This window comes from Roseateles flavus, from assembly GCF_039872765.1.
Taxonomy (GTDB): Bacteria; Pseudomonadota; Gammaproteobacteria; order Burkholderiales; family Burkholderiaceae_C; genus Roseateles_B; species Roseateles_B flavus.
In genome coordinates, this window is sequence record NZ_JBDPZC010000007.1 from 56,228 (window position 1) to 112,098 (window position 55,871).

Annotated in this window: 50 protein-coding genes and 1 tRNA gene (2 of these 51 running past the window's edge); 30 read left to right on the forward strand and 21 right to left on the reverse strand. The window is 70.2% G+C overall.

Annotation, left to right across the window (positions count from 1 at the left end; translation table 11 throughout):
- Positions 1–1,954, forward strand: partial view of an ATP-dependent Clp protease ATP-binding subunit ClpA gene (gene clpA, locus ABDJ40_RS15325; protein WP_347611198.1) — the 3' portion only. 380 nt of this gene lie to the left of the window's left edge; only the last 1,954 of its 2,334 coding nucleotides appear in the window; its start codon lies off the left edge, out of view; the stop codon is at positions 1,952–1,954.
- A gap of 101 nt (positions 1,955–2,055) precedes the next feature.
- Here clpA and ABDJ40_RS15330 read toward each other — a convergent pair whose 3' ends face one another.
- On the reverse strand, positions 2,056–2,724 hold the full coding sequence (locus tag ABDJ40_RS15330; protein ID WP_347611200.1) for an XRE family transcriptional regulator: 669 nt from the start codon (positions 2,722–2,724) through the stop codon (positions 2,056–2,058).
- Between the two features lie 196 nt (positions 2,725–2,920).
- Here ABDJ40_RS15330 and ABDJ40_RS15335 point away from each other — a divergent pair, with 196 nt between their 5' ends.
- Together ABDJ40_RS15335 and ABDJ40_RS15340 are read left to right on the forward strand one after the other, a co-directional pair.
- Positions 2,921–3,163 (forward strand): helix-turn-helix domain-containing protein, encoded by a 243-nt coding sequence (locus ABDJ40_RS15335; RefSeq protein WP_332108761.1) that lies wholly within the window; start codon positions 2,921–2,923, stop codon positions 3,161–3,163.
- Between the two features lie 2 nt (positions 3,164–3,165).
- On the forward strand, positions 3,166–3,411 hold the full coding sequence (locus tag ABDJ40_RS15340; protein ID WP_347611202.1) for a hypothetical protein: 246 nt from the start codon (positions 3,166–3,168) through the stop codon (positions 3,409–3,411).
- Between the two features lie 302 nt (positions 3,412–3,713).
- Here ABDJ40_RS15340 and ABDJ40_RS15345 read toward each other — a convergent pair whose 3' ends face one another.
- The 5 genes from ABDJ40_RS15345 to ABDJ40_RS15365 all read right to left on the reverse strand — a co-directional run bounded on the left by ABDJ40_RS15345 (position 3,714) and on the right by ABDJ40_RS15365 (position 7,011).
- On the reverse strand, positions 3,714–4,496 hold the full coding sequence (locus ABDJ40_RS15345) for a M90 family metallopeptidase (protein ID WP_347611204.1): 783 nt from the start codon (positions 4,494–4,496) through the stop codon (positions 3,714–3,716).
- A 2-nt stretch (positions 4,497–4,498) separates the two neighbouring features.
- Positions 4,499–5,311 carry a UDP-2,3-diacylglucosamine diphosphatase gene (locus ABDJ40_RS15350; RefSeq protein ID WP_347611206.1) on the reverse strand — a complete coding sequence of 271 codons (813 nt, stop codon included), beginning with the start codon at positions 5,309–5,311 and terminating at the stop codon, positions 4,499–4,501.
- Positions 5,295–5,801 carry a peptidylprolyl isomerase gene (locus ABDJ40_RS15355; RefSeq protein ID WP_269633313.1) on the reverse strand — a complete coding sequence of 169 codons (507 nt, stop codon included), beginning with the start codon at positions 5,799–5,801 and terminating at the stop codon, positions 5,295–5,297. The genes ABDJ40_RS15350 and ABDJ40_RS15355 overlap by 17 nt, the downstream gene beginning before the upstream one ends.
- Positions 5,798–6,385 carry a peptidylprolyl isomerase gene (locus ABDJ40_RS15360; protein ID WP_347611209.1) on the reverse strand — a complete coding sequence of 196 codons (588 nt, stop codon included), beginning with the start codon at positions 6,383–6,385 and terminating at the stop codon, positions 5,798–5,800. Before ABDJ40_RS15360 ends, ABDJ40_RS15355 begins: the two co-directional genes overlap by 4 nt.
- 80 nt (positions 6,386–6,465) lie before the next feature.
- Positions 6,466–7,011: a tetratricopeptide repeat protein gene (locus tag ABDJ40_RS15365; protein ID WP_347611211.1), complete on the reverse strand. Its 546-nt coding sequence runs from the start codon at positions 7,009–7,011 to the stop codon at positions 6,466–6,468.
- Positions 7,012–7,136: 125 nt separating this feature from the next.
- On the opposite strand from ABDJ40_RS15365, the gene cysS reads away from it, so the two are divergent.
- The 7 genes from cysS (at position 7,137) to map (ending at position 14,292) form a co-directional block, all read left to right on the forward strand.
- On the forward strand, positions 7,137–8,606 hold the full coding sequence (cysS, locus tag ABDJ40_RS15370) for a cysteine--tRNA ligase (protein WP_347611213.1): 1,470 nt from the start codon (positions 7,137–7,139) through the stop codon (positions 8,604–8,606).
- On the forward strand, positions 8,606–9,259 hold the full coding sequence (locus tag ABDJ40_RS15375) for a DNA-3-methyladenine glycosylase family protein (RefSeq protein ID WP_269633317.1): 654 nt from the start codon (positions 8,606–8,608) through the stop codon (positions 9,257–9,259). Before cysS ends, ABDJ40_RS15375 begins: the two co-directional genes overlap by 1 nt.
- 118 nt (positions 9,260–9,377) lie before the next feature.
- A complete protein-coding gene (locus tag ABDJ40_RS15380; RefSeq protein WP_269633318.1) occupies positions 9,378–10,349 on the forward strand; it encodes an acetyl-CoA carboxylase carboxyltransferase subunit alpha in 972 nt (323 codons plus the stop codon).
- Between the two features lie 28 nt (positions 10,350–10,377).
- The gene (tilS, locus tag ABDJ40_RS15385) at positions 10,378–11,712 is read left to right on the forward strand and encodes a tRNA lysidine(34) synthetase TilS (RefSeq protein WP_347611216.1); all 1,335 of its coding nucleotides are present in this window, start codon (positions 10,378–10,380) and stop codon (positions 11,710–11,712) included.
- A gap of 124 nt (positions 11,713–11,836) precedes the next feature.
- Positions 11,837–13,105 carry an aspartate kinase gene (locus ABDJ40_RS15390; protein WP_269633320.1) on the forward strand — a complete coding sequence of 423 codons (1,269 nt, stop codon included), beginning with the start codon at positions 11,837–11,839 and terminating at the stop codon, positions 13,103–13,105.
- Positions 13,106–13,177: 72 nt separating this feature from the next.
- Positions 13,178–13,270: transfer RNA gene (locus ABDJ40_RS15395), tRNA-Ser, on the forward strand.
- 227 nt (positions 13,271–13,497) lie between these two features.
- Positions 13,498–14,292 (forward strand): type I methionyl aminopeptidase, encoded by a 795-nt coding sequence (gene map, locus ABDJ40_RS15400; protein ID WP_347611219.1) that lies wholly within the window; start codon positions 13,498–13,500, stop codon positions 14,290–14,292.
- A gap of 58 nt (positions 14,293–14,350) precedes the next feature.
- Here map and ABDJ40_RS15405 read toward each other — a convergent pair whose 3' ends face one another.
- The gene (locus ABDJ40_RS15405; RefSeq protein WP_347611221.1) at positions 14,351–15,634 is read right to left on the reverse strand and encodes a sensor domain-containing phosphodiesterase; all 1,284 of its coding nucleotides are present in this window, start codon (positions 15,632–15,634) and stop codon (positions 14,351–14,353) included.
- A gap of 307 nt (positions 15,635–15,941) precedes the next feature.
- Entirely contained in the window at positions 15,942–17,447 is a 1,506-nt protein-coding gene (pdxR, locus tag ABDJ40_RS15410; RefSeq protein ID WP_347611223.1) for a MocR-like pyridoxine biosynthesis transcription factor PdxR, read from the reverse strand.
- A 99-nt stretch (positions 17,448–17,546) separates the two neighbouring features.
- Here pdxR and ABDJ40_RS15415 point away from each other — a divergent pair, with 99 nt between their 5' ends.
- Positions 17,547–18,164: an FMN-binding negative transcriptional regulator gene (locus tag ABDJ40_RS15415; protein ID WP_347611225.1), complete on the forward strand. Its 618-nt coding sequence runs from the start codon at positions 17,547–17,549 to the stop codon at positions 18,162–18,164.
- Between the two features lie 39 nt (positions 18,165–18,203).
- Positions 18,204–18,800 (forward strand): GNAT family N-acetyltransferase, encoded by a 597-nt coding sequence (locus ABDJ40_RS15420; RefSeq protein WP_347611227.1) that lies wholly within the window; start codon positions 18,204–18,206, stop codon positions 18,798–18,800.
- Between the two features lie 91 nt (positions 18,801–18,891).
- Here ABDJ40_RS15420 and ABDJ40_RS15425 read toward each other — a convergent pair whose 3' ends face one another.
- Entirely contained in the window at positions 18,892–20,577 is a 1,686-nt protein-coding gene (locus tag ABDJ40_RS15425; RefSeq protein WP_347611228.1) for an FAD-dependent oxidoreductase, read from the reverse strand.
- Positions 20,578–20,849: 272 nt separating this feature from the next.
- Between ABDJ40_RS15425 and ABDJ40_RS15430 the strand changes: the two genes are divergently transcribed.
- The 4 genes from ABDJ40_RS15430 to ABDJ40_RS15445 all read left to right on the forward strand — a co-directional run bounded on the left by ABDJ40_RS15430 (position 20,850) and on the right by ABDJ40_RS15445 (position 25,289).
- Entirely contained in the window at positions 20,850–21,632 is a 783-nt protein-coding gene (locus ABDJ40_RS15430; RefSeq protein WP_347611229.1) for an SDR family oxidoreductase, read from the forward strand.
- Between the two features lie 3 nt (positions 21,633–21,635).
- On the forward strand, positions 21,636–22,265 hold the full coding sequence (locus ABDJ40_RS15435; RefSeq protein ID WP_347611230.1) for a YceH family protein: 630 nt from the start codon (positions 21,636–21,638) through the stop codon (positions 22,263–22,265).
- 342 nt (positions 22,266–22,607) lie between these two features.
- Positions 22,608–24,113, forward strand: a complete 1,506-nt coding sequence (locus ABDJ40_RS15440) for an MFS transporter (protein ID WP_347611231.1) — start codon at positions 22,608–22,610, stop codon at positions 24,111–24,113.
- 42 nt (positions 24,114–24,155) lie between these two features.
- Complete coding sequence (locus ABDJ40_RS15445) at positions 24,156–25,289, forward strand: PLP-dependent cysteine synthase family protein (RefSeq protein WP_347611232.1); 1,134 nt, start codon at positions 24,156–24,158, stop codon at positions 25,287–25,289.
- 53 nt (positions 25,290–25,342) lie between these two features.
- Here the strand turns inward: ABDJ40_RS15445 and ABDJ40_RS15450 are convergent, their stop codons facing one another.
- A complete protein-coding gene (locus tag ABDJ40_RS15450; RefSeq protein WP_347611233.1) occupies positions 25,343–26,599 on the reverse strand; it encodes a prolyl oligopeptidase family serine peptidase in 1,257 nt (418 codons plus the stop codon).
- Between the two features lie 347 nt (positions 26,600–26,946).
- Here ABDJ40_RS15450 and ABDJ40_RS15455 point away from each other — a divergent pair, with 347 nt between their 5' ends.
- Entirely contained in the window at positions 26,947–29,097 is a 2,151-nt protein-coding gene (locus tag ABDJ40_RS15455) for an alpha-amylase family glycosyl hydrolase (RefSeq protein ID WP_347611234.1), read from the forward strand.
- A 97-nt stretch (positions 29,098–29,194) separates the two neighbouring features.
- Here ABDJ40_RS15455 and ABDJ40_RS15460 read toward each other — a convergent pair whose 3' ends face one another.
- The 4 genes from ABDJ40_RS15460 to ABDJ40_RS15475 all read right to left on the reverse strand — a co-directional run bounded on the left by ABDJ40_RS15460 (position 29,195) and on the right by ABDJ40_RS15475 (position 33,206).
- Positions 29,195–30,220, reverse strand: a complete 1,026-nt coding sequence (locus ABDJ40_RS15460) for a hypothetical protein (protein ID WP_347611235.1) — start codon at positions 30,218–30,220, stop codon at positions 29,195–29,197.
- A 112-nt stretch (positions 30,221–30,332) separates the two neighbouring features.
- The gene (locus ABDJ40_RS15465) at positions 30,333–30,728 is read right to left on the reverse strand and encodes a hypothetical protein (protein ID WP_347611236.1); all 396 of its coding nucleotides are present in this window, start codon (positions 30,726–30,728) and stop codon (positions 30,333–30,335) included.
- A gap of 53 nt (positions 30,729–30,781) precedes the next feature.
- Positions 30,782–32,647, reverse strand: a complete 1,866-nt coding sequence (locus tag ABDJ40_RS15470; RefSeq protein ID WP_347611503.1) for a B12-binding domain-containing radical SAM protein — start codon at positions 32,645–32,647, stop codon at positions 30,782–30,784.
- Between the two features lie 199 nt (positions 32,648–32,846).
- A complete protein-coding gene (locus tag ABDJ40_RS15475) occupies positions 32,847–33,206 on the reverse strand; it encodes an HU family DNA-binding protein (RefSeq protein ID WP_347611237.1) in 360 nt (119 codons plus the stop codon).
- Between the two features lie 416 nt (positions 33,207–33,622).
- Here ABDJ40_RS15475 and ABDJ40_RS15480 point away from each other — a divergent pair, with 416 nt between their 5' ends.
- The 6 genes from ABDJ40_RS15480 (at position 33,623) to ABDJ40_RS15505 (ending at position 39,612) form a co-directional block, all read left to right on the forward strand.
- Complete coding sequence (locus ABDJ40_RS15480; RefSeq protein WP_347611238.1) at positions 33,623–34,549, forward strand: hypothetical protein; 927 nt, start codon at positions 33,623–33,625, stop codon at positions 34,547–34,549.
- Positions 34,550–34,716: 167 nt separating this feature from the next.
- Positions 34,717–35,973 (forward strand): glycosyltransferase, encoded by a 1,257-nt coding sequence (locus tag ABDJ40_RS15485; RefSeq protein ID WP_347611239.1) that lies wholly within the window; start codon positions 34,717–34,719, stop codon positions 35,971–35,973.
- A 12-nt stretch (positions 35,974–35,985) separates the two neighbouring features.
- Positions 35,986–37,032 (forward strand): amidohydrolase family protein, encoded by a 1,047-nt coding sequence (locus ABDJ40_RS15490; RefSeq protein ID WP_347611240.1) that lies wholly within the window; start codon positions 35,986–35,988, stop codon positions 37,030–37,032.
- Positions 37,033–37,044: 12 nt separating this feature from the next.
- A complete protein-coding gene (locus tag ABDJ40_RS15495; RefSeq protein WP_347611241.1) occupies positions 37,045–38,241 on the forward strand; it encodes a glycosyltransferase in 1,197 nt (398 codons plus the stop codon).
- An 83-nt stretch (positions 38,242–38,324) separates the two neighbouring features.
- Positions 38,325–38,726 (forward strand): DUF4398 domain-containing protein, encoded by a 402-nt coding sequence (locus ABDJ40_RS15500; RefSeq protein WP_269633342.1) that lies wholly within the window; start codon positions 38,325–38,327, stop codon positions 38,724–38,726.
- A 40-nt stretch (positions 38,727–38,766) separates the two neighbouring features.
- On the forward strand, positions 38,767–39,612 hold the full coding sequence (locus ABDJ40_RS15505) for an OmpA family protein (RefSeq protein WP_347611242.1): 846 nt from the start codon (positions 38,767–38,769) through the stop codon (positions 39,610–39,612).
- Between the two features lie 97 nt (positions 39,613–39,709).
- On the opposite strand, the gene ABDJ40_RS15510 is transcribed toward ABDJ40_RS15505, so the two are convergent.
- On the reverse strand, positions 39,710–40,552 hold the full coding sequence (locus ABDJ40_RS15510; RefSeq protein WP_347611243.1) for an outer membrane protein: 843 nt from the start codon (positions 40,550–40,552) through the stop codon (positions 39,710–39,712).
- 318 nt (positions 40,553–40,870) lie between these two features.
- On the opposite strand from ABDJ40_RS15510, the gene ABDJ40_RS15515 reads away from it, so the two are divergent.
- Genes ABDJ40_RS15515 through ABDJ40_RS15545 form a run of 7 tightly spaced genes read left to right on the forward strand, consistent with a single transcriptional unit; the run spans position 40,871 to position 48,048 of the window.
- Complete coding sequence (locus ABDJ40_RS15515) at positions 40,871–42,241, forward strand: glycosyltransferase (RefSeq protein ID WP_347611244.1); 1,371 nt, start codon at positions 40,871–40,873, stop codon at positions 42,239–42,241.
- An 8-nt stretch (positions 42,242–42,249) separates the two neighbouring features.
- Positions 42,250–42,834, forward strand: a complete 585-nt coding sequence (locus ABDJ40_RS15520; protein WP_347611245.1) for a hypothetical protein — start codon at positions 42,250–42,252, stop codon at positions 42,832–42,834.
- On the forward strand, positions 42,831–43,961 hold the full coding sequence (locus ABDJ40_RS15525; protein WP_347611246.1) for a glycosyltransferase family 9 protein: 1,131 nt from the start codon (positions 42,831–42,833) through the stop codon (positions 43,959–43,961). The genes ABDJ40_RS15520 and ABDJ40_RS15525 overlap by 4 nt, the downstream gene beginning before the upstream one ends.
- Before the next feature lie 5 nt (positions 43,962–43,966).
- A complete protein-coding gene (locus ABDJ40_RS15530; RefSeq protein ID WP_347611504.1) occupies positions 43,967–44,965 on the forward strand; it encodes a glycosyltransferase family 2 protein in 999 nt (332 codons plus the stop codon).
- The gene (locus tag ABDJ40_RS15535) at positions 44,962–46,137 is read left to right on the forward strand and encodes a glycosyltransferase family 9 protein (RefSeq protein WP_347611247.1); all 1,176 of its coding nucleotides are present in this window, start codon (positions 44,962–44,964) and stop codon (positions 46,135–46,137) included. The genes ABDJ40_RS15530 and ABDJ40_RS15535 overlap by 4 nt, the downstream gene beginning before the upstream one ends.
- Entirely contained in the window at positions 46,061–47,011 is a 951-nt protein-coding gene (locus ABDJ40_RS15540) for a glycosyltransferase (RefSeq protein ID WP_347611248.1), read from the forward strand. The genes ABDJ40_RS15535 and ABDJ40_RS15540 overlap by 77 nt, the downstream gene beginning before the upstream one ends.
- Positions 47,008–48,048 carry an NAD-dependent epimerase/dehydratase family protein gene (locus ABDJ40_RS15545; protein ID WP_347611249.1) on the forward strand — a complete coding sequence of 347 codons (1,041 nt, stop codon included), beginning with the start codon at positions 47,008–47,010 and terminating at the stop codon, positions 48,046–48,048. The genes ABDJ40_RS15540 and ABDJ40_RS15545 overlap by 4 nt, the downstream gene beginning before the upstream one ends.
- Here the strand turns inward: ABDJ40_RS15545 and ABDJ40_RS15550 are convergent.
- The 6 genes from ABDJ40_RS15550 to ABDJ40_RS15575 all read right to left on the reverse strand — a co-directional run.
- Positions 47,988–50,492, reverse strand: coding sequence for a hypothetical protein (locus ABDJ40_RS15550; RefSeq protein WP_347611250.1), 2,505 nt, complete (start codon positions 50,490–50,492; stop codon positions 47,988–47,990). The genes ABDJ40_RS15545 and ABDJ40_RS15550 overlap by 61 nt on opposite strands.
- 22 nt (positions 50,493–50,514) lie before the next feature.
- Positions 50,515–51,153 (reverse strand): D-sedoheptulose-7-phosphate isomerase, encoded by a 639-nt coding sequence (locus ABDJ40_RS15555; protein ID WP_347611251.1) that lies wholly within the window; start codon positions 51,151–51,153, stop codon positions 50,515–50,517.
- Positions 51,150–52,079, reverse strand: coding sequence for a bifunctional heptose 7-phosphate kinase/heptose 1-phosphate adenyltransferase (locus tag ABDJ40_RS15560; RefSeq protein WP_347611252.1), 930 nt, complete (start codon positions 52,077–52,079; stop codon positions 51,150–51,152). Before ABDJ40_RS15560 ends, ABDJ40_RS15555 begins: the two co-directional genes overlap by 4 nt.
- Entirely contained in the window at positions 52,076–52,591 is a 516-nt protein-coding gene (locus ABDJ40_RS15565) for an adenylyltransferase/cytidyltransferase family protein (protein WP_430765648.1), read from the reverse strand. Before ABDJ40_RS15565 ends, ABDJ40_RS15560 begins: the two co-directional genes overlap by 4 nt.
- Positions 52,592–52,723: 132 nt before the next feature.
- A complete protein-coding gene (locus ABDJ40_RS15570) occupies positions 52,724–55,531 on the reverse strand; it encodes a hybrid sensor histidine kinase/response regulator (protein WP_347611253.1) in 2,808 nt (935 codons plus the stop codon).
- A 234-nt stretch (positions 55,532–55,765) separates the two neighbouring features.
- Positions 55,766–55,871 carry the 3' portion of a hypothetical protein gene (locus tag ABDJ40_RS15575; protein WP_347611254.1) on the reverse strand. It continues 56 nt past the right edge of the window, so the window shows 106 of its 162 coding nt (coding positions 57–162); the start codon falls outside the window, past its right edge; its stop codon occupies positions 55,766–55,768.

Consider the following 55,871-nt stretch of genomic DNA (forward strand, 5'->3'; position numbering starts at 1 on the left):
GCAGGGGGTGACGCGCCTGGACGTGGTCAACTACATCGCCCACGGCATCAAGAAGAGCGAGCCGCCCGAGCCCCCCAAGGGTCAGGAGGGGCAGAGTGGCGGCAGCGAGACCGAACGCGAAGAGGGCGAGGGCGCCGGCGCGGGCGGCAAGGGCTCGCCGCTGGAGCAGTTCACCCAGAACCTCAACCAGCAGGCCAAGGACGGCAAGATCGACCCCCTGATCGGCCGCGAAGCCGAGGTCGAGCGCGTGGTGCAGGTCCTGTGCCGCCGTCGCAAGAACAACCCGCTGCTCGTGGGTGAAGCCGGCGTGGGCAAGACGGCCATCGCCGAGGGGCTGGCCTGGCGCATCACCGAGGGCGACGTGCCCGACGTGCTGGCCGAGGCCCAGGTCTACGCCCTGGACATGGGCGCGTTGCTGGCCGGTACCAAGTACCGCGGCGACTTCGAGCAGCGCCTGAAAGCCGTGCTCAAGCAGCTCAAGGACCAGCCCAATGCCATCCTCTTCATCGACGAGATCCACACCCTGATCGGTGCCGGTGCGGCCTCGGGCGGCACGCTGGACGCCAGCAACCTGCTCAAGCCCGCGCTGAGCTCCGGCGCGATGAAGTGCATTGGCGCCACCACCTTCAGCGAGTACCGCGGCATCTTCGAGAAGGACGCCGCGCTGTCCCGCCGCTTCCAGAAGGTCGATGTGGCCGAACCCTCGGTGGAGCAGACCATCGAGATCCTCAAGGGCCTGAAGTCCCGCTTCGAGGAGCACCACAGCGTGAAGTACGCGCTGGGTGCCCTGCAGGCGGCGGCCGAGCTCTCGGCCAAGTACATCAATGACCGCCACCTGCCGGACAAGGCCATCGACGTGATCGACGAGGCCGGTGCCGCCCAGCGCATCCTGCCCAAGAGCAAGCAGAAGAAGACCATCACCCGCGCCGAGGTCGAGGACATCGTCGCCAAGATCGCCCGCATTCCGCCGGCCAGCGTGTCCAGCGATGACCGCGGCAAGCTCAAGAGCCTGGACCGCGATCTCAAGAGCGTGGTCTTCGGGCAGGACCCTGCCATCGATGCGCTGGCCGCCGCCATCAAGATGGCGCGTTCCGGCCTGGGCAAGCCGGATAAGCCCATCGGCAGCTTCCTCTTCTCGGGGCCCACCGGTGTGGGCAAGACCGAAGTGGCCAAGCAGCTCGCCTACATCCTGGGCATCGAGTTGATCCGCTTCGACATGTCCGAGTACATGGAGCGTCATGCGGTGAGCCGCCTGATTGGCGCGCCTCCGGGTTATGTGGGCTTCGACCAGGGCGGCCTGCTGACCGAGGCCGTCACCAAGAAGCCGCACAGCGTGCTGCTGCTGGACGAGATCGAGAAGGCCCATCCGGACGTCTTCAACGTGCTGCTGCAGGTCATGGACCACGGCTCGCTGACGGACAACAACGGGCGCAAGGCCGATTTCCGCAACGTCATCATCATCATGACGACGAACGCGGGCGCCGAGATCATGAACAAGTCCACCATCGGTTTCACCACCCAGCGTCAGCAGGGTGATGAGATGGCCGACATCAAACGTCTGTTCACGCCCGAGTTCCGCAACCGCCTGGATGCCATCGTGTCCTTCCGTGCGTTGGACGAGGAGATCATCCTGCGCGTGGTGGACAAGTTCCTGCTGCAGCTCGAAAGCCAGCTGGCCGAGAAGAAGGTGGAGGTCACCTTCACCGACGCGCTGCGCAAGCAGCTGGCCAAGAAGGGCTTCGACCCGCTCATGGGCGCGCGACCCATGCAGCGCCTGATCCAGGACACCATCCGCCGTGCGCTGGCGGACGAACTGCTCTTCGGCCGCCTGGTCGATGGCGGCCGCCTGACGGTGGACGTGGATGCGGCCGGCGAAGTGCAGCTGGACATCCTGCCCAGCGGGAAGAAGTCGGACAGCAAGCCGCCCAAGGCCGAAGCGGCGACGGCGGGCTGAGCCCAGCCCGCATTCCGCCGCCGCAAGAACGCGCCCCTCGGGGCGCGTTTTTCATTGGGCGAGCCTGCCTGTCAGTACCCGTGCAGGGGCCGCCGACGGCCTCACCACTCGTGCAGGGAGGCCACGACGCGGCCGATGACCTCCAGCTCCGGCGTGCGGGCCAGGTCCACGTCATAGGCTGCAAAGGAGGGGTTGGCGCTGGTCACGCGGAGGATGCCCGCGGGCAGCATCTGGCAGTACTTCACCAGCAGCTCCTGGCCCTGGCGCAGCACATAGACGAAACCGCTGCGCGGCCGCCGATCCTGCTGATCGACCAGGACCAGGTCGCCGTCGAAAAGCACGCTTTCCATCGACGAACCCCGTACCGTGACGACGCTCAGCTGGGGCGCGGAGAGATGGCGAGCCTCGAGCCAGTCCTGGCTGAAGCACAGACCGGTGGCCTCGTAGGGCGCGCCATCTTCCTTGAGCGGTGCTGTGCCGTCGCGGCCTTGGGCCTCCAGCGCAGGGATGCGGACAGGGCGGTCCGCACTGCTGTCGTCCCGGCTGCCCGTGACCACGTGCAGCAGGTCCATGCCGAGGGCAGCCGCCTTGCGCAGATAGCGGGCGTCCGGCGTGCGGTCGCCGGCCTCGTAGTTGAACTGCGTGGTCTTGCTGACACCCACGGCCGCGCCGAAGTCTGCCTGCACATAGCCCAGGCGTTGGCGTTCCGCCCGGAGGCGTTCGCCAATGCCAACATTTGTGGAGTCCTGGTCGGCGTCGGTGTTTTTCACTGTGATTTGACGGTGAATGGTTTGCGGCAGTGTCGCATCAACAAACGAGGATGACCAGCTGTCATTGTTTCCTCAATTGAGGGGATGCATCGTCCATTGATTTCACAGATGGAAACATGTACTCGCGTTTATGCCTAGCAATTTCTATTCGTTGAAATACCATAGACCTCCATTCAACAAGGTTTCATTGGCCATCATGGACGATCCACAAACGGATGGCCTGGGTGCGGAAGGTGGAAAGCGGTATCTGCACGCCCAGGCCTCGCCTGCAGCTGCCAAGCGCACGCTTCAGCGGGAAGGTCTCACGCTCAGCGAATTCGCCCGCATGCACGGCTTCAAGTACCGCACGGTGTCGGAGGTCATCCGGGGGGTCAACAAGGGCCTGTACGGCGAAGGGCACCGCGTGGCCCTGGCGCTGGGCCTGAAGCAGGAGCGCTGACCATGGACACCTGCCCCTTGCCGGCCACCCAGCCCTTGCGGATCGACCGGCAGGTTCTGCGTGTGGCGCATGCCTATGACGTCCTGCCTTTCGAGGTCTTCCAGCATCTGCGCTGTGTGCTGGCAGGCGACCACAACATCGCACAGGCCCTGGAGACGGCGCGCGAAGTGGTGGCGGTGCTGTCGCCCGAGGACCTGGCCTTCGTCCTGGCGCGTCTGCTGGTCTGCACGTCGGATGCGCTTGACTAGGCCCCTCGGGCGGCCCGGCCGGGTCCGGCGGGCCGTGAGGAGGTGGTGAGGGGGCGGTAAGGGGGCGGTAAGGGGGGGCAGTGAGCGGGATGTGCCGCGACGTCCAGGTGGCCCCTGGCATGGTCCCTGCGGCCGGGATGGAGGTGCGCGCCTGTGCCTGTCCAGAGGAGGGCTGAGCAACGGTGAGAGGGTCTGGTGCCAGCGCGCGTACCTCCATCCCGGTTGCCGGGGACCCCGTGGGAGCGTGTGGTCTCGGCAATGAATGGCGCGGAGCCTGGAGGCGCCCCGGGCGCGCGCGCGGCTCAGCCCGCTGCCGGGTCCTGGCGGTAGTAGCTCGTGAAGAGCGCATACAGCGCCGGGTGCTCCTGCCGCATGCGGACGGCCTCCACGAAAAAGGCCTCCGAGGCCACGGCGAAGAACTCGTCCACCGACTCGACGCCATAGGGATCGATCAACGTGTCCTCGCCGGCCTCGACACGCTCGCAGAACTGCTCCCAGGCGGGGTCGATGACCTCGATCCAGGCCTGAGTGGCCTCTGCGGACGGCAGGGCAGGGATGCCATCGATGGCGCCGTTGCTCATGTCCAGCACATGGGCGAACTCGTGGATCACCACGTTGTAGACCGGGCCGGCGCCCAGTGCGGGGTCAGGCTGGAGCTCGCTCCAGGCCAGCATCAGCGGGCCGCCCTCCATGGCCTCGCCGGCCAGTTCCTCCTCATATTGATGGACCACGCCGTCCTCATCCATGAACTCGCGCGTGGCCCTGACCTGGGACTCGTGCATCACGATGCCCACGAAGCCGTCGTAGACCTCCAGGCCCAGGGCCAGGACGGGCAGGCAGGCCTGCGCGGCGACGGCCACGGCGACCTCGTCGCTCACCTGGAAACCGCCCGCGCCATGGAATTCCTTGCGGGCCAGGAACAGTGAGCTGAGGCGCCGCAAAGTGCTGAGATCGGCGCTGCTGCGGCGGGCGATGAAGGGGTAGCGCGCCAGCGTGAGCGCCCACAGGGCATCGGGAATGGCGTGGCGCGCCAGCTGGCGGCGCTCGCGCCTGTCCTGCCAGGTCTGCAGCAGTCGGTGCAGCATGCTCAGGCGCAGGCGGCGGCCAGGGGCCATCGCTGCAGGCCCCGGGCGTCCAGGCGCAGCACTTCGGCGCGAGGCACCGGTGCTTCCAGGTCCCAGTCGCTCAGGACCTCGCGGCTCAGGCCCTCGCCCAGCGCGTGTGCAGCGGGGCGGTGGGTGTGGCCGTGGATCAGGGTCTGGCAGGCCTGCGCATGCAGCGCGGCGCGGACGCTGTCGGCATCGAGGTCTGCCCACAGTTCGGGGCGATCCGCATGCCCTGCCTTCTGCGCCATGCTGCGTTCGCGCAGGCCGCGGGCGATGTCCCGACGCTCCTGCAGGGGTCTGTCGAGAAAGGCCTGCTGCCAGGCCGGGCCGCGAACCTGGGCGCGGAAAGCCTGAAAGTCGCGGTCCTCCAGGCACCAGGCGTCACCGTGGCTGAGCAGGTAGCGCTGACCGAAGGCCTGCAACACGCAGGGGTCGGCGAGTCGGGTGAGTCCGGCTTCGCGGGCCATGGCGTCGCCCAGCAGGAAGTCCCGGTTGCCGGCCATGAAGAAGAGGGCGGTACGGGTCGAGGCCTGCGCGAACATCGCCAGCAGGCCGGCTTCAAAGGGTTGGTGCCGGGCGTCGTCGCCGATCCAGACCTCGAAGACGTCGCCCAGCAGGAAGACGGCATCGGCCGGCGTATGGCTCAGGTAGTGAGCCAGCGCCGCGCGCGTGCCGGGGGTGTTCTCGGCCAGGTGCAGGTCCGAGATGAGATCGACCGCCCGCCACGTGGGCGGGGCGATCCACTCGCCTGGCAGGACATCCAGGCAGGGCAGGGGGTCAGCCCTGGACTTCAACAGCCTTCTCGATGACCACGGCCTCCTTGGGAACGTCGCCATGGCCGTTCTTGTTGCCGGTGGCGACCTTCTCGATCTCGGCCACCACCTCGGCGCCCGCGACCACCTTGCCGAACACGGCGTAGCCCCAGCCGGAGGGCGACTCGGACTTGAAGTCCAGGAAGTCGTTGTTCACGGTGTTGATGAAGAACTGGGCTGAGGCCGAGTGCGGCGCGTTGGTACGGGCCATCGCGATGGTGTACTGGGCGTTCTTCAGGCCGTTGTTGGCTTCGTTCTGGATGGGCGCATCGGTGGGCTTCTGGTCCATGTCGGCGGTGAAGCCGCCGCCCTGGATCATGAAACGCTTGATCACACGGTGGAAGATGGTGCCGTCGTAATGGCCCTTGTTGACGTAGTTCAGGAAGTTCGCAACGGTGACGGGGGCCTTGACCTCGTCCAGTTCGAGGCGGATCACGCCCTTGTTGGTGGTCATTTCGACAAACTTGCTCATGGCTTGGACTCCACAGTGGCCTTGTTGATGAAGATGGGGGTGGTCGGCAGGTGCTGGAACATGCCCTGGGCGGCGACCGGCGTGGCGCGGATCTTGTCCACGACCTCCATGCCCTCGATGACGCGCCCGAACACGGCGTAGCCGCGGCCATCGCGGGTGTTCTCGGCATCCAGGCCGCTGTTGTCGGCCACATTGATGAAGAACTGCGCGGTGGCTGAATCCGGGAAGGCGGCGCGGGCCATGGAAATGGTGCCGCGTTCGTTCTTCAGGCCGGACTTGTCTTCCAGGGGGATGGCAGGGCGGGTGGGCTTCTGTACCAGCTTCTCGGTGAAGCCACCGGTCTGGATCATGAAGCCGTCGATCACGCGGTGGAAGATCACGCCGTTGTAATGGCCGGACTTCACATACTGCAGGAAGTTGGCGACGGTCTTGGGCGCCTTCTCGGCATCCAGCTCGATACGGATGTCTCCCTGGCTGGTGGCCAGCTTGACGACCTGGGCCTGGACGCCCACGGCGGCCAGCAGAAGGGTGCAGGCGGCGAGCAGCCGGCGCGGATGGGAACGAAGCGGGGTGGCAAAGGCCATGGTGGCAGGACTCCCTTGACGAGCTTCCAGAGTGGAGAGGACCAGGGCCGCCCGTGGGCGGCCAACCGGCGCATTCTCGCTCAGCGGGCGGGGGTGTTCAGGCCGCGCAGCAGTTCCTGCGTGCGGCGCAACTTCAGGCTGGCGTTGACCGAACTCTGCGGGCCCGGCTTTGCCGCGACGGCGTAGGCGCGCGCGGCCAGCTGCAGCAGCACATCCCCCAGGTTCTCCTGGGCCTGGACATGCTCGGGCTGCAGGCTCACCGCGCGTTGGAGGGCCTCCTGGGCCGCGTCGATGTCACCGCGGGCGGCCAGGATGACCGCCAGGTTGTTGAAGGGGTCCGCCAGGTCCGGGAAATCTTCGGTGAGGCGTCGCAGCTGCGTCTCAGCCTGCGCCGTCTCGCCGGATTCCATGCGCATCAGCGCGAGGGCGAAGCGCATGCGGGCGTTGTTGGGGTCCTCGACCAGGGCCGTCTCGAGGGTCTTCTTGGCTTCGGCCTGATGTCCCTGCAGCCATTGCTGCTGGGCCTTCTCCAGCTCGCCGGCTGCCAAGGCCGGGGTGCTCCAGGCCAGGCCGGCGGCCAGCAGGAGGGCGAGGAGTCGGGGCAGGGCGGGGTGGCAGGACTTCATGTGTTGGGGCGGAGGTGGCGGGAGCCCAATCGGTATACTGAACGATTCTATAAGCTGGCCCTGCACAGCCTTGCCCCTGCCGGTGAAGGCCCTGTCCGGCGTCAACTCTTTCGCCCTGCGAGTCCATGTCCCTGCGCATCTACAACACCCTGACCCGCGCGGTCGAGCCCTTCGTCCCCCTCGAGCCTGGCCATGTGCGCATGTATGTGTGCGGCATGACCATCTACGACCTCTGCCATGTGGGCCATGCCCGCATGATGATGGCCTTCGACGTGGTCCAGCGCTGGCTCAAGGCTTCGGGCTTCCGGGTGACCTATGTCCGCAACATCACGGACATCGAGGACAAGATCATCAAGCGGGCACTGGAGCGCGGCATCACCATCCGCCAGCTGACGGACGAAATGATCGCCGCCATGCACCGCGACATCGGTGCCCTGGGCGTCGAGCGTCCCACGCACGAGCCGCGCGCCACCGAATACGTGGGCCAGATGCTGGACATGATCGGCCTGCTGGAGGAAAAGGGCCTGGCCTACCAGTCCGCCAACGGCGACGTGAACTACGCCGTGCGCAAGTTCGAGGGCTACGGCAAGCTGTCCCGCCGCAACCTGGACGAGCTGCGCGCCGGCGAGCGCGTGGCCGTGGACGAAGGCAAGCATGACCCGCTGGACTTCGTCCTCTGGAAGGCCGCCAAGGCCGACGAACCTGCCGATGCCAAGTACGACGGCCGCTACGGCCCGGGCCGCCCCGGTTGGCACATCGAGTGCTCGGCCATGAGCTGCGCCGTGCTGGGCGAGACCTTCGACATCCACGGCGGCGGCCTGGACCTGCAGTTCCCTCACCATGAGAACGAGATCGCCCAGAGCGAGGGCGCCCTGGGCAAGCCCTTCGTGCGCTACTGGATGCACAACGGCTTCCTGAACGTCGACAACGAGAAGATGTCCAAGTCCCTGGGCAACTTCTTCACCATCCAGGACGTCCTCAAGAGCTACGACGGCGAGACGGTGCGCTTCTTCATGCTGCGCACCCATTACCGCAGCCCGATCAACTACAGCGACGCCGCCCTTGAAGATGCGAAGGCCGCTCTTCGGCGCTTGTACAACGCCCTGGAAATTGGCGATGCCCTGCTAGCGGCGCATGGACGCCCGGCCGCAAGCACTGTTTCCTTGGAACAGGTCTGCGAACTCGACGACCTTGCCAAGCAGTTTGTCTCGGCCATGGATGACGATTTCAACACGCCTGGGGCACTGGCCATGCTGTTCGCGTATGCGAGCGACGTGGGGGCCATCCGGAATGGTTTGGTTCACGGCAATGTTGACCGCGATTTTTGCGAGACAAGTCTGAAGGTGTTGCACCGTAGCGTTCAAGCACTGCGTTCGCTTGGGGCGACCTTGGGCCTGCTGCAGCAGGCGCCGCGCGCCTACCTGCAGGCCGGCAGCACCCTGGACGAAGCGGCCATCCAGGCCCAGATCGAGGCCCGTGCTGCGGCCAAGGCTGCCAAGGACTTCGCTGAAGCCGACCGCATCCGCAAGGCCTTGCTGGATGCTGGCATCGTGCTCCAGGACTCGCCCTCCGGCACGAGCTGGATGAAGGCCTGATGGCGCGCTCGTCTGCCGCCGGGGTCACCCCGGACTACTGGGACGAGGCCTGCAAGCACCTGGTCAAGCGAGACCGGGTGATGAAGAAGCTCATCCCGCAGTTCGGCGAGGCCCGCCTGCAGAGCAAGGCCGATGCCTTCACCACGCTCGCGCGCTCCATCGTGGGCCAGCAGATCTCGGTGAAGGCGGCGCAGTCGGTCTGGGACAAGTTTTTGGCCCTCGTGACCGGGCCCGTCCATCGCATCCAGCCGGCCGCCGTGCTGGCCTTGGAGGTGACGGCGCTGCGGGGCGCCGGCCTGTCCGCCCGCAAGGTGGAGTACCTGCGGGACCTGGCGGAGCACTTCGAGGCCGGCCGCGTGCATGTGCGCCAATGGACGCAGATGGACGACGAAGCCATCATCGAGGAGCTTGTTGCCATCCGCGGCATCGGCCGCTGGACGGCCGAGATGTTCCTCATCTTCCATCTGATGCGCCCCAATGTGATGCCCCTGGACGACCTGGGTCTGCTCAAGGGCATCAGCGAGAACTACTTCTCCGGCGAGCCTGTTTCGCGAGCCGAGGCGCGGGAAGTCGGGGAGGCCTGGGCACCCTACCGCTCGGTAGCCACATGGTACATTTGGAGAAGTCTCGATCCGCTACCAGTGGAGTACTAGCCCATCCCGTACCGGCCGCGCCTGCCCCCACGAAGGGGTAGCCGCAGCCCCGGCCCAGGTGCCGCCCAGGCTTGCAGCCCGGGCTTGCGCGATGGGCTTTTTGAAATCAGGACGACTGATGAGCAAGAAACATTTCCTCGAATTCGAGCAGCCCATTGCCGAGCTCGAAACCAAGATCGAAGAGCTGCGCTACGTGCAGAGCGAGTCCGCCGTCGACATCTCCGAGGAGATCGACCGCCTCTCCAAGAAGAGCCAGCAGCTCACCAAGGACATCTACTCCAGCGTCGCGCCTTGGCAGACCTACCAGGTAGCCCGCCATCCGCAGCGCCCGCAGACCCTGGACTACTGCAAGGATGTCTTCACCGAGTTCCAGGAACTCCACGGTGACCGCCACTACGCCGACGATGCCGCCATCGTGGGCGGCATCGCCCGCTTCAACGGCCAGCCCTGCGTGGTCGTGGGCCACCAGCGCGGCGCCGACGCCAAGGAGCGCACCCTGCGCAACTTCGGCATGCCGCGCCCCGAGGGCTACCGCAAGGCCCTGCGCCTGATGAAGCTGGCCGAGAAGTTCGGCCTGCCCGTCTTCACCTTCATCGACACCATGGGCGCCTATCCCGGCATCGGGGCCGAGGAGCGCGGCCAGTCCGAGGCCATCGGCCGCAACATCTTCGAGATGGCGCAGCTGGAAGTGCCCGTGATCGCCACCGTGATCGGTGAGGGCGGCTCCGGCGGTGCTCTGGCCATCGGCGTGGCCGACCAGGTGCTGATGCTGCAGTTCTCGGCCTACTCGGTGATCTCGCCGGAAGGCTGTGCCTCCATCCTGTGGAAGACCTCCGAGCGCGCACCTGACGCGGCCGATGCCCTGGGCATCACGGCTCACCGTCTGAAGGCCCTGGGCCTGATCGACAAGATCGTGAACGAGCCCGTCGGCGGTGCCCATCGCGACCCGAAGCAGATGTGCTCCAACCTCAAGCGCGCCCTGTCCGATGCCCTGCGCCAGGTCTCCGACCTCAAGCCCAAGGAGCTGCTGGACCGCCGCTACGAGCGCCTGCAGGCCTATGGCCGATTCAGCGACACCAAGAACCGCTGAGCCCGACCCTGGCGCCAACAGCGCCTGCGTGGCCGTTGCCTGGAGCGGCGGCCGCGACTCCACCGCCCTCATGCATGCCACGGCGCGCTGCGCGCAGGCCCTGGCGCATGAGGGTTTTGCTTTGCGGGTGCTGGGCCTGCACGTGCACCATGGCCTGAGTCCGCATGCGGACGCCTGGCTGGCGCAGCTGCAGCGGCAGGTGATGGACTGGGCGGGGAAGGGCTTGCCGGTGGCGCTGCGCTGGCATCGGCTGGACGGAGCGCCGGCCCCGGGGGACAGCGTCGAGGCCTGGGCGCGTGAGGGCCGCCATGCCGCGCTGCAGGCCATGGCGCAGGAGGCGGGAGCCTCTCTGCTGCTGCTGGCGCATCACCGGTGCGACCAGGCGGAAACCTGGCTTCTGCAGGCGCTGCGGGGGGGCGGCCTCGCGGGCCAGGCCGCCATGCCCCGGCAGCAGGTGCGCGAGGGCCTGGTGTGGGCGCGTCCCTGGCTGGATCAGCCGCGGGAGCGCATCGAGCACTATGTGCAGGCCCTGAGCCTCGCCCATGTCGAGGACGAGAGCAATGCCGACCCCCGCTTTGCCCGCAACCGCCTGCGCCTGGAGCTGTGGCCCCTGCTGAACGCCGGCTTTCCCGGTGCCGAGGCCGCACTGGCCCAGTCAGCCCGCTGGGCGCAGGAGGCCGGGGACCTGCTCAACGAGATTGCCGGACAGGATCTGGAGACCTGGGCGCAGCCGCCTGCCGGGCTGGATCTCTCGGCCTGGGCGGCGCTGTCCCGCCCGCGGCTCAGCAATCTGCTGCGGCACTGGCTGCGCGAGCGCCTGGGGCGGCCGGCGCCGGCCAGCCTGGTGGAGCGGCTGCTCGGTGAAGCGCCGCAGGCGCCCGCCGGTGCGGCCTGGCCAGCCGGCAGCCGGGTGATCCAGAAGCACCGGGGAGCCTTGCTGGTCCTGCCGGCGCCGGTGCAGGAGGTGCCGCGGGCTGCTGCCTCCCGGATGGACCTCAGCCGGCCCGGTCTGCATGCCTGCCCGGCCTGGCGCGGGTGCTTCCAGGTCGATGTGGTGAATGAGCCTTCGTCAGAAGCCGTAAGTTCATCGCTATTGCGCAATGTGATCTTGCGTGCGCGCGAAGGCAGCGAGCAATTCCAGCGGGCGCGCGGCACGCCGCCGAGGTCCTTGAAGAAGTCCTGGCAGGCCGCGGGCGTGCCTGCGCTGGCGCGCGGCGGGCCCCTTGTTTTTCTGGATCTCCCTGGGAAAGCGGGGCAGGAGGCGCCGCTGCTGTGGGTACCGGCGCTGGGCCTGGACGCGCGTTTCGCGGGGCAGGGTGAAGGGCCCTGGCTGCGCCTGAGCTGGCGGCCGGACGCTCCCTGACGAGGGGCTGAAGCCCAGGCCGCTGGCCGGGCGGGGCTTCGTGCTTCGCCAAGGCCAACCGTAGAATCGCTCACTGCGACCGCGGCGCAAGAAACCCCCTCCAACTCCGCGCAATCTCACAACCATGGCATTGATCGTTCATAAGTACGGCGGCACCTCGATGGGCTCGACCGACCGTATTCGCAACGTGGCCAAGCGCGTCGCCAAGTGGGCGCGTGCAGGTCATCAGATGGTGGTGGTGCCCTCGGCGATGAGCGGCGAGACCAACCGCCTGCTGGGCCTGGCCAAGGAGCTCTCGCCCGCCAGCAGCAGCCCGGCGCTGATGCGCGAGCTGGACATGATCGCCGCCACCGGCGAGCAGGTCTCGGTGGGCCTGCTGGCCATCGCGCTGCAGGCGGAAGGCCTGGAGTCTGTCAGCTATACCGGCTGGCAGGTGCCCGTGGCCACGGACTCGTCCTATACCAAGGCCCGCATCGAGAGCATCGATGACAAGCGCGTGCGCGCCGACCTGGCCGCCGGCAAGGTGGTAGTCATCACCGGCTTCCAGGGCATCGACGAGCACAAGAACATCACCACCCTGGGCCGTGGTGGTTCCGACACCTCGGCCGTGGCCATCGCCGCCGCGATGAAGGCCGACGAGTGCCTGATCTACACGGACGTCGACGGCGTCTACACCACCGACCCGCGCGTGGTGCCCGAGGCGCGCCGCCTGAAGAGCATCAGCTTCGAGGAAATGCTCGAGATGGCTTCGCTGGGCTCCAAGGTGCTGCAGATCCGCTCCGTGGAATTCGCGGGCAAGTACCGCGTGCCGCTGCGCGTGCTGTCCAGCTTCACGCCCTGGGACATCGACATCAACGAGGAAGCCAAGTCCGGCACCCTGATCACTTTTGAAGAGGACGAAAACATGGAACAAGCCGTCGTGTCGGGCATTGCCTTCAACCGCGACGAGGCCAAGGTGACGCTGCTGGGCGTGCCTGACAAGCCTGGCATCGCCTTCCAGATCCTCGGTCCCGTGGCGGAAGCCAATATCGACATTGACGTCATCATCCAGAACGTCTCGCACGACGGGAAGACCGACTTCAGCTTCACCGTGCACCGCAACGACTACCAGCGCACCATGGAGCTGCTGGAGAAGACCGTGGCACCGGCCACCGGTGCGGCCAAGGTGCTGGGCGATCCGCGCATCTGCAAGGTCTCCATCGTGGGCATCGGCATGCGTTCCCACGTGGGCGTGGCGTCCAAGATGTTCCGCTCACTGAGCGAGGAAGGCATCAACATCCAGATGATCTCCACCAGCGAGATCAAGACCAGCGTCGTCATCGACGAGAAGTACATGGAGCTGGCCGTGCGCGCCCTGCACCGTGCCTTTGATCTGGACCAGGACGCCGCCTGAAAGCCCTCTGATAAAAAATCAGGAATTTGTAGCGGAGCCTGAAAAAGCACTGCTATACTGCGAGGCTCTGCTGGAGACGTGACCGAGTGGCCGAAGGTGCTCCCCTGCTAAGGGAGTATGTGGGCAAAACCTGCATCGAGGGTTCGAATCCCTCCGTCTCCGCCAGACAGTATTGAGAAACCCGCCCAAGCGTGCTTGTGGCGGGTTTTTTCATGGGCCGCTGCCTGTTCTGCCTGGGCCTGTCCCCGCAGTCATCGGTCATGGGCCCCGCGGCCTGAAGCCCTCGGTATGGCCTGCTTTCGGGCCTTTCATCCATCCGTGATGGCCCGAGCCGCGGCCGTTCAATTGCACATCAGAATGCACGTGGACCAACACGTGGGGAGCCTGCCGTCATGAATCCGCCTGTGAAGATCCGCAATGCCGAGGAGATTGCCAAGGCCCGCGAGGCTGCCGGCCTGGTGGCGCAGGTGCTGGCCATGATCGGCGAGCATGTGAAGCCGGGCGTCAGCACCGAGGACCTGGACCGGATCTGCCATGACTTCATCGTCAATGAGCTCCAGGTGATCCCGGCGAACGTGGGCTACCACGGCTTTCCCAAGACCATCTGCAGCTCGGTCAACGAGGTGGTCTGCCATGGCATCCCCACGCCGTCCAAGATCCTGAAGAACGGTGACATCGTCAATATCGACGTGGCCATCATCAAGGATGGCTGGTTCGGCGACAGCAGCCGCATGTTCTTCGCGGGCGAGCCCAAGCTCCATGCGCGCCGGCTCGTGAACACCTGCTACGAGGCCCTGTGCGCCGGCATCCGCCAGGTCAAGCCCGGCGCCACGCTGGGCGACATCGGCCATGCCATCCAGAGCATCGCCTTCCGCGATGGCTACAGCGTGGTGCGCGAGTACGGCGGCCACGGCATCGGCGACATCTACCACGACGCCCCTCACGTCAATCACTTCGGCCGCCCGGGCGAAGGCCTCAAGCTGCAGCCGGGGATGATCTTCACCATCGAGCCCATGATCAATGCCGGGCGCCGCGAGGTGAAGGAGATGAAGGACGGCTGGACCGTCGTCACCAAGGACCGCTCGCTCTCGGCGCAGTGGGAGCACATGGTGCTGGTCACCGAGACCGGTTTCGAGGTGCTGACGACCTGGCCGGACGGCCTGGGCCACTACCCGGCCATCGCCTGAGCTAGGCTCAAGTTCGCTTGAACTTCGCCGGAGCGCGACCGCGCCGCCGGGGCAGGCCTCAGTGAGGCCGGTGCCCCACCAGGCTCTGCGCCTGCTCCAGCGGCATCGGCCGGCCCAGGTGGTAGCCCTGCGCGCGGCCAATGCCCAGGCGGCGAATGGTCTCGAGCTCCGCCGTCGTCTCGACGCCCTCGGCCACGATGTGGCAGCCCGTTTCCGAGGCAAAGCCATGCATGGCCGCCGCCAGCGCGCGGCGCGAGCGATCGGAATCGATGCAGTGGGTGATGCTGTAGTCCATCTTCACGATGTTCGGATGCAGGTTCAGGATGTGCCTGAAGCTCGCATAGCCCGCGCCTGCATCGTCGATCGCCACACGCAGGCCTTGAGACTGCAGGGGCAGCATGACGGCGGCGATGTCCTCGTAGCGTTCGACCACCTGGTGTTCAGTGACCTCCACGACGATGCGCTCGAGCGGGTAGCCCTGCAGCACCGAGGCGAAATGCCCGTTGACGATGGTCTCGGGTGAGGTGTTCACCGTCACGTAGATGTCGGGCGGCAACTGCGTCAGTGCCTCCAGGGCCAGGCGGATAGCCTTGGTCTCCATCTCGACGGCCCGGCCCACATGCGCCGCCTCGGCAAACCAGACATCGGGCGAGCGCAGCGGCTGCAGCGAAAAGCGCGCCAGCGACTCGAAGCCGCCGACCCGCGCACTGCGCACATCGACGATGGGCTGGTAGACCATCTTCAGGCCATCGGCATTGCAGACGGCTTCGATCCTGTCCTCCACGAGGCGGCGGGCCTCCTGGGCGGCCAGGGCGTCCTGGATCTCCTCGGCGGCCATCTGCGCGAAGACCCGCATCATGTCCAGGTCCCTGCGCGTGAGGGTGTGGTCGGCCGAGCGGCTGAAGCAGCAGAAGGTGCCGTAGAGCTGCCCGTCCGCCAGCCGGATGGGAACGCTCAGGTGTGCGCCCACGGGCAGGGCCCGCGTCGCGGGCAGGCTCAGCGCCTCGGTGTTGAGACAGGCATCGGTGATCAGCTCAGGCAGGCGGCCGTCCACGACGCGCTGGCAATAGCTTTCTTCCAGCGGGTCGGAAGCGCCGGCCTTGACCGGCCCATCTGCCGCGTCGGCGTCCACATGCCTGAAGACACGGCGCCCGTCGATGAACTCCGAGATGAAGGCGACCTCCATGCCCAGGTGCCGACGAATGGCATGGAGGCCGCGCTCGAGCGGGGGCCGGGTGCCGTTCCTCGCTGGCGACCCCGATGAAGACGCCGACGGCGACACCGGTGACGACGAAGACTGCTGCACAAGGGCCAGGGCGGCCGAGGTGAGTACATCTTTCACTGCAACCTCCGAGAACTGCAGTTGCTCCGGCGCTCCGGAGACTTACGGGTGCCCGCTTCGCGGTGCTGTGGATGATGGTCTCACAAGACGTCTGCCTTGACCAGCATCGCCCCGCTGGCCGCTCAGGTGCGGGGCCAGGCGCCTGCTCGTTGTCCTTGCCAGGCCCTCCGGCGGCTGAGGTGCCCGTGCTGAGGTGCCCGTGCTAGTGTCCACAGGGAGCGGCACGCGGATGGGTGGGCCCGATGCCGGCATGACCTGCCGGGGGGACCTGCCGGAGAACCAGCGATGGGCTGTCTTCAGCAGGCGCTCAGCCAAGGACGGGTCGCCAGGCCTGGGCCAGCGTCTGCACAGCGCGCCGGGTGGCCGCCGGTGGGAGCGCGGCAAAGCCCAGGACCAGGCCCGCGCGTGCCGAGACCTCGGGCAGGCCGCCCACGTGCCGCATCGCGCCGACCTCCAGCTGCGCCGCGCTGGCGGCCTCGGTCAGGCGGCGTTCCAGCCCGGCTTCCGGCAGGGGCAGGTAGGCATGCAGGCCGGCCTCGGGCGCGGGCAAGGGCAGGCCCAGAGGCTCGATGTGCCGCGCCCAGGCGCCCAGCAGGGCGTCGCGTCGCTCCCGGGCCGCGCGCCGCATGCGGCGCACATGGCGCAGGAAATGGCCCTGGGCGATGAAGTCGGCCATGACCTGCTGGTCCATGCAGGCACTGTGGCGGTCCAGCACGGCCCGAAGCCGCGCCAGCGTCGGCAGCCAGCCGGGTGGCGCCACCAGGTAGCCCAGGCGCAGTCCCGGGAACATCAGCTTGGACAGGCTGCCCACGTAGAGCGTGCGGCCGGCGCTGTCCAGGCTGGACAGCGGGGCCAGGGGCAGGCCGACGTGGCGGTACTCGCTGTCGTAGTCGTCCTCGAGGATCCAGGCCTGCTGCCGGCGCGCCCAGGCCAGCAGGTCCATGCGGCGCTGCAGGCTCATGGCGACCCCGGTGGGGAACTGGTGCGACGGCGTCACGTAAAGCAGGCGGCAACGCGGTCCCAAGGCCTCCAGAGCGCCGGGCCGCAGGCCTTCGGCGTCCACCGGGACCGGGTGCACCTTGGTGGCGGCCAGGGCCAGGGCGGCGGCGGCGGAGCGGTAGCCGGGCGACTCCAGGGCGGCCTCGTCGCCCGGCCCCAGCAGGGCCATGGCGGCGAGGGTGATGCCTTGCTGCGCTCCGGCCGTGATCAGGATCTGCCCGGCATGGCAGGCCAGGCCGCGCGCGCTGCACAGGTAGTCGGCCAGCCACTCGCGCAGAGCGGGCAGGCCGGCTGGATCGCCATAGGCCAGCTCGCGCGTGTCATGGCGGCGCCAGGCCTGGGACTGCAGGCGGGACCACAGCGCGGCGGGGAACAGGTCCATGGCCGGGCTGCCCCACCGGAAGGCCCGCACCGGGCCGGCCGGCGTGCGCGAAGGCGTGAACGCCTGCAGGCCGAGCCAGCGCGGCGTCTGCGGCAGGGGGGCTGCCGATGGCGCAGCGGGCCCCGCGCCTGCCGGGCTCATCTGTGCCAGTGGCGGCGTCACATAGCTGCCGTCGCCGACGCGGCTCTTGATCAGCCCTTCGTCCAGCAGGTGTTCGTAGGCCCGCACCACCGTGTTGCGAGACAGGCCCAGCGCGCCCGCCAGCTCGCGCGTGGTGGGCATGCGCGCGCCGGCGGGAAGGCGGCCCTGCAGCATGCGCAGGCGCAGCTGTTCCACCAGCTGCCGGGTCAGCGACCCCGAGCCGTCCAGGCGGATGCCGGCGATGTCGAAGGGCAGGGCGGGGCTGGCAGCCTTGCCGTGGTGGTCAGTCATGGCATTGGTCTCATTGAATTGCACGGAATTGGATCTTTCATCGTACCAATTCTGCTTCTATGCTGAAGTCTCCCTGCTGCATGAACCGCCCATCACCGCATGTACACCCCCAAGCATTTCCTGCTCGACGATCCCGCACTGCAGCGCCAGCTGGTCGCGGAGCATCCTCTCGCCCTGCTGGTCGCCGCCAACGCGCAGGACCCCGCAGCGCCGCCACTGGCCCTTCACCTGCCCATGGTGTGGGTGGAGGAGGGGGGACAGTCGTGGCTGGAGGGGCATCTGGCCCGCGGCAATCCGCATCTGGCCAGCCTGGCTGAGGGGCAGGCGCTGCGGCTGGCCTTCACCGGTCCGGACGCCTATGTGTCACCCGCCCACTACGACAGCCCGCTCAACGTTCCGACCTGGAACTACCTGGCCCTGGAGGTCGAGGGCCGCTTGCAGTTCGTGGACGAGCCCATGGCCAAGGACCGCCTGCTCAAGCGCCTGATCCAGCCGCGCGATCCGGCCTACATCCCGCAGTGGCTGGGCCTGCCGGAGGATTTCCAGCAGCGGCTGCTCTCGGCCATCGTCGGGCTGCGGGTGGAGCTGACGTCCGTCCGGGCCAAGGCCAAGCTGAGCCAGAACCGGGCGGCCGGCGAGCGGCAGCGCCTGATCGAGCATTTCGACGCCGGCGCCTCGCCCGCCATGGCGCGCTGGATGCGCCAGCTGGGCCTCTGATCCGCACCGAATCAACCCCGACCACCCTGGATTCCCGCCATGACAAGACCTGACCCCCTGGACGTCCGTCCCGTCACCCTCACCGGCCGCCTGGTGCAGCTGGAGCCCCTGAGCCTCGACCATGTGGACGGCCTGTGCGAACAGGGCCTGGACCCGGCGCTGTGGCGCTGGATCCCCACCTGCGTCAGCACGCCGGCCGAGATGCAGGTCTATGTGGAGGCCGCGCTGGCGGACCAGGCGCGGGGTCAGGCCTTGCCTTTCGTGATCCGCGAGCGCAGCAGCGGCCGCATCGTGGGCAATACCCGCTTCGGCAACATTTCGGCCGCGGACCGCCGTCTGGAGATCGGCTGGACCTGGGTGGCCGCCAGCCATCAGCGCACGGGCGTCAACACCGAGGCCAAGACCCTGCTCCTCACCCATGCCTTCGAGACCCTCGGCGCGCATCGCGTGGAGCTCAAGACCGACGCGCTCAACGAGAAGTCCCGCAACGCCATCGCCCGCATCGGCGCGGTGCAGGAGGGCATCTTCCGCCGGCACATGGTCTGCGCCTCGGGGCGGGTGCGCGACACCGTCTACTTCTCCATCATCGACAGCGAATGGCCCGCCGTGAAGGCCAGGCTCGCCGCCATGGCCTGAAGGCTCCAGCCAGGGCGAGATGCCCCCGGCGGAGCGGCCAAGAAGCAGAAAGCCCGCATCGGCGGGCTTTCCTCTTGGGGATGGAACAGGCTTACATGCCCGCGTAGTTCGGCCCGCCGCCGCCTTCCGGCGTGATCCAGACGATGTTCTGCGTCGGATCCTTGATGTCGCAGGTCTTGCAGTGCACGCAGTTCTGGGCGTTGATCTGCAGGCGCTCGCTGTTGTCCTCGTTCTTCACGAACTCGTAGACGCCGGCCGGGCAGTAGCGGCTCTCCGGGCCGGCAAAGCGGGCGAGGTTCACCTTGACCGGCACCGAGTCGTCCTTGAGCGTCAGGTGCACCGGCTGGTCTTCGGCATGGTTGGTGTTGGAGATGAACACCGAGGAGAGGCGGTCGAAGGTCAGCTTGCCATCGGGCTTGGGGTACTCGATCTTGGCGCTTTCAGCGGCCGGGCGCAGGTAGACGTGGTCCGGCAGCTCGCGGTGGATGGTCCAGGGCGGGCTCTTGAAGCCCAGCTTGGGCAGCAGCCACTGCTCGATGCCCGTCATCAGGGTGCCGACGGTATTGCCCTTCTTGAACCACTGCTTGAAGTTGCGCGAGCGGTCCAGCTCTTCGTGCAGCCAGCTCTTCTCGAAGGCGGCGGGGTAGGCGCTCAGCTCGTCGTGCTGGCGGCCTGCGGCGATGGCCTCGAAGGCGGCCTCGGCGGCCATCATGCCGGTCTTGATCGCGGCGTGGCTGCCCTTGATGCGGGCGGCGTTGAGATAGCCGGCATCGCAGCCGACCAGCGCACCGCCGGGGAAGACCTGCTTCGGCAGGGACAGCAACCCGCCTGCCGTGATGGCTCGGGCGCCGTAGCCGATGCGCTTGCCGCCCTCGATGTGCTTGCGGATGCTGGGGTGCGTCTTCCAGCGCTGCATTTCCTCGAAGGGCGAGAGCCAGGGGTTCTTGTAGTCCAGGCCGACCACATAGCCCAGCGTGACCTTGTTGCCTTCCAGGTGGTAGAGGAAGCCACCGCCGTAGGTCTCGTGGTCGGCCGGCCAGCCGGCGGTGTGCACCACCAGGCCCGGCTTGGCCTGGCCTTCCGGCACTTCCCACAGCTCCTTGATGCCGATGGCATAGGACTGCGGATCCTTGCCGGCGTCCAGCTTGAACTTGGCGATCAGCTGCTTGCCCAGGTGGCCGCGGGCACCCTCGGCAAAGATGGTGTACTTGCCCAGCAGCTCCATGCCCAGCTGGAACCCGTCGTGCGGCTCGCCATTGCGGCCCACGCCCACATTGCCGGTGGCCACGCCGCGCACGCTGCCATCGTCACCGTAGACGATCTCGGCGGCGGCGAAGCCGGGGAAGATCTCCACGCCCAGGGCCTCGGCCTGCTCGCCCAGCCACTTGGTGACCGCGCCGAGCGCGACCACGTAGTTGCCGTGGTTGTGGAAGCACTCGGGGATGAGCCACTGCGGCGTGTCGCGCGCACCGTCCTTGGACAGGAACAGCACCTCGTCGGCCGACACCGGCTGGTTCAGCGGCGCGCCCAGTTCCTTCCAGTTCGGGAAGAGCTCGGTGATGGCGCGCGGGTCCATCACGGCGCCCGAGAGGATGTGCGCGCCGGGCTCCGAGCCCTTCTCCAGCACAACCACGGAAAGCTCCTGGCCCTTGGCGTTGGCCAGCTGCTTCAGACGGATCGCGGTGGACAGGCCGGCCGGGCCGCCGCCCACCACGACCACGTCGTATTCCATGTTCTCGCGCGGGCCGAACTGGGCCAGAAGTTCTTCGCTGGTCATCGGGTGTCCTTCAGGATTTGTAATGGGCTTTGCCGTCCTCGGGCTCGCCCCGTTTCGGCACAATTGCGGCGCATTCTACTGGGGTGCCCTGAAAATAGAACGATCGTGCTATTTTTGTGGCGCCAGACCCTAGAGACGCCGCTCTAGCCGGGTGTTGTCCCCGATGTTGTCGTGCAGGGCAGGCCGTACGTCTGCCTCCCTGGCAATGCAGGCGCCATGGGGCCGTCGCCAGGGCTTAACATCCCCCGGACATTGCATGAAGGACGCAAGCCATGAGCTACAGCATTGATCTGGAAGGGCGCGTGGCCCTGGTGACGGGGGCCAGCAGCGGCCTGGGGGCGCAGTTCGCGCGCACGCTGGCCCGGGCCGGTGCGGGCGTGGTGCTGGCCGGGCGCCGCATCGAGCGCCTCAAGGACCTGCGGGCCGAGATCGAGGGCGCGGGCGGTGACGCCCACGTCGTGGCGCTGGACGTCACCGACCTCGACTCCATCAAGGCCGCCGTCGCCCATGCCGAGACCGAAATGGGCACCATCGACATCCTGGTCAACAACTCCGGCGTGAGCACCACGCAGAAGCTCACCGATGTCACCGTCAACGACTACGACTTCGTGATGGACACCAATGTGCGCGGCGCCTTCTTCGTCGCGCAGGAGGTGGGCAAGCGCATGCTGGCGCGGGCCCGCGGCGCGGCGCCGGGCACCTTCACCGGCGGGCGCATCGTCAACATTGCCTCCATGGCCGGCCTGCGCGTGCTGAGCCAGATCGGCGTCTACTCCATGAGCAAGGCCGCCGTCATCCACATGACCCGTGCCATGGCGCTGGAGTGGGGCAAGTTCGGCATCAACGTCAACGCCATCTGCCCCGGCTACATCGACACCGAGATCAACCACCACCACTGGAGCACCGAGCAGGGCAAGAAACTCATTGAGCTGCTGCCGCGCAAGCGCGTGGGTCAACCCCAGGACCTGGACACCACCCTGCTGATGCTGTGCGCCAACGAGAGCCATTTCATCAACGGTGCCGTGATCCAGGCGGACGACGGTTTCGGGGTCTGATCGATGAGCTTGCGTGACCTGAGCGCCGCCGAGGCGCGTGTGCTGGCCGTGCTGGTGGAGAAGCTGCACACCGTGCCGGACAGCTATCCCCTGTCCCTCAACGCCCTGACCCAGGGCTGCAACCAGAAGACCGCTCGCGAGCCGGTCATGAACCTCAGCGAGGCCGAGGTGCTGGAGGCCTTGAACGAGCTCAAGGGCATGAGCCTGGTGCAGGAGGTGAGCGGCAGCCGCGTCGTGCGCTTCGAGCACAACCTGCGGCGCGTCTACGGCGTGCCCGGGCAGGCCGAGGCCCTGCTGACCGTGCTGATGCTGCGTGGTCCGCAGACCGCCGCCGAGCTGCGCCTCAATTGCGAGCGCCTGCACCGCTTCGCCGACATCTCCTCCGTCGAAGGCTTTCTGGACGAGCTGGCCGAGCGTCAGCCCCCGTTGGCCGTCAAGCTGCCGCGGGCGCCTGGCGCGCGCGAGCAGCGCTGGGCGCATCTGCTGGCCGGCCCGGTGGCCATGGACGCAGCACCCGCCGGCAGCGGCGGCGAGGCACCACGGCGCGACGAGGAGCTGCAGGCCCTGCGCGCCGAGGTCGACCTGCTCAAATCGCAGGTGGCGCGCCTCATGGCGGAGCTGGGTCTGGCTTGAGGGGTCAGGTCTTGCCCCGGTCCCGCTGCCTGGACCGGCGCAGGCCTGCCGCCCTGCTTTCCGGTGATGACCTGGCCCTGGCGGCCACGGGCTGGACGGCGGTTCCAGGCAGTCCCCGAATGCCTGCATGCCTGCGACGCCCTGCGCCCCGCCGATGCGGGCCCCGGGCTCGGCATGCGCTGTCGTGCCAGGGTAAGCCGCTGTCGCCCAATGTGTCTCGTGCTTGGGATCCGGGCGCAAGAATCAAGGCAGATTCATCAAGGCAAGTTCTGCCGCGAGGCCGGCGAGGCTCCTTGCGGCAGCCCATCCACCGTCTGGCGAGCGCAAGCCATGCACAGTCGAATGCACGCATCGCGGGACGAGCGTGCGGGCCTGCCGGCCCGCCCCTGGGTTGCCTATGCCTTGCTGCTGGCCCTGATGCTGCTGAACCACATGGATCGGCAGCTGGTCGTTGCCCTGTTCCCGCAGCTAGCCGGGCTATGGGCGCTGAGCGATGCGCAGCTGGCCTTGCTGACTTCCATCGTCCCGACCCTGGTGGCCCTTTTCACGGTGCCCATGGCCCTGCTGGGCGACCGGTGGGGCAGGGCGCGCACCGTCGCGACGATGGCAGCCGTCTGGAGCCTGGCCAGCGTGCTGGCCATGGGGGCCGGCAGCTATGGCCAGCTGCTGGGCGCGCGCATGCTGCTGGGCCTGGGCGAGGCGGGCTTCAGCGCCCTGGGCGCGGCGTTGATCGCCGGCTGGTTCGCCCCGGCTCTGCATGGTGTCCTGGTGGGAGGCTTTCTCGCGTTGGCGCCCCTGGGGGCCGCGGCGGGGCTGTCGCTGGGCGCCAGCCTGGCAAGCCAGCTGGGGAAGCGCTACCGGGTCGACAACCTCATCGTGATGAGCGCACGCGATCCGCGCCTGCTGGAAACCGTGGAAAGCATGGATGCGACGGACTTTGTGCCCCGCCTGCTGGGCACCCTGCCCAAGCCCGTCACCCTGGCCGGCCTGCAGCGCCTGCTGGAGCGTGCCAAGGGCCGGCCCGTCGACAGGTCTGCCGCCGGCCCCACGCCCGCGGCCTGCCTGGAGGACATCCGGGCCGCGCTGGACAGCGGGCAGTTCGTGCCCTATTTCCAGCCCAAGGTGAGCCTGGCCACGGGCCAGATCAAGGGCGTCGAGGCCCTGGCCCGCTGGCTCCATCCCGAGCGCGGCCTGCTGGGTCCCCAGCATTTCATCGCCCGCATCGAGGGCAGCCCGCTGATGGCGCGCTTCACGCTGGCCATGGTGGAGCAGTCGCTGAAGCAGCTGGTGCCGTGGTTGCGCTCCATGCCCTCCCTGACCCTGTCGGTCAACCTGTCCGCCGACGACCTGGCGGACCAGGGCTTCATCGAGCGCCTCACCGAGCTGGTGAACCGGCACGGCGTGGCGCCGTCCTCGCTCACCTGGGAGGTCACCGAGACCATGGTGATGCGCAGCGCCGCCATGCTGAGCCTGGCGCGCCTGGGCCTCAAGGGATACGGCCTGTCCATGGACGACTATGGCATCGGCTACTCCAGCATGCAGACCCTCTCGCGCAGCCCCTTCACCGAGCTGAAGATCGACCGCGTCTTCGTGGACGGCGCCAGTGAGCGCGCCAACCGCCGGGCCATCCTCAACAGCTCCCTGGACATGGGGCGCCGCCTGGGCGTGGCCACGGTGGGCGAGGGCGTCGAGACCGAGGCCGACTGGCACCTGCTGCGCGAGCTGGGCTGCGACACGGCCCAGGGCTATCTCATCGCCAAGCCCATGCCGGGCGAAGCGCTGCTGGGCTGGGTCCGCAGCAGCCGTGCGCGGCTGAAGGCCCTGGTGGCGGGGCCGGGCGCCGCCTGATCGCCAGGCCGGCCACAGCGCCCGCGCTGCTACAGTGCCCGCATGCATGCCGCCCTCACCACCGCCTCCCCGCAGGACTGGGTGCGCCAGGCCGTCGCCCGCATCGAGGCCGACTTCCAGCGCTCCGCCGACACCCACCTGATCGCCCTGTCGCTGCCGGGCTTCGCGGGCATCGACCTGTACCTCAAGGACGAGTCCAGCCACCCCACCGGCAGCCTCAAGCACCGCCTGGCGCGCTCGCTGTTCCTGTACGCGCTGTGCAATGGCTGGCTGCATGAGGGCAGCACGGTGGTGGAGTCCTCCAGCGGCTCCACGGCGGTGTCCGAGGCCTACTTCGCGCGCCTGCTGGGCCTGCCCTTCGTTGCGGTGATGCCGGCCACGGTGTCCACCGAGAAGATCCGCGCCATCGAGTTCCAGGGCGGCCGCTGCCACCTGGTGCAGGACCCGACGCAGATCTATGTGGAGTCCCAGCGCCTCGCACGCGAGCTGGACGGCCACTACATGGACCAGTTCACCTACGCCGAGCGGGCCACCGACTGGCGCAGCAACAACAACATCGCCGAATCCATCTTCGAGCAGATGAAGAAGGAGGCCCACCCGGTGCCGCGCTGGATCGTCTGCTCCGCGGGCACGGGCGGCACGCTGGCCACCATGGGGCGCTTCGTGCGCTACTCGCGGCACGCCACCCTGGTCTGCGGGGCCGATGCCGAGCGTTCGGTCTTCTACGAGCACTACCTCAGCCGCGACCCGGCGCTGCGCATCGAGCAGGGCTCGCGCATCGAGGGCATCGGGCGTCCGCGCGTGGAGGCCAGCTTCCTGCCCTCGGTCATCGATGCCATGGTGAAGCTCCCCGACGTCTGGTCCCTGGCGGCCACGCTGGCCCTCAGCGAGCACCTGGGCCGCCCCGTGGGCCCCTCGACCGGCACCAACCTCCTCGCGGCCCTGGCCTGCGCGCAGCAGATGCTTGAGCGCGGCGAGCAGGGCTCGGTCGTGACGCTGCTGTGCGACAGCGGCGAACGCTACCGTCACAGCTACCACGACGCCAGCTGGCGCCAGGCCCAGGGCCTGGCCTGCGAGGCCGAGGCGCAGGCCATGACGCGCCTGCTGCTGCAGGGGCAGTGGCCCCAGGCCCTGCTGGAGGGCTGGGGGCTGGCCGGGGCGTTGTCGCGGCCCTGAACCGGCCCTGAACCGGCCCGCCGGCGAGGGGCGTGAACCGCCCCCGTGTCAACTCACAGATCCTTGGCCACCGTGCCGAACTTCTGCAGCATGAAGTTCCAGAAGGGCTGCACGCAGTCCAGGTGGCCTGAGGGCTGGGCCGGGCAGTCGGTCAGGCTCACGAAGCTGCCGGCGCCGCGCTGCTGCATGGCGGTCAGCGTGTCGGTGGAGGCGCGGTAGCTCACGGTGGCGTCCTGGCGGCCGTGATAGAGCCACAGCGGCAGGGCGGGCTTCCAGTCGTAGACATTGCTGCGGGCCTCGATGCCGGCCACATCATCCATGAGGTAGAGGTCCAGGAAGGTCGGGTCGAAGGTCACGTCGGCATCATCACCCACGGCCTTGCTCAGCAGCAGCTCGCGGACCTTGCGGCGGTCGCCGTCGCCCAGCAGCTTGAGGAAGCCGGGGTTGAGCAGCAGGCCCAGCACCTTGTTCTCGTCCTTGACCTTGGCCAGCAGATCGTCGAGCACACGGTCCACCTCGTAGGGGCCGGCGCCGGCCACGGTCATCTGCAGCTGGGCCTTGTGCACGCTGCTGCCGTTCTGCAAGGCCCGGTAGGCCGCCACGCTGGCATAACCGCCTTCGGAGTAGCCGCCCAGGAAGAGCTGCTGGTTGTCCTTGATGCCCTGGGTGTAGCGCCAGTAGCGGGCGGCCGTGAGCAGGTCGTTCACCACCGCGGCCGTGGGCGCGGACTGCAGGTAGGGGTGGGGGCGGCCCTTGCTGGCGCCATAGCCCACGTAGTCGGCGGCCAGCACCACATAGCCGGCGGAGGCCATCACCACGGCGGCTTCGTCGGCCGTGGCGTGGTTGCTGGGTGCTTCGGCATCCTTGATGGTGGTGCCGTGCTGGTAGCTCAGCACCGGGCTGCGGCTGCCCGCGGGCTTGACGGGCACGCAGACCAGGGCCGAAGCCTCCACGCTGGCGCCGCTGCCGTCCACGGTCAGGTAGGTCAGGCGCCAGGTCTGCACGGCATAGCGTGGCACCAGACTGGGCGCGTTGGGGCCGGCGGCGGTGATGGCCGCCTGGATGTCGTGGCTGCTGATCAGCTGGAGGGCCTTGGCGGACTTCAGCTCGCCGGGGCCGCTCACCGGCAGGACCGGCGGCTCGGGCTGCACAGGCGGCTCCGGGGGCTTTTCGGGGCTCGTGCCACCACCACCGCCACTGCCGCCGCAGGCCGACAGCAGCAGGGCCGCGGCGAGGGCCAGGCTGGCCACCGCCCGGGCGTGGCCAGCGAGCCGCTCGGGCGGCGGGGTCAGGTCTTGTCTTCGAATCATGGGGCGCTCCCTGTGTTTTTGGAGCGATTGTCCCGTGCTCCGGCCTCCTGCAGCGCAGCGCCCGAGCGGTCCGGGCGGAAGCCGCCCGCTTCCATGGTTGGTGTGTATCAAAAATACATAATTTGATGACGGAAATGTCGCGAGCTTTTCCCAATCTGAGGCAGGCTTGTTGAAGTTTCAGGCAGGTTTCTAGGCGTTGTCCTGGTGTTCGTACGGATTTGCTGCCGTGATGATGTAGCAATACTACGAAAGCAATCCCGGCGCCCACAGGGCGATCGGGGGCGTGAGGGATCCCTCATCCAACGCAAGGACGGGCCGGCACAGGCCCGACACAGGAGACAAGAGACATGCTGACCCCCAATGCCGGCCGCCTGCGGCCCGGGCTCCGCCTGAGCCTGTTCACCGTGGCCGCGCTGACGGCCCTCGCCGCCGCTGCCAGCCCGGACACCCACGTGTCCAACAAGCAGAGCTTTGCCACCGACGTGGTCTACCAGATCGTCACCGACCGCTTCAAGGATGGTGACGCCGCCAACAACCCCGCGGGCGCGGCCTTCAGTGCCGGCTGCACCCAGCTCAAGCTCTACTGCGGCGGTGACTGGAAGGGCATCACCCAGAAGATCAGCGACGGCTACCTCACCGGCATGGGCATCACCGCCCTGTGGATCTCACAGCCGGTGGAGAACATCAGCGCCGTCATCAACTACTCGGGCACCAACAGCACGTCCTATCACGGCTACTGGGCGCGCGACTTCAAGAGGGCCAACACCGCCTTTGGCTCCATCGCCGACTTCCAGGCGCTGATCACCGCCGCGCACAACGCCGGCATCAAGGTGATCATCGACTTCGCGCCCAACCACAGCTCGCCCGCCGACCCGGCCAACAGCGCCTTCGCCGAGAACGGCCGGCTCTACGACAACGGCACGCTGCTGGCCAGCTACAGCAGCGACCCCAACGGCCTCTTCCACCACAACGGCGGCACGAACTTCTCCTCGCTGGAGGACGGCATCTACCGCAACCTCTTCGACCTGGCCGACCTCAACCACAACAAGGCCACGGTGGACGCCTACTTCAAGTCCGCCATCCAGGGCTGGCTGGACCTGGGCGTGGACGGCCTGCGGGTCGACGCCGTCAAGCACATGCCCATGGGCTGGCAGAAGAACTGGATGGCCCACATCCACGGCTACAAGCCCGTCTTCACCTTCGGCGAGTGGTTCCTGGGCGTCAACGAGGTGGACCCCGCCAACCACGCCTTCGCCAACGGCAGCGGCATGAGCCTGCTGGACTTCCAGTACGCCCAGCGCGTGCGCCAGGTGCTGCGCGACGGCAGCAAGACCATGCAGGACCTGCACCAGACCATCGTCGACACCGCGGGCCAGTACGGCCAGGTGATCGACCAGGTCACCTTCGTGGACAACCACGACATGGACCGCTTCCATCAGGCCGGCGCTCCGCAGCGCCGGCTGGAGCAGGCCCTGGCCATCACCCTCACCTCGCGCGGCGTGCCGGCCATCTACTACGGCAGCGAGCAGTACATGGCGGGCAATGGGGACCCGAACAACCGCGCGATGATGAGCGGTTTCGGCACCGGCACCACCGCCTATCAGCTGATCAAGAAGCTGGCCGCGCTGCGCAAGAGCAATGCCGCCCTGGCCTACGGCACGCAGCAGGAGCGCTGGCTGAGCCCGGACGTCTACCTCTACGAGCGCAAGTTCGGTTCGCAGGTGGTGCTGGTGGCTGTGAACCGCAGCGCCACGAGCGCCACCACCATCAGCGGCCTCGTGACGGCGCTGCCGGCGGGCAGCTACACCGACGTGCTCGGCGGCCTGCTGGGCGGCGGCTCCCTGAGCGTGGGCAGCAGCGGTGCGGTCCCCAACTTCGTGCTGGGTGCCGGCGCCGTGGCCGTGTGGCAGGCCGCACCCGCCATCAGCACACCGACGCTGGGTCATGTGGGCCCCATGATGGGCAAGCCGGGCAATGTGCTGACGATCGACGGCCGCGGCTTCGGCGCGACCAAGGGCTCGGTCTTCTTCGGCAGCACGGCGGTGACCGGCGCGAGCATCCTCAGCTGGGAAGACACGCAGATCAAGGTCAGCGTGCCTGCCATCGCCGCGGGGCGCTACGCCGTCAAGGTGCGCAACGCCAGCGCCGTGGACAGCAATGCCTATGCCGGCTACCAGCTCCTGAGCGGCCCGCAGGTCACGGTGCGATTCATCGTCACCAATGCCACGACGGCGCTGGGCGAGAACGTCTACCTGACCGGCGACCGCTTCGAGCTCAGCAACTGGAGCAGCAGCACGCCGGTGGGGCCGGCCTTCAACCAGGTCGTCACCAGCTACCCGAACTGGTACTACGACGTCAGCGTGCCGGCCAGCACCACGCTGCAGTTCAAGTTCATCAAAAAGAACGGCAGCGCGGTCACCTGGGAAGGCGGCGCCAATCACACCTTCACCACACCGGCCAGCGGCACGGCGACGGTGACGGTGAACTGGCAGCCCTGAACGGCGTCCGGCGGCGTCCGCCCGGCCTGAAGAAAGCCGCCCCGCGTGTCCGGCAGGACAGCGGGGCGGCGTTGTACCGGGGCCGGCGGGCCGGGGCTCAGTCGATGAGCTCGCGCCGCAGCGTGGCTTCGTCCCAGTCGCCGTTCTTGCGGCGGGTCTGCTTGCCGCCCTCGATCACGAGGTAGGTGGGCAGGCCGTTCACACCCAGCTGCTGACCCACGGGGCTCTGGCCCACGCTCTGCCAGGGCTGGAAGCTCATGCGCAGGAACACCGTGCCCTCGGGCACCGGCCGGCTGGACAGCGCGGCGTAGACCGGGTTGGCGCGGACGCAGTGGACGCAGTTGGCATCGAAGCTGGTCACCTGCAGCACCGCGCGCTGCCGGGGGTGCTCGGCCAGCCACTTCTCCAGGTCCTTGGGGGCGATGTCGACGATCTTCGGCGGACCTGCGGGCGGCTCCGCCACGGGCGCCGCCGCAGCGCTGCGCTGAGGCGGCGGCGGCAGGGCGGCGCTGGACGCCGGCGCCTGCTGCTGGGCGATCCAGGCCTTCAGCGGGCCGAGGTCCAGGCTGGCCGACTGCACCAGCTTGACCGTGGACACCGGGCGCTCGCCGAACTGGCCCACGCGCACGGCCGCGACGGCATCGGGCTTGTAGGCCATGAAATAGAGGCCGTGGTGGCCGAAGCGGTAGAGGTCCAGCTTCTTGCCGAGCATGTCGAATTCGTTGCGCCAGCTCTGGGAGCTGTCATCGCTGCCATCCGGTGCCTGGCAGGGGATGTCGCAGATGGTCACCAGCTCGTAGCCCTGGGCCTTCAGCTGCCCGGCGTAGTGACGGGCGATCAGCAGGGGGCTGTCGTCGTTCTTGTGGTCGTACTGGACCACGCTGACGGCGCCTTCGTAGCTCATGCGCCAGCGGCTCTGCCGGCCGCCGCCGGACTTGCGCTCCGGCGGCGAGATGGGCAGCGTGCCCTGTTCCAGCGGATTGACGTGCCGCACGTACTCGCTGGCGCGAGGGAAGGGCGTGAGGGTGGACGCGGCCTGCGCCTGGGCGGCCTGCCCGGCGCCGGCCATCAGCAGGGCCAGGCCTGTGCCGGCCAGACGGCCGCGCGTGGAAGAAGAAGTCATGTCACTCCCCGAATCGTCTTGTCATGGGCGGGCAGCCGGGCCCCGGCCACCATCGCGCGCGAATTTTTTCATGGGGCGCCGGAGTCGCGGCTTGCGTCGGGGCCTGAAATTGTCAATGTTTGTGAACGCCGCCCGGCGCCGGCAAGGCCGGCTTGCACAGCTGGACGATCTGGCACAGCCAGGCGGCCGCGCCGAGGAAGGGCAGGGGCAGCAGCAGCAGGCCGAGCAGCAGGCCGAGGCCGAGGCTGTTGACGTCTGCCATGAGCGGGCTGGAGGCGGCCAGCAGGAGCAGGACGGCCGCCACCGTCAACGCATGGCCGCACCAGCACAGGGCCCGCACGCCGCGCTGGGGCTGCAGGAGCCCGCGCCATGCGCTGCGCCGCCACAGCAGCAGGACCAGGCCCAGCGCGGCCGGCGTCCACCACGAGACCAGCGGGCTGCGCACCGGTGCGAAGCCGAAGACCAGTCCTGCCATGAGCCACAGCCAGGCCAGGCTCAGGTGCCACATTTCAAGTGCCACATTTCAAGTGCCGCATTCCAAGTGCCACATGCTCGCGCGCCTCAATCCCGCTGCGCGAGCGCCCGCTCGATATGCCCGCGCTTGACGGTGGGCTTGGGCACGCGCACGTCGAACCAGCGGCGCACGTCTTCGTCCACGCCGATGCCGTGCATGAAGTTGTAGAGGCCCTTCTTCAGCGCGCGGCCCATGGCGTCGTGGTCGGTGCCGGTGGGGTCGATGAAGCCGACGTCGTTCTTCGCGAAGCGACCCTCGGGCAGGGGCAGCAGCTGCACGCCGAACTGCTCGGGATTCAGGCCCACGGGCGAATGCACGGTGCAGGCGAAGCGGTGGAAGAAGCCGCTGTGGATGCAGCCGTTCTCGAAGAGCTGGCGCACGTATTCCAGCGCGTCCACCGTGTCCTGCACGGTCTGCGTGGGGAAGCCGTACATCAGGTAGGCATGGACCAGCACGCCGGCATCGGCGAAGGCCTTGGTGACGCGCGCCACCTGCTCCACGCTCACGCCCTTGTTCATCAGCTTCAGCAGGCGGTCCGAGGCCACCTCCAGCCCGCCGGAGATGGCGATGCAGCCGCTGTCCGCCAGCTGCTGGCACAGCTCGGGGGTGAAGGTCTTCTCGAAGCGCACATTGCCCCACCAGCTGATGGCCGTGCCGCGCGCCTGCAGTTCGGCGGCCAGCGCCTTCAGCGACTTCGGGGGCGCGGCTTCGTCGACGAAATGAAAGCCGGTCTGCCCCGTCTCTTTCACGATGGCCTCGATGCGGTCGACCAGCGTGGCCGCGGTGGCGCCCTCGTAGCGGGAGATGTAGTCCAGCGAGACATCGCAGAAGCTGCACTTCTTCCAGTAGCAGCCGTGGGCCACGGTGAGCTTGTTCCAGCGCCCGTCGGACCAGAGCCGGTTCATGGGATTGAGCATGTCCAGCAGCGACAGGTAGCGCTCGATGGGCAGGCCGTCCCAGGTGGGCGTGCCCACCTCCTCGAAGGGGATGTCCGGCTCGGCCAGGTGGCGCCAGCGCACCTCGCCGTCCTCGCGCACAAAGGTGCGCACCAGGCGCTGCGCCGAGCGTTGTCCGGCCAGGTGCTCCAGCAGGGCCAGCAGGGGGCGCTCGCCGCCGTCCAGGGTGATGTAGTCGACGTAGTCGAAGAGCCGCGGCTCGGCGAGCTCGCGCAGCTCGGTGTTGACGAAGCCGCCGCCCAGCACCAGGGTCACCCCGGGCCGATGCGCCTTGATGGCCTGCCCCATGCGCAGGGCTGCGTAGACCGCGCCGGGGAAGGGGACGGACAGCAGGACGACGTCCGGCTTCGTCTCGTCCACCGCGGCGAGGGTCAGGTCTTGCAGGGTGCGGGCGATCAGGTTGGGCGGCGCGGCCAGCGCCTCGGCCAGCGGATCGAAGTGCGGCTGGGCGGTGGCCAGGCTCTCGGCATAGCGCACGAACTCGAAGCGGGGGTCGACGGCGTCGCGCAGCACGTCGGCCAGGTCATTGAGGTACAGCGTGGCCAGGTGGCGGGCGCGGTCCTGCAGCCCGAGGGCGCCGAAGGCCCAGGCCAGTGGGTCTTCGCCCTCGTCGGCCAGGTAGTGGTCGATGGTGGCGAAGCGCGCGCCCTCGGGCAGGAACTGCCGGGTGTTGATGCGGTGCGCCAGCGTGGGGTCGCGCCCCTGCAGGAAGCCGATCACGCGGTCCACGGTGGCCTCGTAGGCCGGGTACTGCCCGGCGAAGCTGCGGGTCTGGTCCGTCTGCTGCTTCGGGGGCAGCGCCTCCACGGCCTCAAGCATCTGCCGCAAGCCGGCCCGCGAGAAGAGCTGCAGCACCAGGGCCAGGGCGAGGTCGCGCTGTTCGCAGTGCAGACCGCGCGAGCGCAGGAAGCCGGTCAGGTAGGCGGTGGAGGGATAGGGCGTGTTCAGCTGCGTCATCGGGGGGATGAGCGCGAGCACACGCAGGTCGGTCACGGCGGGCACGATGGCGGGGCGGGGCAGGGTGGAGCGGGGCGCTGATGGCTGAACTGTACGCGGCCATGCAGCCGGCGGCATCCCAATGAGAAAGCCCGCGTGGCACGTTGTGCGCCACAGCGGGCTTGGGCGTCACGACACAGGCACGCGGCCTGCGTGGTGATTACTTCTTCTTCTTCTTGGCGACGGGCTTGGCAGCCTTGGCAGCCGGCTTGGCTTCAGCCTTGGCAGCCTTGCGGGCAGCGGCCTTGGGGTCCACGGCGGCCTTGAAGCCAGCGCCCGGGGTGAACTTGGGCAGCTTGGCAGCGGCGATCTTGATCTTCTCGCCGGTGCTGGGGTTCACGCCGGTGCGGGCAGCGCGGGCGTGTTGCTTGAAGGAGCCAAAGCCGGGGATGGACACGGTGCCACCCTTCTTCACCGTGGTGACCACGGCATCCAGCAGGGTTTCGACGATGCGGCCTGCTTCGGCCTTGGTCAGCTCGTGCTTGGAAGCCAGATGTTCGATCAGTTCGGTCTTGTTCATTCGTATGAAGTTTGGTTGAGCCCGAACAGGCTCGGGCGGCGCGGATTGTGCCCGATAAACACGGGCCCGCAAGCGTGGTTTTTCGCAAAAGTCCCAAGGGCAGGGGGCTCTGGGGCGGCGAGCTCGGGAAAGTCCCATGCCTACGGGGTGCGCGGGCGGCCTGATACCGGCGGCAGGAGGCCCGTCAGCTGACGGCCGTCTGACGCCAGCCCCCGTGCGCGCCGCCGGCCCTGGCGGCAAAAACTGCCTGCTGCCGGCACGGCGCTTCGGGTATGGCGATTGCCTTGCAAGGGCAGACCGGTCACGCCAGCGCGGCCCCCGGGTCGGCCTGGCAGGCCACGTCTGCCCGTGCGGGCCCGGCGCCCCGCGGGCGAGCGGTCACCGATGAATTCTGAACATTCGCGAAAGGATGCACTATGAACCAGCAGGGTCGAAACCAGGGCCGCCACGAGGACCAGGGCCAGCGCAGCCGCAGTGGCAGCAACTACGGCGATTGGTCGAGCAACCGACCCCAGGGCCAGGAGCAGTTCCAGGGCGGTGGCCAGGGCGCGCAGCAGGGTGGCTATCAAGGCAGCTACCAGGGCGGCTCCCAGGGCGGCGGCATGGGCGCGCAGCACTTCGGCAGTGGCCATGACAACGGCTGGCACCAGGGCGGCTACGGCTCGCAGGGTGGCTGGCAGGGCGGTGCCCAGGGCATGTACGGCGAGCACGGCGGCTACGGCAACCAGCAGTTCGGCGGCGGCTACAGCGGCAGCTATGGCCACAACTACCCCGGCGCAGGCAGCGGCTTTGGCAGCCCGCAGGGGCAGGGCCACTATGGGCAGTCCGGCCAGCTTGGCCCGGGCGGCGGCCCGTCCATGCAGGGGCAGCCGTACGGCTCCGGGGGCACGGGCTTTGGGGGCAGCAACGGCGGTGGCTACGGCGGCCTCGGTGGCCAGGGCGGCATGGGCAGTGGCCACAGCGGCTACGGCAACCAGGGCGGCATGAGCGGCAGCTATGGCGGCAGCTACGGCAGCGGCCAGGGCGGCATGGGCGGGAGTTACGGGCAGCAAGGCGGCCAGCAGGGCCACTTCGATCCCGACTACCACCAGTGGCGCGAGGAGCAGATGCGCAATCTGGACAACGACTACCACTCCTGGCGCCAGGACCGCTACAAGAAGTTCTCCGACGAATTCAGCCAGTGGCGCAGCCAGCGGCCCCCGCAGGGCAGCGGCAGCCACGCCAGCGGCTCGGACGAGAACAGCGAAAGCGGCGGCCACGGCGCCTCGGGCAGCGGCAGCTCCGGCAGCTCGTCCGGCAGCGGCACCTCCAGCACCGGCACCGCGAGCAGCCGCACCAAGTAAGGCCGCGCCCGCCTCGTCCGGGCGAGGCCTTGCGATGCCCGCCGGCTCCGCCCTCAGGGCCGGAGCCGGCCCAGCAAGGCCCGTCCGCCTTGTGCCCAGGCCTGTGCCGGGCGGCCGGATGCCCACGGCAGGCGTCCGCGGCCCCTGGCACGGGCATCAGGACCTCCATGTCACCCCTTGTCGTCTTCAGTCATCTGCGCTGGTCCTTCGTCTACCAGCGCCCCCAGCACCTGATGTCCCGCCTGGCCCGGCACCGTCCGGTGCTCTTCATCGAAGAGCCGGTCCATGACCCCGGTCCCGCACGGCTGGACAGCAGCTGGCAGGGCCGCCACCTCGAAGTGCTGACGCCCTGCACGCCCTTGCCTTCACAGGGCTTTGATGCGGAGCAGGCCCTCTTTCTGAGACCTCTGTTGCGCCGCGCGCTGCAGGACCGCGGCCTGCGTTCCCCCATGGCCTGGCTCTACACACCCATGGCCCTCCCGGTGGCTCGGGCCCTGGATCCCGCGCTGTGGATCTACGACTGCATGGACGAGCTGTCCGCCTTCAAGGGCGCGCCGCCCGAACTCCCCGAGCGCGAGCGCGAGCTGATGGAGCTCGCCGACCTGGTGCTCACCGGCGGGCCCGCGCTTTACGAGGCCAAGCGCGCGCTGCATCCCCGTGTGCACTGCATGCCCAGCGCAGTCGACGTGGGGCATTTCCAGCCGGCCGTGCAGGACCCGGAGGCCACGCGCTGCGCCGAGACCCTGCAGGGCGCCTTGCCCCGGCCCCGGCTGGGCTTCTTCGGTGTCATCGACGAGCGCATGGACCTGAACCTGCTCGCCCGCCTGGCCGACGCCCGCCCGCAATGGCAGATCGTGATGGTGGGCCCCGTGGTCAAGATCGATCCCGCCAGCCTTCCTCGACGCCCCAACATCCACTGGCTGGGCATGCAGAGCTATCAGGTCCTGCCTGCCCTCATGGCCGGCTGGGACGTCTGCCTCATGCCCTTTGCCCTCAACGAATCCACCCGCTTCATCAGCCCTACCAAGACGCTGGAATATCTGGCCGGCGAGAAGCCCGTGGTCAGCACCCCCGTGCCTGATGTGCAGCGGCTGTATGGCGCCGTGGTCCGCATCGCCGGCACGGCCGAGGCCTTTGTGGAGGCCTGCGAGCAAGCCCTGCACGAGAGCCCCGGCCAGCGCCGCCAGCGCCTGACGCATGCGATGGACGTGGTGGCCTCCTATTCCTGGGACAGCAGTGCACAGGTGGTGCACGAGCTGCTGCAGGAGGCGCTGGAGTCCCGCCTGCTGGGCGGGAGTGCCCGGCCCGCAACGCGGGGGGGGCCGCTGCCGGCGATGCAGGCGCGCGCAGAGTCCACGCCGGCGGCGGCCTCGGCCGCCCGGACCCAGGCCGCGCAGGCGGCCGCACGGGCCAGCCGCCGCTGAGGCGCGTCCGCCATGAAGATCATCGACGCCCACCTGCACTGCAGTGGCCGCGAGGACAGCGCGGGCGTGCTCCGCGCCCTGGACGAGGCCGGCATCGAGCGGGGCGTGCTGCTGGCGCCTTTCCTGAGCCCGGGCCATGCCCTGGGCGATGCGGCCTCGCTGAGGCGCGGCAATGCCCACCTCGCGCGTCTGGTGCGCGGCCACGAGGACCGCCTCACCGGCTTTGCCGTGGTGGACCCCCGCGACGACCATGCCGCGCAGGATCTGCGTCATGCCATCGAGGACCTCGGCCTGCGCGGCGTCAAGATGGTGCCCACCGGCTGGTACCCCTTCGAGGAGCGGGCGCGTGGGGTGTACGAGGTGGCCTCCTCGCTGCGGCTGCCCGTGCTCTTTCACAGCGGCATCTTCATCGACGGCCGCTCCGGCCGCTTCTGCCGCCCGGTCTACTTCGAGGCCCTGCGCGACCATCCCGGCGCCCGGGTGGCCCTGGCCCACATGGGCTGGCCCTGGACCGACGAGGCCCTGGCCGTGGCGCTGATCGACCGCATCCACCAAGTGCCGCCCGAGCGTGCGCAATTCCGCCTGGACATCTCCTTCGGCCCGCCTCCGTCCTACCGCCGGGACGTGCTGGCCCGCATGCTGGAGGTGCTGGGGCCGGGCTCGCTGCAGTTCGGCAGCGACTGCTTCCTTCCCTGCAGCGGCGCCCACCTGCGCGAGCGCCGCGACTGGGTGCAGGACCTGATGGACCTGCTGGACCTGGACGACGCGGCCCGCGAACAGATCTGGTGGGGCACGGCGGCGGCCTGGCTGGGGCTGGATGCCTCCGGCCGCCTGGCCGCCGGGTCCGGGTCTGGGTCTGAAGCGTCGGGGACTGCAGCGGGCGCTCGGTCTGGCGCTGAGTCCGGCGCTGAGTCCGGCGCTGAGTCCAGCGCTGAGGGTCAGGTCTTGCGCCAGGCCGCGGCCGCGCCGCCGCCGGCCGGCGATACGGAGTCCACCGGTCTCGCCCAGCGCCTGCGCGCCGCCAGTCCGGGCTGGGGCTGGATTCCCCGTTGTTGCTGACACAGGAAGCCTATGGACAGAAAGACCGTCGCCGTGGCCCGGCCTGGCGCTGCAGCGGCCGCCGGGCGGCGCCTCCACGTGCTGGAGTGCGTGGGCAATGCCATCGTGGGCGGCATGGAGCGCTGGGTCGAACGCCTGGTCGGGCAGCTGCCCCGGGACCGCTTCCGCGTCAGCCTGCTGTGCCCCTACGAGGGCCGATTCAGTGCCACCCTGCGCGCGCTGGGCGCCGATGTCTTCTGCGTGCCCATGCCCGAGGACCCCTGCTGGAGTGCCGTGCAGGTGGTGCAGGCCCTGGTGCGCAGCTCGGGCGTGGACCTGCTGCATGCCCACCTGCCCAATGCCCACGCGCTGGCGGGCCTGGTCTCCAGGCTCACCGACGTGCCCTTGCTGAGCACCATCCATGGCCGCCAGCTGACCCTGCTGGACCTGGAGGTGCACCGCGCCGTCCACAGCCACCTCAGCGTAGTCTGCCGCCACAGCTACTACCACGCGCTGGGCCTGGGCGTGGACATGCGCCGCCTCAGCTGCGAGCCCAATGGCGTGGACACGCACGGCTTCCACCCGGGCCCGCGGCCCGCGCAGGGGCTGCGTGCGCGACTGGGCCTGGCGCAGGAGGCGCCCCTGGTGGGCTTCGTCGGGCGACTGTCGCCGGAGAAGGGGCCGGAGCAGTTTCTGCGCGCCGTCTCGCTGCTGCAGGAAGGGCTGCCCGAGGCCACACGCTTCGTGATGGTCGGCGAAGGGCCGATGCAGGCCGCTCTGGAGGCCGAGCTGGCGCGCCTGGGCCTGGGGCAGCGCGTGCTGCTGACCGGCCACTGGGACGACATGCCGGGCCTGTACCGGGAGCTCGACCTGCTGGTGTCCACCTCCCACTCCGAGGCCATGCCCCTGGCCCTGATGGAGGGCATGGCCAGCGGCCTGCCAGTGGTGGCGACGCGTGTGGGCGGCATCCCGGAGATCGTGCAGCACGGCCTCAGCGGCTGGCTGGTGGCGGCGCGGGACATCGAGGACATCGCCGGGCGCGTGCGCCAGATGCTGGCCCAGCCCGAGCTGCGCCAGCGCATGGGCGCCGCGGCGCGCCAGGACATGGTGGAGCGCCTGGACCTCGGGCCCAGCCTGGACCGGGTGGCAACGCTGATGCAGGCCCTGGCACGCCCCGCCCATGAGCCTCATCGCCTGGAAGACGTCAGCGTCCTCGGGCGCGCCTTCTGAGGCCGCGCGGGCGGCATCGCGCGGCAAATCCGGCGGGCATGAAAGCTGCCCTGGGGCCTGGCCCCAGAACACAAAGGAATGCCATGACATCTTCTTCTGCACGGCGGCTGCGTGCCGCGTCCCTGATCCCCGGCCTGCTGGTCCTGGCCGCCTGCGCGACGCCTGAGGGGCCGCCTGCCTCCATCGCCGCGGCCCAGCGCGCCGTCGATGCGGCCAGCAGCGATGGCGCCACCGAACTCGCCGGCGCCGACCTGGCCCGGGCGCGCGGCAAGCTGGAGCGCGCGCGCCAGATCGCGCCCACCGACCGCCTGCGTGCCCACCGGCTGGCGGAGGAGGCGGCAGCCGATGCCGACCTCGCCCGCGCACGCAGCACGCAGCAGCGCTCTCAGCGCGCCCTGGCCGAGGTCAACCAGTCCCTGCAGACGCTGCGCGACGAGCTGCAGCGGCGCAGCGCCCAGCCCTCCAGCCCCGCGGCCTCGCGCTGATGCGCCGGCCCACCGCCCCTTATCTGATGCAGGAGTCCCCATGCAAGAACTCAAGACCATCCTGACGGCGGCCGCGCTGGCCGTCCTGGCCGGGTGCCAGACCTTGCCCGCCCAGGACCCGGCCCTGGACGCCGCCGAGCGCGAGTACCGCGAGGCTGCCGCCGATCCCCTGGTGCAGCGCCATGGCGCGGCCGAGCTGGAGCAGGTCCGCAGCCTGCTCACGCGTGCCCAGCGCTACTACAAGGACGAGCGCAATCTGGAGCAGACCCGCCACCTGGCCTACCTGGCCAGCGCGCAGCTCTCCACCCTGCGCGTCCGGTCGTCCGGCCGTGACGCGGACGTGCAGGTGCAGCAGTCCGGCGCCGAGCGTGAGCGCCTGCGACTGCAGGGCCGCGATGCCGAGCTGGAGCGCGCCCGCAGCGGCGAGGAGGAGGCACGCCGCGCCGCCGCCCAGGCCCAGGACCGCGCCGCGGGCCTGCAGCGCGACCTCGCCGAGCTGAGCGCCCAGAACACGCAGCGGGGCGTGATGGTCACCCTGCGCGACATGCTCTTCGCCACCGGCCGTGCCGAGCTGCAGCCCGGCGTGCGCCGCTCCATCGATCGCCTGGCCGAGGTGCTGCGCCAGCGCCCCGAGCGCCGGGTGCTGATCGAGGGTTTCGCCGACAGCACCGGCGGCAGCGCGATGAACCAGCGGCTCTCGCAACGCCGCGCCGAGGCCGTGCGCAGCGCTCTGGTGCGGGCCGGCGTCGCTCCCCAGCGTCTGGAGGTGCGCGCCTTCGGCGAGGAGTACCCGGTGGCCGACAACGCCACCGCCGAGGGCCGGCAGCAGAACCGCCGCGTCGAGCTGCTCTTCTCCGACGAGCAGGGCCGGCTGAACTACCGCTGAAGCCGCCGCCAGGGCAGCCTGGCAAGACAGAGAGGCCCCGCGGGGCCTCTCTTCGCCTGGCCCGATCAGAGCGCCCTCGGGCGCAGCCTGGCCGGGGTCAGAAGCGGTACTTCAGCGCCAGCGCCGTGCTCTGCACATAGGTTCTGGCGCCGCCGGGCAGCTTGAAGCGGTCGCGGCTGCGCTCGATGGAGACGGTGAAGTTGCGGTTGAAGTTGAAGCCCAGCCCGATGGTGGCCGTGGGCCCCCAGCCGTTCTCGGTGCCGGTGGTGACGCCGGACAGGGCATCGGCCGTGATCTTGGTGTGGCCGTAGAGGGCGCCCGCCTTGGCATAGAAGCTCACGTTCTCCATGTCCACCATGCCCACCAGGCTGAGGTTGGCACCATAGGCCCGGGCCTCGCCGCCGGCGCGGTCGGCCTTGCCGAAATGGCGCAGGCCCAGCTCCAGACCGAGGAAGTCGTTGAACATGCCGCCGGTGTAGATCGCGAAGGAACGGTCGCGGCTGTCACAGCTGAGTGGGGCCAGGCCGCAGGGCGTGTCGTAGTCCGAATTGCCCAGGCTGATGCCCACGTAGCCGCGGCGGGTGTAGGGAATCCAGGAGTAGTCGCTGCCGGCATAGCTGCTGCCGTAGCTGCCGCCCGTGCCGTGCTGGTCCTGGGCGGCCAGGCTGGGCTCCATCGCGCTGCCGCGCAGATTGCCCGCGGCGGGCGCCTCGCCGGCGCCGATCAGCGGCGTATCCGGGCGCGGGTCCTGGGCACTGCCCATGCCGCTGTTGCCCATGCTGTTGCCGCTGTTGGTGCCGTTGTTGGTGCCAGTGCCGGTGCCGGTCTGTGCCTGGGCCGTGGCTGCGATCAGGCAGCTGCCCAGGGCCAGGCACAGGCCGGTGCGCCAGGAAAGGGCGCGTGCGGGTGCCGCGCAGGGGTGGCCGTGTCGTACATGCATCTTGAGGTCCTCTTTGCTGATGGTGGGTGGAAGACGAGAGCCCTGAGGCTGCGAGGCGCGTCGCGAGGGCGCGCCGGAACGGGAGCGCACACGTCTTGCAAGCCGAGGCCTGCCCGCGTGCCGCCTGGGGGCAGACGGCAAGCGCCATGCCATGGCCGGCCGCGCGTCTCTGGTGCTTCTGCCGCAGGGGCGACGGCAAGTTTTGCGGCAGCACCCAGGCCGCGCGGGCAGCCTCGGCGCATGGCAGGCACGCGGGGCGGGGAGGCGCTGCAGGCATTCCGATTGCCTTGCCCCGCCATCCCAGCTCACGGAGACGCCATGTCTGCCCCGTCCCTACGCATCGCCTTGATCAGCGAACACGCCTCACCCCTGGCCCTGGCAGGCAGCGTCGACTCGGGCGGGCAGAACGTCTACGTCGCCAAGGTGGCGACAGCGCTGGCGCGCCGCGGCCACCAGGTGCTGGTGCTGACACGCCGGGACAGCCCCGACCTGCCGGCCCGGCAGACGCTGGGCCCGGGTGTGCAGGTCTGCCATCTGGACGCGGGCCCGCCCCGCTTCGTGCCCAAGGAACAGCTGCTGCCCTGGATGCCCGCCTTCGAGGCCCAGGCGCGCGAGCTGCTGAGCGCTCGCGCGCCCTGCGACGTGGTGCATGCCAACTTCTTCATGTCGGGCCTGGTGGGCCTGCAGCTGCAGCGCCGCCTGGACCTGCCGCTGGTCGTCACCTTCCATGCCCTGGGCGCGGTGCGCCGCCTGCACCAGGCGGCCAACGATGGCTTCCCGCCCGAGCGCCTGGCCATCGAGCGCCGCGTCGCCCATGCGGCGGACCGCGTCATCGCCGAATGCCCGCAGGACCGCCTGGACCTGCTGCAGCACTACGAGCTGCCTGCGCGCCGGATCGCCGAGGTGCCTTGCGGCGTCGACCTCCATGAGTTCCGGCCCGGCGAGGCTCTCGCCGCGCGCGCGCAGCTGGGCCTGGACCCGCAGGCGTTCATCGTGCTGCAGCTGGGCCGCATGGTGCCGCGCAAGGGCGTGGACAACGTCATCCAGGCCCTGGCCCGGCTGCCCGCGGGCGGCGGGCGGCGGCAGGCCCGGCTGCTGGTGGTGGGAGGCGAGTCCGAAAAGCCGGACGAGCGCCTGACGCCCGAGATCGGCCGCCTGCGCGAGCTGGCGCGGCAGCTGGGGGTGGAGGCGCGCGTGCAGTTCGTCGGCCGGCGTGGCCGTGCCGAGCTGGCGCGCTACTACCAGGCGGCCGATGTCTTCGTGAGCACGCCCTGGTATGAGCCCTTCGGCATCACGCCGTTGGAGAGCATGGCCTGCGCCCGGCCGGTGGTGGGCAGCGCCGTCGGCGGCATCCAGCACACGGTGGTCGACGGGGTCACGGGCTACCTGGTCCCGCCCAAGGATCCCGTCACCCTGGCCGAGCACCTGGATTGGCTGCGCACCCATCCGCAGCAGGCCGCCGCCATGGGGCGGGCCGGGCTGCTGCGCGTGCGGCGGATGTTCACCTGGGACCAGGTGGCGGCCCGGCTGGAGGCGGTCTACCGGCGGGTGCTGGTCGAGCGGCGCCAGCCCGAGGCCGGCGTGGCCCGCGGCCTGGGCTTGCTGAGGCCCCCGAGGGGGCCGGTGGGCGTGTTCGCGCCCCCGGTGCCCGATCAGCGTCCGGCCGCAGCCTGGGGGTACAAGGCGTGAGCGGCGTGGTGGAAGTCTTCGATCAGCGCATCGACCAGTTCGGCAAGCGTTCGCGCCGCCGACGCCCGGCATCGGGCCCGGCGGTCGTCTTCCTGCCCGAGGAGGCCTTGGTGACCCCGCCCCTGGACGCCGAAGCCGAGACCCAGCCGTGGCGGGCCGGCGCCCTGGCGGCCCTGCATGCCTTCCAGGCGCACGGCTATCGGCAGCTGATCCAGGCCCTGCCGGGCGAGCGCCCGGCCCGCATCCAGCAGGGCCTGCTGCAGCGGCTTGGGCACGAGGCCGATGTCGAGGTCGAGGGCATGCTGCCGCATGTGGAGGTCGAGGACCTGCCGGCCCTGCTGCGCCAGGCCGCGGCCTCGCAAGGCCTGGACCTGCGCCGGGCCTGGTTCCTCAGCTGGGACGAGGCCCTGGGCGCGGCGGCCCGGCGCTCGGGCTGCCGCAGCGTGCGTCTCCTGGAACCGGGCCGCCATTCGCGCCGGCGCTGGCCCCTGCTGCGGGGCCATGTGCCCATGAGGCTGATGGAGGCGGTGGTCTACGTCCTGCGCTGCGACGGTCACCTCGCTGCCGGGCAGTCGCTGCCGGACCCGGCATGAGCGCCGTCGCGAATTCCCCGTGTGCGCCGGCCTGGGGCCAGGCGCGTCGCGTGCTGCTGCTGCGCCTGGATGGCCTGGGCGACGTGCTGATGAGCACACCTGCCATGGCCGCCGTGCGGGAGAGCCTGCCGCAGGCCCGGCTGACCCTGCTGGCCTCGCCGGCCGGCGCGAGCCTGGCGCCGCACCTGCCCTGGCTGGATCAGGTGCTGAGCTACGAGGCGCCCTGGGTGAAGCCCGCCACCGCGGCGCCCGACCGCCCGGTGGGCGAGGCGGACGAAGCCCTGCTGCAGCGGCTCCGCCAGGAGCGCTTCGATGCCGCCATCATCTTCAGCACCTGCACGCAGAGCGCGCTGCCGGCGGCCCTCATGTGCCGCCTGGCCGGCATCCCGCTGCGCCTGGCCCATGCCCGCGAGAACAGCTACGGCCTGCTGAGCCACCGGCTGGCGGAGCCCGACGCGCTGAGGCCGACCATGCGGCATGAGGTGCAGCGCCAGCTGGACCTGGTGGCCAGCGTGGGGCTGCACACGGCGGACCCGGGCCTGCGCTTCACCCTGCGCCCGGCCGACGTCCGGCGCGTGGCCGCGCAACTGGCCGCGGCCGGCCTGGCGCCCGGGCGGCCGTATGTGCTGGTGCATCCGGGCGCCAGCGCGCCCTCGCGGCGCTATCCCCCTGAAGCCTTTGCCGCGGCAGCGAGGGGCCTGGCCGGTGGTGAGGATGCGTCCGGCCAAGGCGCCCCGGCCCTCGTGGCCTGCGCAGGCCCGGGCGAGGCAGGCCTGCTGCAGCGCCTCTGCGCGGCCCTGCCGCACCCGCCGCTGCTGCTGCCGGGGACACAGAGCCTGGGCGAGCTGGCGGCGCTGATCGCGGGCGCCCGGCTGCTGATCGCCAACAACAGCGGGCCGGTGCACCTGGCCGCCGCGCTGGGCACGCCCGTGGTGACGCTGTATGCCCTGACCAATCCGCAGCACACCCCCTGGCGCGTGAGTGCGCGGGTGCTCAGCCACGAGGTGCCCTGCCGGGACTGCCTGCAGAGTGTCTGCCCCGAGGGCCACCAGCGCTGCCTCACCGGCGTGCCGCCCGAGGCCGTGGCCGGGGCCGCGCGGGAGCTGCTGGCGGAGGCCGCGCCATGAGGGGCGTGCCGGCGCCGCGCCAGCTGCCGCTGCTGGTGTCCGTGGTCCTGCCGACCTACCGCCGGCCGGCCCTGCTGGATCGCTGCCTGCAGGCCCTGATGCGTCAGAGCCTGGCCACCCACTGCTACGAGATCGTGGTGGTGGACGACGGGCATGAGGAGGCCACCCGGCAGCTCGTCGAGCGCCTGGCGGCCCTGCCGGATGCTCCGGCCCTGCGCTACCTGCGGCCCGAGCGGGGGCGAGGGCCGGCCGTGGCGCGCAACTGTGGCTGGCGCGCCGCGTGGGCGCCCCTGGTGGCCTTCACCGACGACGACACCGTGGCCGATCCCCGCTGGCTTCAACAAGGCCTGCTGGGCATGCGCAGCCAGTGGCTGGCCCTGGCCGGCCAGGTGCGGGTGCCGACCCTCTACGAACCCGGCCGCCGCCCCACCGACCATGAGTTGATGACGCAGGGCCTGGAGCACGCCGAGTTCGTCACCGCCAATGCCTTTGTATGGCGGGCGGCGCTGGTCCTGGTGGGCGGCTTCGACGAGCGCTTCCGGCGCCCCTGGCGCGAGGACTCCGACCTGCAGTTCCGGCTCGAGGCCCTGGGCCCGGTGGGCCGTTGCGACGCCGCCCTGGTCTGGCACCCGGTGCGCCCCGAGCGCTGGGGCGTGGCCCTGCGCCAGCAGCGCAATGTCTTCTTCGATGCGCTGCTGTACCGCAAGCATCCGCAGCTGTACCGCGTGCGGGTGCGCCGGCGACCGCCCTGGGACTACTACCTGATCGTGCTGCTGAGCCTGCTCTCCCTGGCCCTGGCCGTGAGCGGCCAGCCGGCCGCCGCGCTGCTGGGTGGCGGGGCCGCAGCGGGCCTGGTGCTGGCCCTGGCCGGGCGGCGGCTGCGGCCCACGGCGCGCAATCCGGCGCATGTCTGCGAGGTGCTGCTGACCTCGGCACTGATCCCCTTCCTGTCGGTCTACTGGCGCCTGCGCGGCGCTCTGCATTTCCGGGTCCTCTTCCTATGAATCATTCCCTGCTGCTGCCGGGGCCGGTGCAGCGCATCGTGGTGCTGCGGGCCCTGGGCCTGGGCGACCTCATCTGTGCCGGCCCGGCCCTGCGCTCGCTGCGCGCCACCTTTCCCGAGGCCGGCATCTCCCTGCTGGGCCAGCCCTGGGCGCAGGAGTTCGTGGCCCGCTTCGATGCCCTGGACCACTGGATCGGCTTCCCCGGCTGGCCGGGCCTGCGCGAGCAGGTACTGCACGCCGAGCGGGTGCCCGCCTTCCTGGCCGACATGCAGCGCCAGCGCTTCGACCTGGCCCTACAGCTGCACGGCAGCGGCGAGTCCAGCAACGGCCTGCTCGGCCTGCTGGGCGCGCGCCTGTGCGCGGGCTTCCAGCGCTCCGGGGCCTGGGTGCCGCCGGGTCAGGAGGAACGCTTCTGCGCCTGGCCTGAGCAGGGGCATGAGAGCCAGCGCCTGCTGGTGCTGTGCCGGCACCTGGGGCTGCAGGCCGTGGACGAGGCCCTGGAGTTCCCGTTGCGGCCCACGGACCGCCAAACCCTGCTGCAGCTGTGTCCGGAGCTGGACGAGGGCCCACCCTATGTCTGCCTGCATGCGGGCGCCCAGCTGGCCTCGCGCCGCTGGCCGGCCCAGCGATTCGCTGCGGTGGCGGATGCGCTGTACGACGCCGGCTACCGCATCGTGCTCAGCGGCGGCCCGGCCGAGCTGGCGCTGGGCCAGCAGCTGGCCGCCCTGATGAGCGTGCCCTGCATCAATCTGGTCGGTCTCACCAATCTCTGGACCCTGGGGGCGCTGATCGCCTCGGCCCGCTGCCTGATCGCCAACGACACCGGCGTGTCCCACATCGCGGCGGCGCTGCGCGTGCCCAGCCTCATCGTCTCCAGCGGGGGCGATGTGCAGCGCTGGGCGCCGCCGGACCGCCAGCTGAACCGCGTGCTCAGCAAGCCCGCGCCCTGCCGGCCCTGCGCCCACCAGGACTGCCCGACCGGCCATGGCTGCGCCCATGCGCTGAGCGTCTACGAGGTGCTGGCGGCGCTGCAGCATCTGCTCGAGCTGCCGCCGCTCAGCGGCGGCTCCGGCCCCCTTGCGGAAGGAACCGAACATGACGCGTCGTCTGCGCATCCTCACCTGGCACGTCCATGGCAACTACCTCTACAACCTGTCCCAGGTCCCGCATGACTTCTACCTGCTGAGGGACGCCGCCGGCAGCCCGCAGCGCAGCGGCCGCTGCGGCCAGCTGCCCTGGGGCGACAACGTGCACGACGCACCGGTGGAGGCCTTGCCCGGCATGCGCTTCGATGCCGTGCTGTACCAGTCCCGCCAGGCCTGGGACGAGGACCGCCCGCGCTGGCTCAGCCCCGCCCAGCAGGCCCTGCCGCGTCTGGTGCTGGAGCACGACCCGCCCCAGCAGCATCCCACCAACACCGTGCACTGGGCGGACGACCCGGGCACCGTGCTGGTCCACGTGACGCCCTTCAATGCGTTGATGTGGGACCCGGGCCGCTGCCCGGTGCGCGTGATCGAACACGGCGTGCGGCCCCTGGACGAGCAGGCCTGGCAGGGCGGCTGGTCGCGTGGCCTGGTGGTCGTCAATCACCTGGCGCGGCGCGGCCGCCGCCTGGGCTCGGACCTCTACCTGCAGCTGCAGCAGCGCCTGCCGCTGAGCCTGGCTGGCATGGGCAGCGAGGCGCTGCCCGGGGGCCTGGGCGAGATCGGCCAGCTGCAGCTGCCACGGCTGATGGCCGCCCATCGCTTCTTCTTCCATCCCGTGCGCTACACCAGCCTGGGCCTGGCCCTGATCGAGGCCCTGATGATGGGCATGCCGGTGGTGGGGCTGGCGACAACGGAGCTGTCCACCGTCATCCGCAGCGGCGACAACGGCTTCATCGACACCCGCCCCGAGCGCCTGGCCGAGGCCATGCAGGCCCTGCTGGAGGACCCCGGCCTGGCCGCGCGCTGGGGCCGCGCCGGCCAGCAGATGGCGCGTGAGCGCTTCGGCATCGGACGCTTCGTGGCGGACTGGCTGCAGCTGTTCCGAGAGGTCTGCGCATGAGCGCGGCACCGCCCCTTGCGTTGCGGCCCGGCGAGCGCGTGCTGGTGTGCGGCGCCGCGGGCTTCCTGGGCAGCCATCTGTGCGAGCGCCTGCTGCAGCGCGGCTGCGCCGTGCTGGGCCTGGACAACCTCATCAGCGGCGATCTGCGCAACCTGGTGGCGCTGCAGGCGTCGGCGCGCTTCGAGTTCCTGCGCCACGACATCTGCAGCCCGCCCCCGCCGCAGGCCGAAGGCGTGAGCCGCATCTTCAACCTGGCCTGCCCGGCCAGCCCCGCTCACTACCAGCGCATCCCGGTGCAGACGGTGCTGGCCAGCGCGCTGGGCGTCTGGCAGCTGCTGGAGCTGGCGCGCCGCAGCGGTGCCCGCCTGCTGCAGGCCTCCACCAGCGAGGTCTACGGCGATGCGCAGGAGCACCCGCAGCAGGAGTCGTACTGGGGGCATGTCAACCCGGTCGGCCCTCGTGCCTGCTATGACGAAGGCAAGCGCTGCGCCGAGGCCCTGATGGTGGCCTATGCCGAGCAGTACGGCACGGAGGTCTGCATCGCCCGGCTCTTCAATACCTACGGCCCGCGCCTGCGGCCGGGGGACGGCCGGGTGGTCAGCAACTTCATCGTGCAGGCGCTGCGCGGCGAGCCACTGACGCTCTATGGCGATGGCCAGCAGACACGCAGCTTCTGCTATGTGGACGACACGGTGCGCGGCCTCTGCACGCTGATGGAGAGCGGCTGGCGCGGGCCGGTGAACCTGGGCAACCCCTGCGAATGCCGCATGGTGGAGCTGGCCCAGCGCGTGCTGGCGGTGACCGGCAGCGCCTCGGCCCTGGTGCACCGGCCCTTGCCGCAGGACGATCCCCGCCGCCGCCGGCCTGACATCCGCCTGGCCCGCGAGCGGCTGGGCTGGTGGCCCGAGGTCGGCCTGGACGAGGGACTGGCTCACACCGTGAGCTACTTCCGCGAACGCCTGGGCCTCCGCCGGGCTCAGCGGCCGCAAGCGACGCTGGCGAGGGGTGCCGCGGCCTCGAGCGGTGAGGTCGGCTGAGGCCGGAGTGTGGGCGAGGGCGAGGGTGATGGCGAGGGCAGCAGGCCGGCGAAGGCCTGGCGCAGGGCGCGCTCCAGCGCCCGCGTGTGGCGGGCCTCGGCGGCCTGAGCGGCCTGAGCGGCTTGCGGCCGTGTGCGTGGTCCTGTGCGCGGTCCTGTGCGTGGCCGTGCCAGCAGCGCGTCCACCTGCTGCGCCATGGCCTCCGCGGTGGCGGCGATGCCCAGGCCGGGGCAGGGTGGCAGGGCGCGCATCTCGGCCAGCGGGGTGCTGCACAGCGGCAGGCCAGCGCCGCGGGCCAGGATCGCCAGCTCGGGCCACAAGTGCGCCGTGGCGGCCTGGACGGGCGCCAGCACCAGCCCGGCATCCGCGGCCTGCAGCAGCGCAGGCAGCAGCTCGGCCGCGAGCTCGCCCAGGCCCCGGCAGGGCGCCGGCCAGTTGCCCTCGGCTGGCCCCAGACTGCCCAGCATGAGGAACTGCCAGCCGGGGCGCAGACGGGCCAGCGCCTCCAGCCAGGCGGGATCCGGCGCTTGCTGCGGCCGGGCCATGACCAGCAGGCGCGGCCCGGCGGGCGGTCCCAGCAGGGCCTGGATCTCCTGCGCCTCGTAGCTGAGGGCGGGCGGTGGGCGCAGTGCGCGCGCGGGCAGGGCCAGCGGCAGGCGCAGCACCGGCACGCGCGCGGCCGCCTCCTGCGCTGCGCCCTGTGCTGACCAGTGGGCGGCCTGCAGCGGGCCCTCGCACAGCAGCAGCGCGGCCTGCAGGGCAGAGGCGCTATGGTCCGGCGGCAGGGCCTGCGCGTCGGGCTGGAGCAGCAGGGCGTCGCCAGGCAGGGTGAGGCGGTCCGGGGCCCAGCCCTGGGCCAGGGGCCAGCGCATGAGCCAGATCAGCGTGCCGCCCTCGGGGCCGCGGCCCACCGCCGCGCGCAGCAGGGTCAGGTCTTGCCCTGGTGTGGCCCAGCCGGCGTGGGCGCCGGGCTCGTGCAGCACCAGCAGCTCCAGCGCCGGGCCCAGGCGGTGGCGGCGCTGCAGCGGTGGGCCGGCCGTGGGGCGGGGCGGCTCGACCAGCAGCACCGAGAAGCAGGCTTCGGGCGCCGGGCACGCGTCGCCTGGCGTGGGCTCGCCGGCCAGGCGGCGCAGCAGCTGCTGAAGCGGCGCGTCCAGCCCCTCCCAGCGCACCGGGAGCAGCACCACGAGGCGCCGGCCCGGCGTCTTCGGTGCTGCGGGCAGGTCCTGCCAGGCGCGCAGGGCGCGCGCATAGGTCTGCACGGGGACGCGCGAATCCGAGCGGGGGCCCGAAGGGGGAGCGGAGGCCTCGCTGCCCGCCGGCTGCCACAGGCCGCAGCGGTGCCAGCGGCCGGTGTCGCACCAGTCCGGCCGGTCCAGCAGGGGGTAGAGGCAGATGCCCTGCAGCGGCAGGCCCAGGGCGCGTGCCTGCAGGGCCTCGCCGGCCATCTCGTGCAGCCAGGCGGCGCGGCCCATGCCCACATGGCCGGTCTCGGCCAGGACCAGGGGCCGCCGGTAGCGCTGGAAGGCCTGCAGCAGCAGGGCGGAGACCGGCTGGCGCCGCGGATCCCGCAGATGCCAGGCCAGGCGCTTCTCGGTCTGGGCCTCCCATTGGCTGCTGTGGTAGTGGTTGAAGCCCAGCCAGTCCAGCGCGCGCTCGTGGCCGCCCAGGCCCGGCTCGAGGCGGCCGCTCAACAGGTCCAGGGCCTGCCATTGGTAGTCGCGGATCTGCTGCGCCAGGGCGTCCAGCTCGGGCCGGTCCGGCGGCGCGGCCACGTGGACCAGGGGCTCGATGTGAAGAAAACGTGCCTGCGGATCCTCGGCGCGGATCGCGGCCATGCCCGCCAGCGCCGCGCGCACCAGCCGCCGCTTGACCTGGTAGCCGCTGAGCTCGCTGCTGCTGACGCCCCCGGGCGCCAGGCGGGAAGCCGCCTCGCTGGCTGCATCGAGGGGCGCATCGGCCTCGGTCTCCTGCAGCACTCCTCCGCTGCCGGCGGCCCAGGCCAGGAAACTGATCTCGTTGATGGGGGTGTAGAAGCGCGGGGCCTCGCACAGCGGCCGCAGCGCGCGCGCAACGGCGCCGGCGAAGCGCGCGAAGCGCTCGATGAGGGCATCGTCGAAGAAGGAGAGGTCTGGCGGCAGGCCGTAGTGCATCAGCGTCCACAGGGGCTGGATGCCGGCACGGCGCGCCGCCTGCGCCAGCTGCACGGCGCGGCCGAGGTCCAGCGCGCCGCCCGCACCCTCGCAGAGCCGCCAGCCGATGGTCTCGCGCAGCGTGCGCAGGCCCAGGCCGGCGGCGCGGCGGTAGTCCTCGTCCAGCCGGGCCAGGTGGCCGGTGGCGCGGACCATGTCCAGGGCCTCGCCGGCGGCGTTGACATGATCGGCGCCCTCGTAGCCCCCCATCCAGAAGGAGCGCAGCAGGGGCTCGGGGGGACATTCGCTCAAGAGCGGCCTTTCCCAGCAGGGCTCAGCAGCCCGCCGCCGGCTGTGGCGCCGCGAGGCCCAGGCAGTACTCGATCTGGGCGCACAGCGTGTGGCCGATGAAGATGTGGGCCTCCTGGATGCGCGCCGTGTCCTCGTGCGGCACCACGATGCACTGGTCGCAGAAGCTGGGCATGTAGCCGCCGTCCCGGCCGGTGAGGCCCACGGTGTGCAGGCCGGCGGCCCGGGCCACGGCCAGGGCCCGCAGCACGTTGCGGGATTGGCCTGAAGTCGAGATGCCGATGGCGCAGTCGCCCGGCCGGCCCAGGGCCGCGACCTGGCGGGCGAAGACCTCGTCGTAGCCGTAGTCGTTGGCCACGCAGGTGAGCACCGAGCTGTCGGTGGTCAGGGCCACGGCGGCCAGGGGGCGGCGCTCGCGCTGGAAGCGGCCGCTGAGTTCGGCGGCCAGGTGCTGGCAGTCCGCCGCCGATCCGCCGTTGCCGAAGAAGAGCAGTGTGTGGCCGGCGCGCAGCACGGCGGCAAGCCGGCGGCCGATCTGGCCCACCAGCATCTGCTGCCGGTGCAGCTCATGGAAGACCGACTGGTGCTCCTGCAGCAGGCGGTGGAACAGCTGGCCCAGCTCGTCGACCGGGGGCTGGGCGGGCAGGCATGAAGCGGCCTTCATGCGGGATCTTCCTCGAAGATGCCCATCTCGGCCAGGCTCAGCCGCGCGGTCCCGAACTTGCCCACCACGATGCCGGCCGCCCGGTTGGCCGCGCGCACGGCCTGCTCCAGGCTGGCGCCGCGCACCAGGAAGCAGGTGAGGGCGGCCAGGGCGGTGTCGCCCGCGCCGCTGACGTCGTAGACCTCGCGCGCCTCTGCCGGTACGTGCAGGGTGGCGCCGCCGCGCGAGTACAGCGTCATGCCCCCGGCGCCGCGCGTCACGAGCAGGTGCTGCAGATCCAGCCGGGCCATGAGCGCCTGCAGCTTGCCCTCCAGGTCGGCCTCGTCCGTCCAGTTGCCCAGCGCCGCCTGCAGCTCGGCCAGGTTGGGCTTGAGCAGCCAGGCTCCGCGGTAGGCCGCAAGATCCGGGTTCTTGGGATCGACCAGGGTGCGGCAGCCCGCCTGGCGCGCGTCCATCAGCAGCTGGGCGCTCTCGCTGAGCGTGCCCTTGCCGTAGTCCGAGAGCAGCAGGTAGCGCACCTGCGGCAGCAGCGGCCGGACCAGGGACATGAGGGCCTCGGCCACCTCGGCCGGCAGGGGCTGCTCGATGTCCATGCGCAGCAGCTGCTGGCGCTGGCTGACCATGCGAATCTTCTGCGTCGTCGGGAAGAGGTGGCTGCGGACCCAGTGGCGCTCGATATGGGGATGGTCCAGCAGGCGTTCCAGGCACAGACCCGCGGCGTCCTCGCCCACGGAGCCGGCCAGGCGGCAGGGGCAGCCCAGGCTCGCCAGGTTCAGCGCGACATTGGAGGCGCCGCCCGCCCGCGGGTCGTGGCGCTGCATGCGCAGCACCGGCACCGGCGCCTCGGGCGAGATGCGCTGCACGGCGCCTTCCAGGTAGACGTCCAGCATGCAGTCGCCCACGATCAGCACTTCGGGCGGCTTCATCGGCGCGCCTCCCGCAGGCCTTCGGAGGCGCTGCCCCGGATGCGCCGCAGCAGCGCCGTCGTCGAGTGCCCGGCGGCATAAGGCTCGATCTCTGTGCGGCCGCCCCAGGCGGCGACGAGGGCGGCCTCGGGCAGGCGCTCGGGGTGGTAGTCGCCGCCCTTCACGTAGACCTCGGGCTTCAGAAGCTGCAGCAGGGCGGCTGGCCCGCTGTCGTCGAACCAGCTGACCCAGCTCACGCAGCCCAGGGCCGCCACGAGGCGCGCCCGCTGCGGCAGCGGCAGCACGGGGCGGCGACCCGGCTTGCCCAGCCGGCCGGCCGAGGCGTCGGTGTTCAGCGCCACGAGCAGGCAGGCCCCATGGCGGCGCGCCCGCTCCAGGCAGGCCACATGACCGACATGGAGCAGGTCGAAGACGCCATTGGTGAACACCAGCGGCCGCGGCAGCCGGGCCATGAGCGCGGGCAGGGCTGCCGGCGCCAGGCATTTGCTCGAGCTGTCCCAGGCGTTCTGCACAGTGCAGTGCCTCCATGTTGAAAGAGTGATGCGCCAGGGCAGCGGGCGTGCCCGGTCCGGTGCGGACGGCGGATGGTGGGCGGGACGAAGGACTTGCCGCAAGGATTGCCGCGGCCCAGCGCCACGGCGGGCTCAGGGCGCCGAGGTCTCGGCGCTGCGCGGCTGCTGCGCGGCCGTGGAGATCAGGCGCAGCACATGCTCCGGGTCCACCGGCTTGGTCAGGTGGTGGTCGAAACCGGCGGCGATGGCCTCCCGGCGGTCAGCCTCCTGGCCCCAGCCGGTGATGGCGATCAGCACCGGGTGCTCCCCGCCGGGCAGGGCGCGGATGGCGCGCGCGACCTCCTTGCCGTCCTGCAGGGGCATGCCGATGTCCAGCAGGCAGACGTCGGCCGGATCGGCACGGAAGGCCGCAACGGCCTGCTCGCCGTCGTAGGCGCAGCTCACCCGGTGGCCTTGCATCTGCAGCAGCGCGGAGAGGCTCTGTGCCGCCTCCTCGTTGTCATCGGCGATCAGCACATGCATGGGACGCGCCGGTTGCGGCCGCGGCGCCGCCGGAGCCGGCTCGCGGGGACCCGGCTGGCTGACATGCAGCAGCGGGATGCGCACGGTGAAGCAGCTGCCGCAGCCGGGGCCGTCGCTGGCGGCCGTGATGCTGCCGCCGTGCAGGTCCACCAGGCCGCGTGCCAGCGCCAGCCCGATGCCCAGCCCGCCGCCGGGCTTGCCTTCGTCGCCGCTGCCCAGGCGGGTGTACATGTGGAAGACGTCACCCAGCGACGCCGGTGGCATGCCGATGCCGTTGTCGCTGACCTCGATGCACAGCTCGCCCTTGCCCGCCCGCGCCCGCAGCTGGATCTCGCCGCCAGGCTCGGTGTACTTGGCCGCGTTGCTGAGCAGGTTGGCCACCACCTGGGAGAGGCGCAGGGCATCGGCGTCGAAGCGCAGCGGGCGGCGGGGCAGCTCCAGCAGCAGGCGGTGCTGCTTGGCGTCGATGAGGGGGCGCACCGCCTCGACCGCGTTGCTGATGATGCTGCCCAGCTCCGCGCGGTCCAGGCGCAGCAGCAGCGCGCCGCGGGCGATGCGGGAGATGTCCAGGAGATCATCCAGCAGCAGGGCCATGTGGCGCACCTGGCGGTCGATCAGCTCGTTGCCCCAGCGCTTCTGCTCCTCGGTGGCCTCGGTGGCGCTGGACAGATGGGCGGCCTGGCGTATCGGCGCGAGCAGATTGCGCAGCTCGTGGGCCAGGGTGGCGATGAACTCGTCCTTGCGGCGGTCGGCGTCGCGCAGCTGCTGATCGTGCCGCCTGCGATCGCTGACATTGGCCGCCCACACCGCCAGCGAGTGGCCCATGGGCGAGACGATGCAGTGGAAGTGCTGCGCCAGCCCGCGGCCGCCCTCCGGTGCGCTGAACTCGAACTCGCAGGTCTCGTTGCGCAGCAGCGCGCGCTGGCACTGGGCCAGCAGGTCGGGCCGGCGCTGCCAGACGCCCACGAGGATGTCCTGCACCGGCCGCCCGATCAGCTGCTCGCGTCGGCCCTTGAGCGCACGGACCGTAGCGGCGTTGAGGTAGTCCAGACGGAAGTCTTCCAGCTGGCCGCTGTCATCGCGTACCGGGCTCAGCACGACGAAGGGCACGGCCGAGGCCTCGAGCACGGCCTCGAAGCGGAGCTCCGAGGCCTGCAGCGCCGCGCGGGCCCGGGCACGCTCGATGAAGAGCACGGCCTTGTTGGCGCACATGTCCATGGCGGTCCGCTCGCGCGCATTGGGCAGCCGCGCCTCCTGCAGGAACAGGCTCATGGCGCCCATCAGCTCGCCCTGGTCGCTGATCAGCGGCAGGGCATGGGCGGCATGGAGCCGGCGGCCGGTCATGAGGGCGCGGATGGGCTGGCACCGGGGGTCGCTCTGCATGTCCTGCACCATGAGGCGGGCCCGTTCCTTCATGGCCATGCCACAGATGCCGCCGTCATTGACCAGACGCTCCAGCTCGGCGGCAGGCATGTCAGAGAAGCCGTGCTGGGCCATGATGCGGGGCCGGCCGTCGTCCAGCATGCTGATGAGGCCGGCGCCGCTGTGGTGGATTTCAAGCGCCGTGGCCAGCACCTGCTGCAGCTGCTCCTCGAGGGTGCCCGGTGCCAGCAGGCGGCTGCTCAACTCGTGCAGGCGCCGCAGGTCCTCCAGCTGTTCGCCCAGCGCCGCCTTGGCGCCCTGCAGGTCCACCTCGGCGCGCTTGCGGGCGCTGATGTCGATGCCGGCGCCCTGGACGCGGGTGTGGCGGGTCTCGATGTCCTGGCTGACCTGGCCGCACAGCAGGACCCAGTAGGGCAGGCCGTCGGCATCGCTGAGATTCAGCTCGTGGAGGAAGAAGCGGCTCGGGCCGGTGGCCAGGCCCTCCAGCACCTCGCGCAGCCGGCGGGCCGAGACCTCCGGCAGCGGGGCCAGCCAGGCATCCAGGGCCTGGGGGGCGTGCGACCAGGGCAGCTGCAGCATCTCCGCGAAGCGGGGCGAGGCCTGGAGGCTGCGGTGCTGAAAGTCCAGCTCGAACAGGCCCAGACCGGCCTTCTCGACGATCTGGCGCTGCTGCTGTTCGGCCTGCTCGGCCTTCAGCACAGACTGCTGGACGTGACGCAGGCGGCGCGCCACGAGCAGCAGCAGCGCCCCGCCCAGCACGGCCTGCGTCAGCAGCGCCCCCACGGCCGGTGCAGGGGCCAGATCCAGGGCGCCACCCAGCCAGGGCAGCACCAGCCCGCCCAGCAGCAGGGTGAGGCCCGGCAGCGGGCCGGCCAGGACGCAGCAGACCAGGGCCAGCGGCACGGCGGCCCAGGGGGTGCTTGCAATGGAGGGTGACTGCTGGACGACGGCGTGCTCGCAGAGGGTGGCAAGAAGGGCCGTCGCCAATGCGAGGGCGTGGGCCTGCCAGCGCCTCGGGCTCCCTGCAGTTGGCATGGGTTTCTGCCCCTATGGGTACTCAATCGGCTGTCCTGGCCCGGGCTCCGCGGATTCTGAGGGGAAGGGAGCCGGGCCGGGCGGGCTATTGAAGCACATCAATGGTGGTGTGGGAAAGCATCGATCCCCTCAGTGCCGCATGCTGCCTTGCATTGCAGGGAATGCCAGCGCCCGTGTCGTCTGGCTTATGGAACGTTTGCGCCCGCCCTTGCACAGCGCCGAGGTGTCGCAGGCTCAGGACAGGGGGGCCTTGCGACGACGATGGGTGCGCTGCACGCAGCAGACGCCCATGAGGCTCAGCGTGAGCAGGCCGAGCCATGTCAGGCGGCGGTTGCTGCGG

Coding starts and splice junctions, on each gene's coding strand:
- ABDJ40_RS15335 (WP_332108761.1), top strand. CDS start 2,921: ATGGACGATCCACAAACGGATGGCCTGGGTGCGGAAGGTGGAAAGCGG.
- ABDJ40_RS15345 (WP_347611204.1), bottom strand. CDS start 4,496: ATGCTGCACCGACTGCTGCAGACCTGGCAGGACAGGCGCGAGCGCCGC.
- ABDJ40_RS15500 (WP_269633342.1), top strand. CDS start 38,325: ATGACATCTTCTTCTGCACGGCGGCTGCGTGCCGCGTCCCTGATCCCC.
- ABDJ40_RS15515 (WP_347611244.1), top strand. CDS start 40,871: ATGTCTGCCCCGTCCCTACGCATCGCCTTGATCAGCGAACACGCCTCA.
- ABDJ40_RS15510 (WP_347611243.1), bottom strand. CDS start 40,552: ATGCATGTACGACACGGCCACCCCTGCGCGGCACCCGCACGCGCCCTT.
- ABDJ40_RS15475 (WP_347611237.1), bottom strand. CDS start 33,206: ATGAACAAGACCGAACTGATCGAACATCTGGCTTCCAAGCACGAGCTG.
- ABDJ40_RS15340 (WP_347611202.1), top strand. CDS start 3,166: ATGGACACCTGCCCCTTGCCGGCCACCCAGCCCTTGCGGATCGACCGG.
- map (WP_347611219.1), top strand. CDS start 13,498: ATGAATCCGCCTGTGAAGATCCGCAATGCCGAGGAGATTGCCAAGGCC.
- ABDJ40_RS15430 (WP_347611229.1), top strand. CDS start 20,850: ATGAGCTACAGCATTGATCTGGAAGGGCGCGTGGCCCTGGTGACGGGG.
- ABDJ40_RS15380 (WP_269633318.1), top strand. CDS start 9,378: ATGAGCAAGAAACATTTCCTCGAATTCGAGCAGCCCATTGCCGAGCTC.
- ABDJ40_RS15480 (WP_347611238.1), top strand. CDS start 33,623: ATGAACCAGCAGGGTCGAAACCAGGGCCGCCACGAGGACCAGGGCCAG.
- ABDJ40_RS15555 (WP_347611251.1), bottom strand. CDS start 51,153: ATGAAGGCCGCTTCATGCCTGCCCGCCCAGCCCCCGGTCGACGAGCTG.
- ABDJ40_RS15375 (WP_269633317.1), top strand. CDS start 8,606: ATGGCGCGCTCGTCTGCCGCCGGGGTCACCCCGGACTACTGGGACGAG.
- ABDJ40_RS15360 (WP_347611209.1), bottom strand. CDS start 6,385: ATGGCCTTTGCCACCCCGCTTCGTTCCCATCCGCGCCGGCTGCTCGCC.
- cysS (WP_347611213.1), top strand. CDS start 7,137: ATGTCCCTGCGCATCTACAACACCCTGACCCGCGCGGTCGAGCCCTTC.
- ABDJ40_RS15440 (WP_347611231.1), top strand. CDS start 22,608: ATGCACGCATCGCGGGACGAGCGTGCGGGCCTGCCGGCCCGCCCCTGG.
- ABDJ40_RS15570 (WP_347611253.1), bottom strand. CDS start 55,531: ATGCCAACTGCAGGGAGCCCGAGGCGCTGGCAGGCCCACGCCCTCGCA.
- ABDJ40_RS15365 (WP_347611211.1), bottom strand. CDS start 7,011: ATGAAGTCCTGCCACCCCGCCCTGCCCCGACTCCTCGCCCTCCTGCTG.
- ABDJ40_RS15420 (WP_347611227.1), top strand. CDS start 18,204: ATGACAAGACCTGACCCCCTGGACGTCCGTCCCGTCACCCTCACCGGC.
- ABDJ40_RS15540 (WP_347611248.1), top strand. CDS start 46,061: ATGACGCGTCGTCTGCGCATCCTCACCTGGCACGTCCATGGCAACTAC.
- ABDJ40_RS15450 (WP_347611233.1), bottom strand. CDS start 26,599: ATGATTCGAAGACAAGACCTGACCCCGCCGCCCGAGCGGCTCGCTGGC.
- ABDJ40_RS15465 (WP_347611236.1), bottom strand. CDS start 30,728: ATGTGGCACCTGAGCCTGGCCTGGCTGTGGCTCATGGCAGGACTGGTC.
- ABDJ40_RS15535 (WP_347611247.1), top strand. CDS start 44,962: ATGAATCATTCCCTGCTGCTGCCGGGGCCGGTGCAGCGCATCGTGGTG.
- ABDJ40_RS15390 (WP_269633320.1), top strand. CDS start 11,837: ATGGCATTGATCGTTCATAAGTACGGCGGCACCTCGATGGGCTCGACC.
- ABDJ40_RS15490 (WP_347611240.1), top strand. CDS start 35,986: ATGAAGATCATCGACGCCCACCTGCACTGCAGTGGCCGCGAGGACAGC.
- ABDJ40_RS15545 (WP_347611249.1), top strand. CDS start 47,008: ATGAGCGCGGCACCGCCCCTTGCGTTGCGGCCCGGCGAGCGCGTGCTG.
- ABDJ40_RS15525 (WP_347611246.1), top strand. CDS start 42,831: ATGAGCGCCGTCGCGAATTCCCCGTGTGCGCCGGCCTGGGGCCAGGCG.
- ABDJ40_RS15470 (WP_347611503.1), bottom strand. CDS start 32,647: ATGACGCAGCTGAACACGCCCTATCCCTCCACCGCCTACCTGACCGGC.
- ABDJ40_RS15425 (WP_347611228.1), bottom strand. CDS start 20,577: ATGACCAGCGAAGAACTTCTGGCCCAGTTCGGCCCGCGCGAGAACATG.
- ABDJ40_RS15445 (WP_347611232.1), top strand. CDS start 24,156: ATGCATGCCGCCCTCACCACCGCCTCCCCGCAGGACTGGGTGCGCCAG.
- ABDJ40_RS15560 (WP_347611252.1), bottom strand. CDS start 52,079: ATGAAGCCGCCCGAAGTGCTGATCGTGGGCGACTGCATGCTGGACGTC.
- ABDJ40_RS15460 (WP_347611235.1), bottom strand. CDS start 30,220: ATGACTTCTTCTTCCACGCGCGGCCGTCTGGCCGGCACAGGCCTGGCC.
- ABDJ40_RS15435 (WP_347611230.1), top strand. CDS start 21,636: ATGAGCTTGCGTGACCTGAGCGCCGCCGAGGCGCGTGTGCTGGCCGTG.
- ABDJ40_RS15485 (WP_347611239.1), top strand. CDS start 34,717: ATGTCACCCCTTGTCGTCTTCAGTCATCTGCGCTGGTCCTTCGTCTAC.
- pdxR (WP_347611223.1), bottom strand. CDS start 17,447: ATGACTGACCACCACGGCAAGGCTGCCAGCCCCGCCCTGCCCTTCGAC.
- ABDJ40_RS15415 (WP_347611225.1), top strand. CDS start 17,547: ATGTACACCCCCAAGCATTTCCTGCTCGACGATCCCGCACTGCAGCGC.
- ABDJ40_RS15355 (WP_269633313.1), bottom strand. CDS start 5,801: ATGAGCAAGTTTGTCGAAATGACCACCAACAAGGGCGTGATCCGCCTC.
- ABDJ40_RS15505 (WP_347611242.1), top strand. CDS start 38,767: ATGCAAGAACTCAAGACCATCCTGACGGCGGCCGCGCTGGCCGTCCTG.
- ABDJ40_RS15455 (WP_347611234.1), top strand. CDS start 26,947: ATGCTGACCCCCAATGCCGGCCGCCTGCGGCCCGGGCTCCGCCTGAGC.
- ABDJ40_RS15495 (WP_347611241.1), top strand. CDS start 37,045: ATGGACAGAAAGACCGTCGCCGTGGCCCGGCCTGGCGCTGCAGCGGCC.